This window comes from Synechococcus sp. 65AY6A5 (assembly GCF_002760415.1).
Taxonomy (GTDB): Bacteria; Cyanobacteriota; Cyanobacteriia; order Thermostichales; family Thermostichaceae; genus Thermostichus.
In genome coordinates, this window is the sequence record NZ_AXUW01000001.1 from 1,849,803 (window position 1) to 1,893,525 (window position 43,723).

A 43,723-nucleotide genomic window follows, 5' to 3' on the forward strand; every position below is an offset into this window, starting at 1 on the left:
ATTACGCGGTGGAGGGGGACTTCCCCAAATACGGCAACAACGACGACCGGGTTGACCAGATGGCGGTGCAATTGGTGCAGACCTTCATGGCGGAGCTGCGCAAGCACAAGACCTACCGCAACGCCATCCCCACCCAGTCCATCCTCACCATCACCTCCAACGTGGTCTACGGCAAAAAAACCGGCAACACCCCCGATGGGCGGCGGGCCGGCGAGCCCTTTGCGCCGGGGGCCAACCCCATGCACGGCCGGGACACCAAGGGGGCGGTGGCCTCGCTGGCTTCTGTGGCCAAGCTGCCCTACGACGACGCCCTGGATGGCATCTCCAACACCTTCTCGATTGTGCCGGCGGCCCTAGGTCGCACCGCCGAGGAGCGGGTTGCCAACCTGGTGGGGCTGCTGGACGGCTACATGCGGGATGGCGGCTTTCACCTCAACGTGAACGTTCTCAACCGCGAGACCTTGCTGCACGCCATGGAGCACCCCGAGCTCTATCCCCAGCTCACCATCCGAGTGTCTGGCTACGCGGTGAACTTCATCAAGCTCACCCGCGAGCAACAACTGGATGTGATTAACCGCACCTTCCACCAACACTTCTAACGGAAAACGGCGGAGTGGGGGATCCCGGAAGGCTGCCCGTAGCAGGGTCGAGGGAAGGGATCCCCCTCCCCAAGCAAGGAGGTTCGATGAGCTATAGCGTTTTGGACTTGGTGAGAGACTACGCGGCGGGACGGCGCGATTTCCAGGGGATCGAGCTGCCCCAGGCCGACTTGCGGGGCATCCACCTAGCCGGTGCCGACCTGCGCTCTGCTGATTTCAGAGGGGCCAACCTGGCAGGCGCCAACCTGCGGGGGTGTGACCTCAGCTTTGCCGATTTCACCGGCGCCAACCTATCGGGAGCGGATCTGCGGGGATGCCTGCTTTTCGGCAGCGATTTCCGCGGTGCCCTCTTGGAGGGGGCTTTGCTGGATCACGCCGATTACGATGCCTATACCCATTTCCCGGCGGGCTTTGATCCCAAAGCCCATCGCCTGCACAACATCTCGGCAGGTGTTTCCCAGTAGGGGGGTCTTTCCAGGGGTTGTCAACTGTTAAGCAAAACCCAGTTCGGGTAAAGCCCAAATCTCAAAAGAGACAAAACCATGGTGTGCGCAGCATAGACAGCAATTGGGAAGAAAACCTCAAGATTAATTGATATTTTGCAAAAGCTGTTGAGGATAGAAGTATGGATACCCCGCTCAACCCCTTGACGCCGATAACCGGCCGCATTCACTCGGTCGAGACCTGTGGCACGGTAGATGGGCCAGGGATCCGCTTTGTTATCTTTCTGCAGGGCTGTCCTCTGCGCTGTCTGTACTGCCACAATCCCGACTGTCGGGATCCCAATGCCGGCCAGGTGGTGACGGTGGATTCCCTCATGGCGGAGATCCAGCGCTGCCGCAACTACTACCTCAAGGGCGGGGGAGTCACGGCCAGCGGGGGGGAACCGTTGATGCAGCCCAACTTTGTGGCGGAGATTTTCCGCCGCTGCCATGAGCTGGACTTGCACACGGCTCTAGATACTTCCGGCTATGCGCCCTTGGGCGTGGCCAAGCCGGTGTTGGCCCATACAGACTTGGTGCTACTGGATATCAAGTCCTATCTGCCGGAGCTCTATCGCAAAGTTACCGGCGTTTCGCTGCAGCCCACTCTCGATCTGGCTCGCTATTTGGATCAGATTCACAAGCCCACCTGGATTCGTTTTGTGCTGGTTCCCGGGCTAACAGATCCCGAGGAAAACATCAAGGGCTTGGCCGAGTTTGTGGCCACGCTCTCCAACGTGGAGCGGGTGGAAGTTTTGCCCTTTCACAAGATGGGGGAATACAAATGGCAGCAGTTGGGATTGCCCTATACCCTCAGCGATGTTCAGCCGCCCACCCCGGAACAGATCAACCACGCTTTGCAGATCTTTCGCGAGCGGGGATTGGTGGCAGTTTAGTTTATCGCTGGAGCGACAGCAACAAAACTAGAGCCAATTCTGACTTGAGCCAGCCTGATCCCAAAGTCATCTCTAAAGTCCTTAGGCTGTCTCCAAGGTAATGCTAAGTTGAACTTAGTTGAACCCAATAGTCTAGCAGCTTGCCAACTCTGGTAGCTCCAAAAAGGAGGAGGGATCCCCGGTGGAAGTGCGCGTAACCTACCAAAATGGCGTTCAATTTCAAGCCCAAAGCCGCGGCCATCGCATCCTCAGCGATCAGCCTTTGGACAACCACGGCCAAGATCAGGGAATGACGCCGCCGGAGTGGTTTTTGGCCTCTTTGGGTGCTTGTGTGGGGTTCTATGCCGTCAAGTATTTGGAAGCGCGGCAGTTGGATCCCAAAGGGCTGGAAGTGGTTGTTACCGCAGATAAAGTCGAGCACCCTGCCCGCCTAGACAACATTTGCATTCGGGTGAAAAGTGGGATCCCGCTCGACGAAAAACACCAAAAAGGGTTGGAAAAGGCAGTCGATGCGTGCATCATCCACAACACCCTTACCCATCCCCCAAAAATGACCACTGAGATCCAGGTTCCCGCGCCTGTTGGCGCTTAGCCGGTCAGCAGGCCCATGGAGTCTTGCAGCAATTTCTAACGGTTGCCTCAACTTTTAACCTGTATGGATGTAATTTTGGAGGATCCACCTATGCCTGTCACCAACCTCGAGGAACTGGAAGCTCTGATCCAACAGGTAAAAGCTGCCCAGGCTGAGTATGCCACCTTCACCCAGGAACAGGTGGATCGGATCTTTCACAAAGCTGCCCTGGCCGCCAACAACGAACGGATCCCGCTGGCCAAGCTGGCCGTGGAAGAGACCGGCATGGGGATTGTGGAAGACAAGGTGATCAAAAATCACTTTGCCTCTGAATACATTTACAACAAATACAAACACGAGAAAACCTGTGGCGTCATCGAGCGGGACGAGAGTTTTGGCTACGAGCGCATTGCCGAGCCGGTGGGGCTTTTGGCGGGCATTGTGCCAGTCACCAACCCCACTTCGACAACCATTTTCAAAGCTCTCATCACCCTGAAAACCCGCAACGCCATCATCTTTTCCCCTCACCCCCGCGCCAAACGATGCACCATTGCCGCGGCCAAGGTGGTCAAGGAGGCGGCTGAGGCAGCCGGTGCGCCTGTGGGGTTGATCGGCTGGATCGACGAGCCCACCATCGAGCTGTCTCAGGCTTTGATGCAACATCCGGAGGTGAAGTTGATCCTGGCCACCGGGGGCCCTGGCATGGTCAAGGCGGCCTATTCCTCCGGCCACCCCTCGCTGGGTGTGGGGGCGGGCAACACGCCGGCGGTGATCGACGCCAGCGCCGACATTCCCACAGCTGTCAGCTCGATCTTGCTCAGCAAAACTTTTGACAACGGCATGATCTGCGCCTCGGAACAGGCGGTGATCGTGGTGGAGGCCGTTTATGAGCAGGTGAAGGCGGAGTTTTGCCATCGAGGGGCCTACTTTTTGGATCCGGAACAGACGCAAGCGGTGCGCCGCATTCTCCTCAAGGATGGCCGTCTCAATCCAGCTATTGTTGGCCAATCGGTGCAGACCATCGCTGCTCTGGCCGGGATCCAGGTACCCGAAGGCAGCAAGCTGCTGATTGGGGAAGTGGAGAAGGTGGGGCCCGAAGAGCCGTTTTCCTACGAAAAATTGGCTCCTGTTTTGGCCCTCTACCGCGCCAAGGATTTCCCCAGCGCTGTCGATATGGCCGTCCAAGTGGTCAATTTCGGGGGGCGGGGCCACACCTCTGTTTTGTATACCGATCCCGCCAATCGGGACGATATTGCCTACTTTGAAAATGCCCTACAAACAGCGCGGGTGCTGATCAACACCCCCTCTTCCCAGGGAGCAATTGGGGATCTCTATAACTTCAGGCTGGATCCCTCGCTCACCCTAGGCTGTGGCACTTGGGGGGGCAATTCGGTCTCGGACAATGTGGGGCCGCGCCACCTGCTCAACATTAAAACGGTGGCCTACCGGCGGGAAAATATGCTCTGGTTTCGGGTGCCGCCCAAGATCTACTTCAAGCCGGGATGTCTACCGGTGGCGCTGCGGGAGTTGGCCGGCAAAAAACGGGCTTTTTTGGTTACCGATAGGCCCCTCTTCGAGCTGGGCGTGCTGCAGGCGGTTACCCGGGTTTTGGACGAACTGCAGATCAAGTGGGATGTCTACCACGACGTGGAGCCGGATCCCACCCTCAGCAACGTCAACCGCGGCCTGGAGCAGTTGCGCCAATTCCAGCCGGATGTGATCATCGCCGTGGGGGGCGGATCCCCGATGGACGCGGCCAAGGTGATGTGGCTGATGTACGAGCAGCCGCAGGTGGAGTTTGAAGGCCTGGCCACGCGCTTTATGGACATCCGCAAGCGGGTCTACGAGCTGCCGCCGCTGGGGCAAAAAGCCCAACTGGTCTGCATCCCCACCACTTCCGGGACGGGATCCGAGGTGACGCCCTTTGCCGTAGTCACCGACGACCGGGTGGGGATCAAGTACCCACTGGCCGACTACGCCCTCACCCCCAGCATGGCCATTGTGGATCCGGATCTCACTTTGAAGATGCCCAAGAAGCTAACCGCCTACGGCGGCCTCGATGCCCTCACCCATGCTTTGGAAGCCTATGTCTCGGTGATGGCCAGCGAGTTTACCGATGGGCTGGCGCTGCAGGCGATTAAGCTGCTGATGACCTACCTGCCGCGGGCCTACGAGAAGGGGGCCGAAGATCCAGAAGCCAGAGAAAAAGTCCACTACGCCGCCACCATTGCCGGCATGGCCTTTGCCAACGCCTTTTTGGGGGTGTGCCACTCCTTGGCCCACAAGCTGGGATCCACCTTCCACCTGCCCCACGGCCTGGCCAATGCCCTGATGATTACCCACGTCATCCGCTACAACGCCACCGACGCCCCCTTTAAGCAGGCCATCTTCCCCCAATACCGCTACCCCAACGCCAAGCACCGCTATGCCGAGATTGCCGATTACCTGCAGTTGGGCGGAGCCAATGATGATGAAAAGGTCATGCGCCTCATTGAGGCCATCGAGGAGCTAAAGCGGAAGCTAGGGATCCCGGCTACCATCCGCGAGGCCCTCAGCGAGAGCGAGCAGGCGTTCTACGACCGTCTGGAGGCGATGGCGGAGCAGGCTTTCGATGATCAATGCACCGGCGCCAACCCCCGCTACCCGCTGATTCAGGACATGAAGGAGCTGTACGTCTTGGCCTACCGGGGCTGCCGGGTGGAGGCTGCCCTCTACCACCAGCCGGAGCCGGTGTTGGCCTAGTCACCAGACATTGAGGAGTAAGCCCATGCGGCGCCGCCCTGACCCCAGCCTCGACATCTGGAAGGCCAGATCCCACCCCTTAGATCCCATTTTTCTGCCCCGCTCGGTGGCGGTGGTGGGGGCAACAGAGCGGGAGGGCAGTGTTGGGCGCACGGTCTTGTGGAACCTGATCAGCCACCCGTTTGGGGGCACGGTCTACCCGGTCAACCCCAAGCGGCACCAGGTGTTGGGCATCCGGGCCTATGAGCGGCTGTCTGCTTTGCCGGAGCCGGTGGATCTGGCCATCATCGCCATCCCGGCAGCCGGGGTGCCGGCGGTTATTCAAGAATGCGTCGAGGCCGGCGTCAAGGGAGCTATTGTCCTCTCGGCGGGCTTTAAGGAAATCGGCCCCGAGGGGCTGGAGCTGGAAAAGGCCATCCAAGAGGCTGCCCGCGGCAAGCTGCGCCTGATTGGCCCCAACTGCCTGGGGATCCAAAACCCCCACACGGGCCTAAATGCCACCTTTGCGGCCCAGATGGCCCGGCCCGGCAACGTGGGCTTTATCAGCCAAAGCGGGGCCCTCTGCACCTCGATCCTAGACTGGAGCCTGCAGGAAAATGTCGGCTTTAGCGCCTTTATCTCCCTGGGATCGATGCTGGATGTGGGCTGGGGGGATCTCATCGACTACCTGGGCCAGGATCCCCATACCCACAGCATCGTCCTCTACATGGAATCCGTCGGGGATGCGCGGTCGTTTTTGTCGGCGGCCCGCGAGGTGGCGCTGAGCAAGCCCATCATCGTCATCAAGGCGGGGCGCACCCAGGCGGCGGCCCAGGCGGCGGCCTCCCACACGGGATCCCTCACCGGCAGCGACGCGGTTTTGGATGCGGCCTTCCGCCGCTGCGGCGTGCTGCGGGTGGATCACATTGAAGATCTCTTCGACATGGCGGAGGTGCTGGCCAAACAGCCCCGTCCGCAAGGGCCCCACCTCAGCATCCTCACCAATGCCGGCGGGCCAGGGGTGCTGGCCACCGACGCCCTCATTCGCGCCGGCGGATCCCTGGCCTCTCTTGCCCCGGAGACGCTGGAGCAGCTCAGCCAGATCCTGCCGCCCCACTGGAGCCACGGCAACCCCATCGACGTTTTGGGCGATGCCGGGCCGGAGCGCTTTGCCCAGGCGCTGGAGATCGTGCTGCGGGATCCCGGCAGCCAGGGCTGTCTGGTGATCCTCACCCCCCAGGCGATGACAGATCCCACCGCCACGGCCGCCAAGGTGGTGGAGACCTGGCGGCGCAGCGGATCTCGCCAACCCATCCTGGCCAGTTGGATGGGGGGAGCCCTGGTGGATGCCGGCGAGCAGATCCTCAACCAGGCCGGGATCCCCACCTACCGCTATCCGGATCAGGCGGCGCGGGTGTTCAGCTATCTGTGGCGCTTCAGCGACAACCTCAAGGCCCTCTACGAAACCCCCGCGCTGCCCCCTGCAACAGCGGTCGAGCGCGAGAGGGTGCAGCCAATCCTCAGCCAAGCCCGGCGGCAAGGCCGCACGCTCCTGACCGAGGTCGAGTCCAAGGAGCTCCTGGCCGCCTACGGGATCCCGGTGGTGCCCACGCGGGTGGCCGAGAGCCCGGAAGCGGCTGTAGAGGCCGCCGAACAAATCGGCTACCCGGTGGTGCTCAAGCTCTACTCCCACACCCTCACCCACAAGACCGATGTGGGCGGCGTGCAGCTCAACCTGCCCGATGCCGAGTCGGTGCGGCGGGCCTACCGGCAGATCCAGACCAATGTTGCCGAAAAAGCCGGATCCCAGCACTTCCAAGGGGTGACGGTGCAGCCGATGATCCGCACCGACGGCTACGAGCTGATCCTGGGCAGCAGCGAGGATCCCCAGTTTGGGCCGGTGTTGCTGTTTGGCAGCGGCGGCCAATTGGTGGAAGTGTTCCAGGATCGCGCCATCGGCCTTCCCCCCCTCAACACCACCTTGGCGCGGCGCCTGATGGAGAATACCCTCATCTACAAGGCCCTCAAGGGGGTGCGGGGGCGCCGAGCCGTCAAGCTGGAAGCGCTGGAACAGCTTTTGGTGCGCTTCAGCCAACTGGTGGCCGAACAGCGGGAGATCAAGGAGATCGACATCAACCCCCTGCTGGCCTCGGGCGAGGGGCTGGTGGCTTTGGATGCCCGCGTCATTCTGCGCTCAGAGCAAGAACCACCGGTGCCGTTGGCCATCCGCCCCTATCCCACCCAGTACATCTGGAGCTTCCGGGACGGCATCACCATTCGCCCCATTCGCCCTGAAGACGAGCCTTTGGTGATCGATTTTCACCGCCACGTCTCCGACTACAGCATCTACCTGCGCTACTTCCACCCCATCAAATACAGCGCCCGCATCGCCCACGAGCGCTTAATCCGCATCTGCTTCAACGACTACGACCGCGAGATCGCCCTGGTGGCGGAAAAACAGGAGCCAGAAGCCACAATCCTCGGCATCAGCCGCCTCTCCAAAAGACACGGCCTCCCCGAAGAGGCGGAGTTTGCCCTGCTGGTGGCGGATCCCTATCAACGGCAGGGGATCGGCACGGAGCTGCTGACCCGCCTGATTCAGGTGGCCCGCTGCGAAGGAATCCGGCGTCTGGCCGGCGAGGTGCTCAGCGAAAACGAGGGCATGCGCCGCCTGTGCAAGCGGCTAGGGTTCCAGTTGCTCCCCTCCCCGGAGGATCCCGGCCTCCTCAATGCCACGCTGGATCTCGCTGCCGACGCGGCGCCCCCCACCCCCTGCCCCGCCTAGGGATCCCTGGTCTAAAAACGGTTTGCCGACTGGATTACCGTAGAATAGTTCCTTAGCCTCCAACCTCCCCTCGCCTTTTGGGAGAGGGGTTGGGGGTGAGGGACGGAGAAGTGGAGAAGTTTTTGGGGATGGCGGTGAAGATGGAAGGGGCAGCGGGGAAGCCATTGGGGATCCCTTCACCCGTCGCGGTGGCCTGGTGGGGGAGAGCGGGGCGGTGGCTGGCGGTGGGATTCCTTCTGCTGGGGCTAGGTGGCTGTGGGGTGGGATCCCACGGGGAAGTGAGGATTCTTCTGGCTTCTTTTGCGGTGACCCGCGATGCCTACCGCCAGATCATCCCTGCCTTTGAGGCCCATTGGCTGGCCCAGACCGGACAACGGGTGCGGGTGGAAAGCAGCTACGCCGGCTCGGCAACGCAGGCGCGGGCGGTCATCGAGGGGCTGGATGCCGATGTGGTGGCCCTGGCCCTAGGCCTGGATGTGGAGCGCATTGTGGCTGCCGGCCTGATTCGGCCGGGTTGGGAAAGTCGCACACCCAACCAGGGGATCGTCACCCGTTCGGTGGTGGTGATGGTAACGCGGGAGGGCAACCCCCACGATATCCGCTCCTGGACGGATCTGGCTCGGCCCGGCTTGCAGGTGGTTACTGCCAACCCCAAAACCTCCGGGGGTGCCCGCTGGAACTTTTTGGCCCTCTGGAGCGCTGTCCCTGAGCCGCAGGCTCTAGCCTTCACTACTCAGGTCTACAAAAACGTCCGCGTCCTGCCGCGGGACTCGCGGGAGGCTACGGATGTCTTTTTCCAAAAAGGGCAGGGGGATGCCCTGCTCACCTACGAACATGAGGTGATCCTGGCGGGCTTGCGCGGCCAGCCCTTGCCCTACGTGGTGCCGGATCCCAACATTTCCATCGACAACCCGGTAGCGGTGGTGGATGCCAACGTAGACCGCAAGGGCACCCGCGCCGTGGCCGAAGCCTTTGTGGACTACCTCTTTACTCCCGAGGCGCAGCGGGCCTTTGCCGAGGTGGGTTTTCGGCCGGTGGAGCCCACGGTGGCCCAAGAGTTTGCCTGGCGCTACCCTCCCATCAAAAATCTGGTGACTGTCGCCGACCTGGGCGGCTGGGAAGCTGTCCAGAACCGCTTCTTTGCCGACGGGGCTTTGTTTGACCGCATCCAAGCCCAGTTGTAGACCGATCCCTTGTCTTCCTCTCCCCGTTCGGGGTATCCTGGGGGCTGTATCAACGGTTTGTTGACAGGTTTACCGTAGATTAGAGGCTCCCTCCTTCGTCAGAAACGCCGTCCGGCCAACCCTTAGCTAGGCAGAACCTATGGGCATCACCATCGCAGGGGTATCGAAGCGTTTTGGGCAGTTTCAGGCCCTCCACCCTACGGATCTCACCATTCCCACGGGATCCCTGGTCGCCCTGTTGGGGCCGTCGGGTTCGGGCAAATCCACCCTCTTGCGCCTCATTGCTGGTCTAGAAAAGCCGGACACGGGGCGGATTTTCCTCACCGGTCGGGATGCCACCCACGCCAGCGTCCAGGAGCGCAATGTTGGCTTTGTCTTCCAGCACTACGCCCTGTTCAAGCACATGACGGTGCGGCAGAACATTGCCTTTGGCCTGGAGATCCGCAAAGCTTCGCGGGCCGAGATCCGGGCGCGGGTGGACGAGCTGTTGGAGCTGGTGCAACTGTCGGGGTTTGGGGATCGCTATCCCTCGCAGCTTTCGGGGGGGCAGCGGCAGCGGGTGGCCCTGGCCCGCGCCTTGGCGGTGGAGCCGCAGGTATTGCTTTTGGACGAGCCTTTTGGGGCGCTGGATGCCAGGGTGCGCAAGGAGCTGCGCCAGTGGCTGCGGCGCCTGCACGACAAGGTGCACGTCACCACCGTCTTGGTTACCCACGACCAAGAGGAGGCCATGGAGGTGGCCGACCAGATCGTGGTCATGAACCAGGGGCGGATCGAGCAGGTGGGATCCCCTGCCGAGATCTACGATCACCCGGCCACCCCCTTTGTCATGAGCTTTATCGGCCCGGTTAACGAGCTCTCTCCCCGCTCCCTGTTATCTTGCCAGCTTCCCGAGGCGCAGGCCGGCCCGCACCAGCTTTTCTTGCGCCCCCACGATGTGCAGATCGAGGTCAACCCCAATAGCAGCGGCGTCCCCGCGTGGGTAAAAGCGATCATCCACCTGGGGCGGGAGATCCAGGCGGAGCTGGTCTTGAGCGATGGCGGATCCCTCTGGGCCCACCTGAGCCGGGATCAATACGCCAGCCAGCCGCTGCAGGTGGGGCAGCAGGTCTATGTCCGTCCCAAGGTGGTCAAGGCCTTTCCCCTCAAAAAAAACGACAAGAAAACTGCCATGACCCCGCTGGCGACGGCGGGACGAAGTCCGATGTCGCTGGGAGCTTGAGGAAAGTTGCAGCAAGCTGGGTTTCAACTGTCTTGGCCGTGGCGGCTGAGCTTGGGCTATCTCTTCCTGATGTTGGCCCTGCCGCTGGCCGCCTTGATCGCCAAGTCCAGCAGCGTGGGCTGGGCGGAGTTTTGGCGGATCGCGACGGATCCGGTGGCCCTCTCCGCCTATGAAGTTACTTTTGTAACTGCGCTGCTGGCGGCCTTAGTGAATGGTGTAATGGGCACCCTGACGGCTTGGGTGTTGGTGCGCTACACCTTTCCCGGCAAAAAGCTCCTCGAGGGGTTGATTGATCTGCCCTTTGCCCTGCCCACGGCTGTTGCCGGCCTCACCCTGGCGACGGTTTACAGCAGCAACGGCTGGATTGGATCCCTGTTGGCCCCCTTGGGGATCCGCATTGCCTTCACTCGCTTGGGGGTGGGGGTGGCGATGCTGTTTATCTCTTTTCCCTTTGTGGTGCGGACGGTGCAGCCAGTGCTGCAGGAGCTGGAACAAGAGGTGGAAGAAGCGGCCTGGAGTTTGGGCGCCTCCCGCTGGCAGACCTTCTGGCGGGTGGTGCTGCCCCAGATTTTGCCCGCTGTTTTAACCGGGGTGGCCCTGGGGTTTTCCCGCGCTGTGGGCGAATATGGCTCCATCGTTATCATCGCCTCCAGCATCCCCTTCCGGGATCTCATCGCGGCAGTGCTGGTGATCCAGCGGCTGGAACAGTACGACTATGCCGGGGCAACGGTAATCGGGACAGTGATGCTGGGGATCTCTTTCTTGTCGCTGGTGGTGATTAACCTTCTGCAAGCTTGGGGAAGTCGCCATGAAACCTGACGGGATATCGGGGGTCCAACCGGAGCCATCGACAAACCCTTGGCTGTCGGGCCTGTTGATCGGCATTGTCGGGCTCTACATTGCCCTGCTGCTTGGGATCCCGGTGGTGAACATCTTCTACCAAGCGTTTCGAGAAGGGATCCCAGCTTTTCTGCAGCACCTGACCGAGCGGGAGCTGCTCAGTGCCCTCCGATTGACGGTGCTGACTGCCTTGGTTGTCGTGCCTCTCAATACCCTTTTCGGCCTCTGTGCCGCCTTGGCCCTGGCTCGCCGCCGTTTTCCGGGGCGGGCCTTGCTGCTCAGCCTCATCGATCTGCCCTTTTCCATTTCGCCAGTGGTGGCCGGCCTGATGCTGGTGCTGATCTTTGGCCGTCAGGGTTGGCTGGGATCCTGGAATCTGCGGGTCATTTTTGCCTTTCCGGGCATTGTGCTGGCCACCGCTTTCATCACTTTGCCCTTTGTGGTGCGGGAGGTGCTGCCGGTGTTGGAAGAGGCCGGCACCGAAGAGGAAGAGGCCGCCAAAACGCTGGGGGCCAATTCCTGGCAGATCTTCTTGCGCATCACCCTGCCCAACATCCGCTGGGGCCTTCTCTACGGCGTCATCCTGACCAATGCCCGCGCCATGGGGGAGTTCGGGGCGGTGGCCGTGGTCTCCGGCAACATCATCGGCCGTACCCAGACCCTTCCCTTGTTTGTGGAAGATGCCTACCGCAGCTATGCCACGGGCTCGGCCTATGCGGCAGCGGTGGTGCTCTCCTTGCTGGCAGTGGTGACCCTGGTGGCCAAGGAGCTGCTAGAGCGGGGATCCCCTTCCCGCCGCATCTTCTAGGCCTTCTTTGGGATCCTTATCGCTAGGCAACCTCATCACGAACGCGCCGCTCTAACTTCCCTCTCCCTCAGGGAGAGGGGCCGGGGGTGAGGGTGGGACGGCCAGGGTGTGGCTCAAACAGACTCGGCAGCCAGCTCTGGCAAGGGAACTTTGGTGCCGCCCAAGCCGCAGTAGCCGCGCGGATTCTTGGCCAGGTATTGCTGGTGGTAGTCTTCGGCGTAGTAGAACTCTGGGGCGTCCAGGATCTCAGTGGTGATCTGGCCGTAGCCGTGGGCGCTCAGGGCTTGCTGGTAGAGATCGCGGGTTTTTTCTGCCAGCTCCTGCTGGGCCTGGGAATAGACGTAGATGCCGGAGCGATACTGGGTGCCCACATCATTGCCCTGCCGCATCCCTTGGGTGGGATCGTGGTTTTCCCAAAACACCTTCAAAAGCTGCAGGTAGCTGATTTGAGCCGGATCGTAAACCACCCGCACCACCTCGTTGTGGCCGGTCAAGCCGGTGCAAACCTCCTCATAGGTTGGGTTGGGAGTATACCCGCCGGCGTAGCCCACCGCAGTAGTGAACACTCCCGGCAACTGCCAAAACTTGCGCTCGGCTCCCCAGAAGCAGCCCATGCCGAACAGGGCCAGCTCCATGCCCTCCGGAAAGGGGGGCTTTAGCGGCGTGCCCTTGACGTAGTGCCGGTTGACGATCGCCATTGGCTCGGAGCGGCCCGGCAAAGCCTCCTCCGGGGTGGGCAGGGTCAGTTTCTTGCCCAATTTGCCAAAACCAAAGAGCGCCATCGCGATAGCCCGATACATTCGTTAACACTTATCAGCCTAACGCAGGTGGCCGCTGTTGTCTTGAAATTAAGGATTGGCAAGCGAGCAGCCTGGGGATTTCAGATTGCCAGCTCCACAACCACAGGGGCATGGTCGCTGGGCTTTTGTGCCCGCCGCGGTTCGACGTCGATCCAGCAGGCAGTAGCTTTGTCCTGGAGCAGAGGGGAAAGGTAGAAGTGATCGATGCGCCAGCCGCGGTTCTTCTGGAACCCACCCCCGCGGTAGTCCCACCAGCTAAAATGTCCGGGATCCGGGGTGAATTTGCGAAAGGCATCCTCAAACCCCAAAGCCAGGATCTCCCGCAGGGCCTGCCGCTCCGGCTCCGAGGCCATGATTTCCCCGGCTTTGCGGGGATCGTAAATATCCCGGTCTTCGGGGGCGATGTTGAAGTCGCCGCAGAGGAGGATGGGCTGCCCCTGGCCCAGGGCGATGTTGAGGTAATCCTTCAGGCGGGCCAACCAGTGCAATTTGTAAGCGTACTTGTCGGATCCCACCGCCTCGCCATTGGGCACGTAGAGGTTGAGAATGCGGATGCCGCGGTAGAGGCCGCCGATCAGCCGCTTTTGCTCGTCCAGCTCCGCCGCTGCCGGCAGCAGGGCCCCAAAGCCACGCTCTACTTTTTCCGGCACCTCCCGGCTGATCAGGGCAACGCCGTTGTAGGCTTTCTGCCCGTACACTTCTACGTAAAAGCCTCGCTCCTCAAAGGGCGCGCGGGGAAAGTCCGCATCCACCACCTTGGTCTCCTGCAAGCAGAGCACATCCAGGGATCCCTGCTTGTCCAGCCAAGCCAAAACCTGGGGCAGCCGGGTGCGAATGGAGTTGACGTTCCAGGTGGCCACTTGCATGGCAGCAGGTTTCCAAGACGACGCTCAGGCCACTATTTTGGCCAAACCCAGCGGACGGATCCCCTGTGGCGAGACCGCGATCCGGTAGGGCAGCACCTCAACCCCAGCCTGCAGCGCCTGGCGAAACAGATGGGCATAGCGGGGATCCCGTTCTTCGCCGGGGGCAAACTCGGTGCAATCGGCGCGGTTGATCCAATACAGCAGCAGAGCCCGCTGCCCTTGCCGGCGGATCTCGATGAGATCTTCCAGGTGCTTTTGGCCGCGAGTCGTCACCGTATCGGGAAACAGGGCGCGGGATCCCACGGCCCAAGTGGTATTTTTAACCTCTAGGTAGGCCAAGCCAGAGTCTCCCATCAGCAGGAAGTCGATTTTGCTCCTGCCGCAAGTCACTTCCCGTTGCCAGCGGGAGAACTCCGCCAATTGGGGAAACCACCCTCGTGCCAGCCCCCATTCCACCAGGCGATTGGGCAGGCCGGTGTTGATCCCCACCCACACCCCTTCCACCTGGATCATCTCCCAGGTGTAGGCCAATTTGCGCTTGGGATCGGGGTGATAGGAGAGGTACACAGGCGCTCCCACCTGGCAAACCCCCGTCATCGGCCCGGTGTTGGGGCAGTGAGCGGTTACCGGTTGCCCATTTTCCAGCTCCACCTCGGCAAAGAAGCGCCGGTAGCGGCTGCGCAACACCCCCCTGCGCAAGGGGGTGGAAAAACAGTAAGGGGGCGGCCCCTCTTGGGCGGGCATCTGCAAGCGTCCTCCGGTGAGTATTTTTCTTTAGGATTTTGGAAGTCTTCCGGGTGGAGGGAGCTTCCTGCGCTAGGGTAAATGACGTATCTCTCCAGCCAGGGCCTTTTTTGCCGACGCCTTGTTCCTATAGCTTTTAATACTTTATCTTTTTCTATCCCTTTGCCAAAACTTGGAGAAGAAAGCCCGAATGTTGCGTCTTGATCCTGAGCCCGGCTTTCAGCCCCCGGATCCCTTCCAGGACGACCGTGGGCGCGTGGCCATCTTTATCGACGGATCCAACCTCTTCTATGCCGCCCTACAGATGGGCATTGAGATCGACTACACCCGCCTGCTGAAGACGCTGACCGGCCGTTCTCCCCTCCTGCGCTCCTTTTTCTACACCGGCGTCGATCGCAACAACGAAAAGCAGCAGGGGTTTTTGCTCTGGATGCGCCGCAACGGCTACCGTGTGGTTACCAAAGAGCTGACCCAACTGCCCGATGGCTCCAAGCGGGCCAATCTAGATGTGGAAATCGCTGTGGACATGTTGTCGCTGGTGCGCTGGTACGAGACGGCGGTGCTGGTGAGCGGCGATGGGGATCTGGCCTATGCAGTCAATGCCGTCAGCTACCAAGGGGCGCGGGTGGAGGTAGTTAGCCTGCGCTCGATGACCAGCGACCAGCTAATTAACTTGGCGGATCGCTACATCGACCTGGAGTCCATCAAGGATCAAATTAAGAAGACCAACCGCCCCTCCTACCTGTACCGACCGAGCTTCACCACCGATGAGGAGGACGAGGGGTAAATTGCCCCCAGCTGGGGGCAGGGCGACGAGGCCGTTACTGCAACCTCAAATTTGAAGGGATCCCTTGCAGCAGGTAAACGGGGTTGAGCGGGGAAAAGCGGGTGCCCTCGGCCAAGGCCGTGGAACGGGAGATCTGGATGTGTTCCACCCGCACCTGCCAGCCCCGCGAGCGCAGCCATTGCAGAGCTTCGCTGCAGGTTTCCAGGGTGGCGAAGTTAGCCACCAAGATCCCCTCAGGCCGCAGGCGGGCCGCCACCGCCGGCAGCAGATCGCGGATCCCTTTGCCGCCTCCCCCCAGCAACACCCGCTCCGGATCCGGCAGGTCGGCCAGCACCCGGGGCGCTGTCCCCGGGATCACGTGCAGGTTTTCCAGATCGAAGCGTTGGCGGTTGCGCCGGATAAGACAAATGCCCATGGCGTTGCGCTCGATGGCATAGACCTGGAGCTGGGAAGAGAGGCGGGCGATCTCCACGGCTACGGAACCGGTGCCGGCCCCGATATCCCACACCACTCCCTGCCGCGGCAGTTGCAGCGCCCCCAGCGTGAGCAGTCGGATGGGCTGCTTGGTGATCAGGCCGGGCTGGTCGGGAAAGGTGTGGAACTGGTCGTCCGGGATCCCCACCAAAGGCCAGCGGCGGGGATCCGGTTCCGGCTCAACGCGCCGCAACACCACCAAGTTGGGGCTGGGGAAGGCAGATTTCTCCCCTTCTTGCAGGGGCAGGATCTGCTCGTGGGGGGATCCCAGTTGGCTGCACACCCAGCCCTGGTAGCGCACCGGCAGCCGCAGGTCGGCGATAAACTGGGCCACCGCCGCCGGGGTGTGCTCCGGATCGGTCAGGGCCACAATAAGAGGGGATCCCTGCCTAAGGGCGTCTTGCAACCGCTCCACCCCCCGCCCGTGCAGGCTGAGGATGGTGGCCTCCTGCCAGGGGATCTGCAGGCGGTTGAGGGCCAACTGCACTGAGCTGACTTGGGGATAAAAGGCCAGTTGCTCCGCCGGGAAGTACTGCGTTAACAGGCGCCCAATCCCAAAAAACAGCGGATCCCCGCTGGCCAACAAAACCAGGGATCCCTGCGCCAGCTCCTTTTGCAAAAGCGGGATCCAACTTTCCACTGGTCCAGTAAGCCGGATCTGGCGGGCCGGATGGTCAGCAAAGTGCTGCAGCAAGCTGGAGGGCCCGGCCAAGGTTTGCGCTTGGGAGAGGGGGGGAATCGCCCAAGAGGCCACCGAGCCATCTGCTGCTACCCCTATAACCGCAAGCTGAGGTGATCGGCCAGATGTTGTCGTAGCCATCTAGCGTTCGACAGGCGGGTGGTACTGGCGCATGTGGTTGAGAAAATCCAGGCGCAACTCCGCCACTTCCCGCTGCATCTCCCGCATTTCCCGAATAAAGCCCAGATGAGCCTCGATCAGGCGGCCATCCCGCTCCCGGAATTGCTCCATCATCAGGGCTTGCGCCTCCCTCAGCTCGGCAAAGCCGGCCTGCATATCGCGGCGGGATTCCTGGATGGCCCTCTCCAGCTCATCTCCCCGCTCTTCGTTCTGGCGAATCCGCTCCTGGTTGTGCTGAATCAGCGTCCGGATCTCCTGGATTTCGGTCTGGAGCTGGGCTTCGATGGCCTGCCGCTCGGCTCGCATTGCGGCCATCTGGACCTCAAAGCGCTCGGCAGCCCGCTGCTGCTCAGTTCGGATCTCGGCGATCTCGGCGGAGAAACGCTCGGCGGCCCGCTGCTGCTCGGCCCGGATCTCGGCAATTTGGGCGGCAAAGGCCTGCCGCATCTCCGTCATCTGAGCCTCAAAGCGCTCGGCAGCCCGCTGCTGCTCAGTTCGGATCTCGGCGATCTCGGCGGAGAAACGCTCGGCGGCCCGCTGCTGCTCGGCCCGGATCTCGGCAATTTGGGCGGCAAAGGCCTGCCGCATCTCCGTCATCTGAGCCTCAAAGCGCTCGGCAGCCCGCTGCTGCTCAGTTCGGATCTCGGCGATCTCGGCGGAGAAACGCTCGGCGGCCCGCTGCTGCTCGGCTCGGATCTCGGCAATTTGGGCTGCAAAGGCCTGCCGCATCTCCGTCATCTGGGCCTCAAACCGCTCGGCAGCTCTCTGCTGTTCGGCTCGGATCTCTTGAAGCTGTTCTTGTTGAAGCTGAAGGTTGCGGATCAGCCACTCCTCTTGTTCGGGGGTCATGGGAAAGGTCTGAAGATGTCGTTCCAATTCTAGTCAGTTGGGGATGGGATCCCGGCGGGCGGCCAGCAGTAGGGCATTGACGATGGCAGCGGCCACCGGGGATCCGCCTTTGCGGCCCTCCACCCGAATCTGGGGGACATCCGTTTGCGCTAGCGCCCGTTTGGCCTCTTCCACTGCCACAAAGCCCACTGGCACCCCGATCACCAGGCTGGGCCGGATCCGCTGGGCCCGCATCTCTTCCACCAGCGCCAGCAGCGCCGTGGGCGCGTTGCCGACGACAAAGATCGCTTCCGGGTAGCGCCGGGCTACCTTGACCATCCCCTGGGCCGTGCGCGTTTGCCCGGCTTCAAGAGGCTCTTCTGCCCAGTCCAAAGCGCAATGGAGCGGGATCCCCTGCGCCGCGAGGCCAGCTTGGATCCCGGCGGCCACCATCCGCACATCCACCACCAGCGGCCGCCGTTGCCGCAGGGCCGCCAGTCCCGCCTCAACTGCCGTGGGGCTGAACACAAAGCGATCCCGCAGCTCGAAGTCAGCGGTGGCGTGGATGGCGCGGCGCACGATCTCATAGGGGATCCCTTGCCAGGGGTGGGGGCCGATCTCTTGGTCAATCTGGCGGAAGCTGGCCGCTGTAATGGGGTCTATCCAAGCTGTTTCATCCATCATGGGATCGGTAGGCAGAGCCACATCTGGCAGGAGGGTTTTCTCCATCCTGTTGACGCAAGCGGTTTTGTTTGGAAAAAGGGGTGGGGAATGTCCAGAAAAAGCCGCTCAAGAGGGTTATCTGAGAGAAACGCCCCTCCAGTCCACTCTAGACGCCCTCCAGCAACCGCTAAGATCGGTCTATCCTGATGGAGGTGGGCCTGCTGTTGTCACATACAAAAGGATAGCTTGGTAGCCCCGCACTTTAGTGCGGGGCGGAAAAGCCCGCTAGCGACTTTAGTTGCTAACTGCTATAATCCTAGCCAGACCAGGGGAAAACGCTAACTACGGTGAAAAACCCGAGCAGCAACAAATCCTCTGGAGCGAGAAGTAAGCAGAACCTTGGGGCTTTGCCTTAAGGAACTGTCTAGAGGCGCTTTGACAACGCCGTTATGGGTTCTTTTGTGGACTGCGTAAGAATCCCCCGCCTTTAGGCGGTGGGAGTGTCAATCCTCCCTTGCCTGAACATAACCCTCCTTCTTCTTCTCCCTCTGCTGCTGTCGGCGGGGCAGGTTTCCCCTCCCTTGCGACGCCCCCCTCTTCGGTCGGCAGCAGGGATCCCGTCTCAGGGCTTCCTCGCTATGGTCATTCCCAAACCTGGCTCTGGCGCGGCTGGCCTATTCATTTCACCTACACCCCCAGTCGCGCCCAAACCGCCAGCGGCCAGGTGAACTTGACGGCGGCTCCGGCCATCTTGATCCATGGCTTTGGGGCCTCGGTGGGCCATTGGCGCCACAACATTGTTCCTCTGGGATCCCAGCGCTCCGTCTATGCTCTCGACCTGCTGGGATTTGGCGAGAGTGCCAAGCCGGAGATCGCCTACAGCGTCGATCTGTGGGTCGAGCAGGTGTACGAGTTTTGGCGAACCCACATCCAGCAGCCCAGCCTCCTGGTAGGCCATTCCATTGGGGGCCTGGTGGGGGTGATTGTGGCTGCCCGCTATCCCCAGATGGTGAAGGGTTTGTGCTTGATCAGTTGTGCCGATGGGCCTCACCCCGAAGAATTGTCCCCTCCTTGGGATGTGTTGGTGCAGGCCCTTTGCGAAGGGATCCTGGCTGTTTTGGGCTGCCCGCTCACCTATCCTCATTTGTTTAACTGGCTGCGACAAACCGAGGTGCTGCGGGCCTGGATCAAAAATGTCTACAAGCGGGACGAGCAGGTGGACGAGGAGCTGGTGCAGATCTTCCAGAGGCCGGCCTTTGAGCCGGGGGCAGCCCACGTGTTTTTGGATAGCCTGAGGGCCATTCTCTGCCGCCGCTTCGACAGTCCCAAGCGCCTGTTGCCCACGCTCAAGATGCCCATTCTCCTCCTCTGGGGCCAGGAAGATCCGGCGGTGCCCAGCTTTTTGGCGGATCAGTTTAAGCGCTGGCAGCCGGCTCTTACGTTGGTGAAGCTGCCAGGGGTGGGCCACTGCGCTCACGACGAGCTGCCCCACTGGGTCAACACCCTCATTAGTGAGTGGGCAGCTAGCCTGGAGACTTGCCCTAACTTGTCCACCCACCTTCGCAAGAATCCCGCGGCTGGCTAGTCCAGCCAGTTCCCCTGCCCAGGTTCAGCAGTGCCCTCCCTGCTAGCGGTGAAACCTTATGTATGGATGAATGATCGCGCTAGGTGGGAACCTCCCTCTCCGGTTGGGAAAGCGGCTAGGGATGAGGGCCAAGGGATCCCTTTAGTCCTCGGGGGGCAGCTTGAGGATCTGACGCTGACGCATCCCCTGCCAGCGCTGGATGAGGTCGCTGTCGATGCCAAACTGATCCAGGGCCTTCACCACCACAAAGTCCACCAAGTCCAAGAGGGTACGCGGCTGGTGGTACCAGGCCGGAATGGCCGGGACGATGCGCGCCCCTGCCTCTGCCAGGATGGTCAGGTTGCGCAGGTGAATGAGGCTGAAGGGGGTTTCCCGCGGCACGATGACCAGGCGGCGGCCTTCTTTGAGCTGCACGTCAGCCGCCCGCTCCAGCAGGTCAGAGCTCAGCCCAGCGGCCAACTTGGCTACCGTGCCCATGCTGCATGGGATCACCAACATCCCCTGCGTGCGGTAGGAGCCGCTGGCAATGGTTGCCCCCACATCTTGCCAGCGGTGGCAGACCAAGGATCCGCCCTCGCTTTCGGCCTGCTGCCGCCAAAACTGGGCCTGCCGCTGGGGATCTGCCGGCAACGGCACCCCTTGCTCCCCTTGCCACACCTGATAGGCCGCTTTGGAGGCCACCACCTCGACGCGGTAATCCAGGCTGAGCAGAACGTGTAGGGCGCGCACGGCGTAGAGCATCCCGGAGGCGCCCGATATACCAAGGATGATCGGCTGGGAGGAGTTCAAGGGCAGGCGGAAAGGGTCTTTACCTCAGTTTACCGACTGCCGAGGCCCCTCGGCTCTAGGCCTTGGGCTGGGCGATGTCGAACTCGGCGTCGTAGTCGAAGTCCTCGTCTTCCTCGACCCAGTCTTCCTCCAGCCTATCGTCCTCTTCCAGCTCCTCCTCTAGGCGAAGCTTCTCTGGGTACTCCTCGTCCAGCCCCAAAGCGGCTCGCTCTTCCCGCCGCCGGAAGCGCTCCAAAGCCGCCGGCGTGATGAAGGGATACGGCAGCCCCTGCGCTTGCGCCTCCTCCAGCGCTGCCCGGTAGCTCTCCACTTCCTTGATGTCAATTTTCCAGCCAGTGAGGCGAGCGGCCAGGCGCACATTTTGCCCCTCTTTGCCGATGGCCAGGCTGAGCTGGTCGCTGGTCACCAGCACATGGGCCTGTTGGATCTCCGGATCCACCAACCGCACCTCCACCACCTTGGCCGGGCTGAGGGCGTTGGCGATGTAGGTGGCCGGATCCGGCGACCAGCGGATGACGTCGATCTTCTCGTTGCGCAGCTCTGCCACCACCGCCTGAATCCGGGATCCCCTTGCCCCAATACAGGCCCCCACCGGATCCACGTCCCGCTCCACGGTATCGACGGCAATCTTGGTGCGCGGCCCCACGTTGCGGGAAGGCGGGTTGGCCTCCCGCGCCACCGCCACGATGCGCACAATGTCCTCTTCGATCTCCGGCACCTCGTTGGCGAACAGGTTCACCACCAAGCCGGCGTCGGCCCGAGAAACCAAAAGCTGCGGCCCCCGCCGGGATCCCTCGTATACCTTTTTGAGGTAGACCTTCATCACCGCGTTGGGGGTGTAGCGATCGCTGGCCAACTGCTCCTTCTTGGGCAGTTCGGCTTCCACCTCCGGCTGCCCAAAACCGCTGGATACCGCCATGATCACCGTCTGCCGCTCCGTGCGCAGCACCCGTGCCTGCAACACGGTATTTTCCAGGTCGCGGAACTCTTCTTGAATCAGGCGGCGCTGCTGGTCACGCAACTTCTGGGCCAGCACCTGCTTGGTTTGGATGGCCGCCATGCGGCCAAACTCCGCCTGTTGGGGAGTGACGTCATTGGTTACTTCCCAGCCAACTTCGGCTTCCGGGTAGTCCTGCTGCACGTCGTACAGGGAGATCTCGTGATCTGGATCCCGTACCTCCTCGACAATGGTTTTGGTGGCCAAAATGCGAAAGCCCCCTGCCTCCACATCCAGCTCCACATCGAAGTTGCGGAAGTGGTCTTCTTCAAAGACGACATCTCGCTGAATGGTTTTGCGGTAGCGTTCGTAGCCCTTGAGCAGCGCCTCCCGCAAGGCGTTGGTGACCGCATGGCGGGGCAAGTTGCGCTCCCGCGAGATCATCTCCACCATTTCTGCCAAACCGGGCAGAGGCACCATCGACATAAGCTGTTGTCCTCCTAATGCAACTTAAGCTGGGATGAAACTGCTATCACTGTTGCTCCGCAATCCTGACGGGAAATGCATCGCCGCACAGCAGGCAGCTCCGACGCGAAGACAGGGCAACACACTTCGCGCTCGAACGTCCTCTCTATCCCCATTCCTCTACTCGGTTTCCGCCTCTGAGAGGACAACCCGCTGCACCGAGGCGCGGGGCAACTGCACGCGCCGTCCCTTGAGGGATAGGGCAACTTTCTCCTCATCCCGACCCAGCAGATGCCCTGACCAGACAGCTTTGCCCTTGTAGGGGGGATCCACCGTCACCTCCACCGCAAACCCTTTGAAAACCACAAAGTCGCGGTCGCTGATGAGGAGGTTGCTGATGCCGGGGCTGGAGACCTCCAGCACATAATGGCCGGGGATCAGATCCACTCGATCCAGCTCCACTTCCAAGGCCTGGCTCATAGCTTCGCAATCGGCGTGGCTGGTTTCCTGCTCCGGATCCAGCGGACGGATATCCACCCGCAGCACCGGCGGATACTGGTTGGTGTGAAAAACCATCTGTACCAACTCGTACCCCAGTCGAGCGGCCAAGGGACGGGCCAGACTCTCCAACTGCGGGATCAGAGGGTGAACCATAGCCAACTCATCGCCAACTCGGTGTAACGGCCAGATCCCAGCCCAGCGAAGCTGGAGCCGGCAGCGGGGGCATCTTCCCCCTAAAAAAGCAAAGAAGTGGGCGCTACCCACTCCCCGTTATCATTGCGGAGATCCTTGGGAATCTACCTGCCGTCGCGGGGGGCTTTGGGCAGGCTTTTCCCTGGCTATGATCTTAGAATACTTTGTCGGATTTGGCCAGAGGGATCCGCGTGAGCCAGATCTGCAAAAGGCCACACCTATAATTAATGTGGACAGCCGCGGATTTGCCCAGACACCCAGCCGCATTCTGTGGGGTTTCCTATGACCGTTGCTTTCTCCTATCCCATCTTTGGCCCCAGCATTCAATGCCCCCACTGTCGGCAGACGATTGCGGCCCTTACCCTGACCGATACCTACCTCTGCCATCGCCACGGCGCCTTTGAGGCAGATCCCGAGCAAGAGGAGCTGGTTCACCTGCAATCAGGGCGGCGTTGGCGCCTCTGGGAAGGCCGCTGGTACCGCCAGCACACCCATGCCGATGGGATCCGCTTCGAGATTCACGAAGAGCTGGATCGCCTGCGCATGCAGGGGATGCGGGCCACGCAGGTGATCGTGGCCGAGCGCTACCGCTCTTTGCTCACCCCCTACCTGGAGCAGGGATCCCAGCGGCGCCCCGGCCCACCCCGCCTCTACGGCCTGCCGGTTAGCTTCAGCTCCCAGCTTCCTGAAGGAGCCGGTGGCTCGCCGCAGCGCTGGCGGGTGATCAACTTCGAGCTGATCTGCGAGCTGGATCCGGCCATGCGACAGCCGCAATCCCGGCTGCAGTTCTGTGACTAGCCCTGAGAAAGGCAAGGTCGGGCTTTAGAAGCGGCTAACCCGCCTGGGATCCCCCCTCCGGCTCAGGGGAGGCTATACCCCAGTAGGTGTAGCCGACCCACTTTGGTTGGCTAGGCATGTAGAATTGTTCCAACTGCTCAAAGCGAAACCCTGCCTCTCGGAGCGAGCGGGCCATCTGGCAGAGGAAATCGAGGCTTTGGGCAGGCAAGAGCGCCGCGAATTGGTCAATCGCTTGGGGATCCTGCCGGGACACCTCCTCAAGGGGCAGTTCCAGCTCCAGCTTCGCGGCAAAAGTTGGCGGGCAACTATTAGCGAACAACGTCGCCAAATCCAGCAATTGCTCAAAGAGAGTCCTAGCCTAAAGCCTGAGCTTTTGGCAGCTCTGCCAGAGGCTTACCAAGACGGGATCCTGTTGGTGGTGAAAGAAACGCCGCTCTCGGAAGAGGATCTGCCCGCCGAGTGTCCCTACACGCTTGAGCAGGTAATGGATCTCGGCTTTTATCCGGGATCGGAATAGCTCAAGGGGCTTTGCTCGCCCTTGGAAGTGCCGCCTCTTGCAACCTGAGAGCAAAAGCCGGAGCTCCAGCTTAACTGTCCTCCACAAGCTGTAACCAGAGCCTTAGGAAGGATGGCTCAGGCGTGATTTGAACACGCGACCCAGGGCTTATGAGTCCCCTGCTCTACCGCTGAGCTACTGAGCCGGGAAGATGCTTAACTAGGATAGCATCTTTGTGCAGGAAGTTGCTCTCGTCGGCTGGCAATGTCGCCTCCTTTTCTTAAGGGATCCCTGTTTTGGCTGGCCCTGGTGCTGCAGGTGGGCCTGGTTGGGCTGGTGCCAGCTCGGAAGGCGCTTACCCTTGCCACTGGCTCCCCGATCTACTTGCAGATTGCTCCTCTGGATCCCTATGACCCCTTGCGGGGCCGCTACGTAGCTTTGAGCTACACCGTTGCCCAGCTTTCCACCCTAGAGAAACTGCCCGGCTGGTCCCCTGAGCTCGCTAAGCCAGGGATCCTCTACCTGTGCTTGGCTCCTCCTGCCGGGGATCCTGCTCAACCCTGGCAGGCCATTGCCATCAGTCGCGACCGGCCCAGGGAGCTGCGGCCTGGGGAGGTTGTCCTGCAAGGGTGGTTCGATGGGTGGCAGCTTAGGTTTGGGATCGAAGAGTTTTTCATTTCGGAAGCGCTGGGAGATGTTCTGGAACTAGAAATCCGCCGCAATCCAGAAACACTGCGAGCAGAGGTGAAGGTGGATCCCTGGGGCCAAGCAGCGCTGGTGGGCCTTTGGGTAGGAGAACAGCGGTACTAAGAGAAGAGTAAAGCTGGTCTTGCTCTGCCGCCCTTCTAGCCCTCTTTCTTTTTCCGAGAGCGAGTTGCGCTTGTTTTCTTGGCCCTGGCAGATGCTGTGGATTTTTTAGACGACTTCTTCTGGCTAGGAGGTGGCGCTGTAGGAGCTAGAAAAAATACTTCTTTCAGGGCCTCCAACTTTTTGCCTCGTGTAATTTTGCACCCCAGCTTGGTTATGGGGGTTAAGTCCTGCCACCAGCTCCTATCTGCCTCCGCAATTCGCGCGGCTGCAATGGTTATATCAACTCCCTTAAGGGGGGTGCCGGGCTGCTCGGCCAGGTATCTCAACGCGGCCAAGATAGTTTCTCTCGGGGCCTCTGTCAGATTCACCTTTGGGACAATTTCTCTGGTGAGGATTTGGGCCTGCTTAACCTGCTCTGGGTCGGGATCGACAACAATGCACCAGAGCCTCTCCAGCCCCGCCTCTCGAGCAACTGCATAGACAAAATGGTTACCAATGGCCTTGTACTGATAGTTGCCAGCCTCGGCCACCAGCAGAGGAACCCAGTTGTGTCCTCCTGTCGCCCTTAGCTGATCTGCGGCTGCGGCAACAAGGAAGGAGGGAGCAGAAAACCCATCGGCGGGCGTAATGCTCTCAAGGGGTAAGTTAACCAACCTACCTAGATCTGAAAACTCACTCATCGATAAAGTACTCACGGGCAAGACTCTGGTAGTATTCTAAAACTCTCCTGTCCTTAAAGACGGCAGGAATTCGAGCAAACTTTGCAGAGGATATCACTGCATAGTCAGGTATCCTAAAAATGCTTTTGTTTTCATTACCTTTCTTAAAATGCGGCCAGAAATATGGACGTAGATCTACACTTTTCTCCTGGTTGATAAGCTTCTGTATCTCTTCGTGAGCTAGTCTAATAGTGTATTCACTTCCCGAAGAGACGCCGTTGAAAAAGGTAGGCAAAGCAATAGGGCCACCATCCTGTCGTGACCTAGCAGTTTCTGGAACAAAGCTGGTGATTACTCTAGCAGCATTATTCAGGGAAGACAGATCGTCGGGGCGGGTAGGTATCAAAATAACATCGGCAGCAAAAACACCACTTTGGCTGAAGTAAAGCCATTGAGTTGGGCAGTCGATTAGGATGTAATCATACTCATTGCGAAGAGGAGCAATGAGATCGCGAAGGCGCCGAGTTCCCTTTGGGATATATGCTACTGCCCGGCTATCAGTCAACGTCTCTAGTTCAGGGTCTCTTGGGATAATGTCGAAGATGGAAAATCCCTTGAGTTTATATGTTTGGACAATGGCATGGACGTCTATTTTGGGATCCTTTAAACATTGCGTCAGTGTAATTTTTCCAGGAGTGGCTTCCAAACTTCTTGTCAGATCACCCTGAGAATCAAAGTCAACAACTAAGACCTTTTTTCTCTTGGTTGCTAGTGTTGCCGCAAGGTTAATGACCGTCGTTGTTTTGCCTACGCCCCCTTTATTGTTATACATGCATACAGTCAGAGCGCGCTCATAGTTTTCTATCTTGTCTCGCAAGTTACGCACTATGCTCTCAATGTTATCTGAGCTAATATCAAGGTTTGCTGTAGCGGGGTGAACGACTTTTCCGTGCTTCCTCCAAAGCTGGATGTTATTTGCATTGGTGATAATTCCCCATTTTGCAGATTTGCAGTTCTTGGCAAGCAAGTAACTTTCTATCTGACAAACTGCATCTCTATAGTAAGATCCTTCTCTGAGATTAACTGCTCTAGATTTTGCCTCCAAAAGCAAGTAGGGATTCTTCGGGGATCTCAAGAAAATATCTTCAGGATCTACGTTCTTTCTTGCTGCGAGATCGACCTGGCCGCAACCTGTCTCGAATTCTTCTCTAATTTCCGACTCGTCAAAGCCAAGCGCCTGCAGGAGAGGAACAGCAAAGCGTTGGACAACAATTCGCTCTACCCTCTCGGTGGGAGATATACTCTCAAGCTTCTCTCGGAGATAGCTAGCCTCAGTCATAGGAAAAAATAAGGTGGACAATGCTAACCAAGCTAAAAGCTCGCCCTTAGCCTAGCAATTGCTTTGCCCTCTCTGCCAGCGCCTGGGCTGTCAGGCCGTTGTAGTCCATGAGCTCAGTAGGGGTGGCGGTGGTTTCGCCGCGTTTCCAGGCAAAGATGTCGCGCGGGCCAGTGTAGCGCAGCAACAGGGGCTCCAACATCAGGCTGGAGCCGCCGGTCACGCCGATAAGGGCTTCGCCGGCAAACCAGGCGGCAAACTCCTGGTCAGACATGAACTCCCCATCGGGTTGGGCACAGGTAGACCAGGCTATATCGCCGGGGCGATAGAGGCGGCGGGGGCTGACCACAGAGACAATTTTGCTGCCGATCCCCTGGGCCTTGAGCTGTTCAGCGGCGGCAAAGACGGGCAGGAGGATCATATCCCCCACCACGGCAAAGACCACGGTGCGGGATCCGGGCACTTCCTGCAGCACGGTGCAGCCCTGCTCTACTGCTTGGCGAGCCTGTTCCAGGGTGGTGCGGATGGGCAGGGGGGTTTTGCTGGCAAAGATCGGGATCCCTTTGTTGTAGGTAGACAAGGCCCACTCGTAGGCGGCTTGGGCGCAGTTGGCGTCGGGGGGAAAGAGGGGGAAGATGTTGCCGTTGCGCATCATGGCCGCCAGGTAGGCTTCAATTTCCGGGCGTTGGTGGGTCCAGCCGTTGCGGCCTTGTTCCAGGGCTCCGGCGGTGTAGAGAGCAATGGCGGAAGGGGTGGGGCGGCGCAGCTCGGCCATCGCCTGGGTTACCGTCTGCCAGATGGGCAGGCCGTTGACGGCAAAGGATTCGTAAGAACACCACAGGGAGCGCCCGCCAAAGAGCGCCAGGCCTGCCGTCAGGCCGGCACAAGCATCTTCGCTAAGGGGTTCGTAGACCTGCCCTTGGGGCTGTTGGTTGTAGAGGGGATCCGCCGTGGGGTGGATCACTTTCAGGCCCTGGTTGACATTGGCAAGGCCAGAGGCCTCATTGCCGTCAGCGTTGGCCACCAGAAAGTCGGGGTCTTTCTGCCCCACCTGTAGCACCAGGGCGCCGATGGCAGTGGTGGAAACCTGCTTATCGCCGAGGGAGAACTCGGTTAAGTTGAGGGATCCCAAGGGCGGCAGAGGGCGGACGAATTCGGTTACCACCACCTTGGCTGCCGGCCCGCCAGCAGCCCGTTCACAATTTTGGCGCACCAGAGCCCAAGCGGCTGGGTGCAGGGCCCGTGCCTCCAGAGCGGCCACGATGTCGGGGTGATCCAAGGTGTGGTGGGCGTAGAGGTTGTGGGATTTGGATCCCTTGGCGTGCACGCCTGCCCCCTTCAGTTGCTTGAGGATGAAAACCGTCAGGTGGCCGCCTAGAGCGCACTGGATGGCCCGTTCCATCTCTACCAGCACTCTTTGGACAAAGGCCAAGCGGGCTTCCAGGGAAAATTGGGTGCTATCCACGTAGGGGCCAGGCTGTTGGGCATCGTCGAAGTCTTTGGCATCCACCAGCACCACTTCCTCAAAGCCGTTGCCCCGCCAGTACTCGGCCATCTGAGCGTTGGTGAAGGTAGAGATCATGCTGTGGTGCTCTTGGCTGTAGCCGTTCCAGACCAGCACCGGCAGGAAGTTGGTGCGCTGCGGGAAGGCGGTGTGAAAGTGGATCATGGAGCTCATCACGTAGGGCTCCCCCAGGCCCCCATCGCCGATGGTGACGGGGAAGAGCCGATCCGGGTAGAGCAAGGCGGCGGCCATAGCAAAGTGCTGCCCCTGCCCGAGGGGCCCTGCTGGCGCTAGCAGGCCGGGGATGTAGCCAGAGAGGTGACCCAGCAGCCCTTCCCGTTCCCGAAAGCGGGCCTGCAAGTCGGAGACAGTGTGGATGCCCATCTCCGCCAGCGATCCATCCAAGAACATGGCGGCATAGAAGCCGGGCGCGTGGTGGCCCACCTCGGTAGGGATGTTCTTTTGGCCCAAGTACACCAAAGCGGCGTAGGCTTCCGCTTGGCTGGCAAAGCCGCCCGGGTGGCCCGAGGCTTTGCTGGCGGTCATCTGCAGCGTGAGATAGCGCAGCGCATCGGCATAGAGCAGGGTTTGGTAGGCGGCCATGCGACTGCCCGGATCCCGCAGCTTGCCGGTGGCAGCATCCACTGCAGGCTCCTGACCCAGGCGGTCGAATTCCGGCCAGGGATCGCCAAAGTAGCGGATCCCTTCGCAAAAGGCGGGGATTTGGGCGGTTGCCTCCTGAGCCAGCGTCATGGTCGAGCCTCACTCTTTGTCGGGTTACTCCTCACTTTAAACCTAATAGAGCCTCTTGGATGTTCTAAGCAGAACTCGTCTAACTGAGGCTACCCCTCTCGGCCCCCAAGTTGGTCAAGCGGTGGGTGGTGCGGCCCAACAGGCTGTTGGCAAGCTTTCGTCATCGATGACAGACGATCTGGACAAGTAAATCAAAAGGGTAGCCAAGATCCATCCTAGGGCAGAGGTTCGGTCGCGATGGCCCGTCCTCACCCTTACCTACAATATCTAGTGTCTCAAACCCTTTAATCACCTATTTTCCCACAATATACAGATGAAAATCTGCTGGCTATTGACCAGTTTCCCTTGTCCTTTACCTGGGAGGGATCGGTGCCCCTTTTTGGAAAGCTGTGGTACATTCGAGGGAGGCCAGAACTGAGTTTCCGAGAAGCAGGCTAGAGGCTTTTTGGAGCAAAGCAAAGGGCTGTACTGCAATGGCTTAAGTTTGTAGGGCTGTTGACTTTTTCTCGTCTTGATTGCCTGAGGTTCTCTGGTTTTGTTTGCCCAAGTCTTAGACTTGTGGGGGGTTGCTATTTTCTAGAGGATTTGCGATGGTTGCTAGCTGTTGTTGAGCATTACTTCTAATTGCTTCTTGCCTGTTGTCGATCCGCTTGCTCCCCAAGACCGACTACTCCATGACAGACACTCGTCCTTGTGCCCCCTGTATCGTAGATAGCGGAATTTTGGTTAATAAGCGGGATATTTACCGTCTTCTGGCGGATCTGGGGCGGGTTCGCTACTTCGATATTGTCGATGGTCGGGTACGAAAGCAGGGGGAGGGCTATGTGATGGAGGTGTTTCAGGATGCAACGGCGGCTACCTTGGTGGCCAATCGCAGCCTTTATCTCAACCTAAACAGCTTTGACTACGCCTGCTTGCGGGATCCCTCCCCCTCGGAGGTGGCAGGCCTGGAGGGGGAACGGCCCAGTGTGGTGATCGATCTGGTTCAGGAGAGCCGCATCTTGCGTTTGGTGCCTTTGTCGGATCCGCTATCGGATCCTGCGCAGTTGTGGGCGGACACTCAGGCGTTGCGGGCGGCAGCAGCGGACGCTTTGGGGGCGGGTTGGAGCCTAGAAGAGGAAGACGGTTCTTCCGACCTGCTGGATTGAAAGGGCTCAAAAAAACGTGCCGCCAGGCCCATCTTCGCTCACTCTTGAGGTGACTGTTATTATTCACACTCCCACTGCCTAAAGGCAGGGGATTCTTACGCAGTCCAGGAACGGACTCGCAAGGGGGCTGTCAAGACGCTTCTAGACAGTTCCTTGGGGCAAAGCCCCAAAGTTCTGCCTACTTAGCAAGTTAGCTGAGACATCTCCTGGGCGCTTGCCCCTACTCGGGTTTTTCACCGTTTTGGGTGCTTGCCTAGGAAGGGCACGCCTCATCAACAATCACACCATTGGCGAGCAACTTGCTTACGGGCTTTTCCTCGCCGCACTAAAATACGGGGCTACCAAGCTATCCTTGCTGTGTCATTCAGGCCCCAGTTTTTGTTCATGAGGATCCACAGAGGTTTCCCCAGCCTCCTAGACATCGCCCATTGAGAATGGGTATGGGTGGCAGAGCCCAGGGCCAATCCTGCTCGGCAAATGGAGGCAACCGGTATGATCTGTCTGGGCTGTGGGGCTTTTGGGTTGGGAGGCAGTGTGAAGGATTTTCGGAAGCTTGGCGGCAGAACGTGGAGCTTGCGCCCGATCGGATCCCTGGTGGCGATGCTCTTGCTGCTGGCGCTCAAGGCTTGCGGGAGAAGTGGTGGTTCCTCTTCGGTAAGTGTCATTCCTACTCCCATTCCAACCATCGTTCCCACCTCTACTCCAGCTGTCGTCCTCACCCCTACCCCGACTGTTCTGCCTTCGCTGACGCCTACCTCTGTTCCCCAGTTCACGATCGACCTTCGCTTTCCCGACAACAGCCTCACTCCCAGTCAGCAAGCCATTGTCCGCAGCGCGGCCTTGAGATGGCAGCAGATCATTGTCGGGGACCAGCCAGATTTGCCCCCCACCTCTATTCAGGCCGACGCATGCAATCGGGGATTTCCCAGCACGCCGCTCAATTTCCCCATTGACGATCTGTTGGTAGAGGTGAGGGCGAGAGACCTAGGCAACGAGCGGGTTTTGGGGGGGGCGGCTCCTTGCTTTGTGCGGGCCTCGAATGGCTTGCCGTTCTATTCAATTGTGCTCTTCAACAGCCAAAACCTCTCGGCTTTGGAAGAGCGGGGGGATCTGCCCATTACTGCCCTGCACGAGTTGGGCCATGCGCTTGGCTTTTTGCCCAGCGTCTGGGATCCCAAGGGGCTGACGGTAGGGTTGGTGAGGCGGGATCAGCCGACGCCGCCGGGCTATGACCCCCGCTTTATCGGCCCGCGGGCAGTTGACGCTTTTATCACATTGGGGGGGAACGCCCCTTCTGTTCCTTTAGAGAATCAGTTTGGGGAGGGATCCCGCGATGCCCATTGGCGGGAGAGCGTCTTGGGCCGCGAGCTGATGACCAGCCGCCTCGACCGGGGGGTGCCCAACCCCCTGAGCATCCTCACGGTGGGAGCCATGGCGGATATCGGCTACGCGGTGAATCCGGCGGCAGCGGATGGCTTTGAGCTGGGGCGCAGCCGGCGCTTCTCGGAGCCGCTGGAGCTGCAGGAGCTGGAGTTGGCCCTGCCGCTGCGGCGGTTTGATGCCACCGGCAGGCAGGTATGGGATCCCTGAGTCGAAAAAAGCATATCTACCTATAGCCAAGCTGCCCGTTCTTAACAATAATGAATGGCCAGTTGCAGAACTTTACGACATCGGCAAACTCTTATATGGGCATCCTCAAAAAGCTGTTCGGCGGTCTTTTTTCCTTCTTTGGCATTCTCTTCGGCGGCCTCGTGGATTTTGTTACCGGCCCTTTTCGTCCGGCGCCTGCCCAATCCGCTCCAACCCAGTCCTCTAGCCCTGCGGCAACGGCTACGCCTGCCAAGCCCAAGGTGGTGGTTGAGAAGCCGTTTGTGCCCAACGAGATCCCGGCTCCGCGTCCTAACCGTCGCCCTGGCCCGGCTTTGGATCTGTTCCGGGCTATGGTTCAGGAGATCCCTTCGGCGCGGGCTTAGTCTGCCCATCTTCGGGAGCAGCTCGTAAGATGGAGGTGACACCGCTGGAGACTGCTCTCTATGTCCGATCTCTCTTTCTCAGAACAAGAACGGCTGAAACAGCTTGAGCGTGAACTGGAGCAAGCGGCGGCGGCCTCTGGGGATCCAGGAACATCCGTTGCGTCTCAGGGGAAAAGTGCCGTCCGAGCTTGGGTTGAGACTTGGGGGCGTCCACTGGTGACGGTCTTCGCCATTCTGGGCTGTATTCTTCTGGTCGGGCTGTTCTTCCGGGTTTTCGGCACCGTTCTCAGGTGGGCAGTGGTGGCGGGGCTGGGCTATCTGCTCTACGCCTGGGTGGTGGCGCCGCGGCTGGGCCTTTCCACCGGAGCTAGGCCAAAGGCGGACGACAGGGATCTGGACCGCTTTTGATGGGCAGGGATCCCTGGCGGGCTTATGCCTACCTGGCGGCAGCTATCTTGGGCTGGGCCACGGCGGCCAGCGCCTTTAAGTTTGGCCTGCAACACCTTGCGCCAACGCTTTTGCTAATTTTTTCCGCGTGCAGCTCCTGCCTGATCTTGGGGATGGTTCTGGTGGCTACAGGGCGGGCGCATCTTGTCCGCCAGCAGAAGCGATCCCAGATTGCCTTGTCGGCGCTGCAGGGGCTACTTAACCCGCTTGGCTACTACGGGGTGCTGTTCCAGGCCTATGATCGCCTCTCGGCCCAGGCGGCGCTGGCTTTGAATTACACCTGGCCGCTGCTGCTGGCTCTCTTGGCGGCGCCGCTGTTGGGGGAGCGCCTGCGCGGGCGGCTGCTGCTGGCTTTGGGCATGAGCCTAGTGGGGGCGGTGCTGGTGGCCACGGGGGGATCCTGGGACACCTGGCAGGTGGAGGATCCCTGGGGGGTGGGGCTGGCGGTGGGCAGCGCTGCCATTTGGGCCCTCTACTGGCTGCTCAATGTGCGGGATGGACGGGACGCGGTGCTGAAGCTGTTCATGGGGTTTGTCTTCGGCAGCTTCTACTGCCTGCTGCTCTTGCCGTTTCAGGAGCTGAGGTGGACAATGGCGGGGCTGGCCTGGGCAGCCTACATCGGCTTGGCGGAGATGGGGTTGACTTTTGTGTTTTGGCTGCGGGCCCTGGAGCTGGCCCACGAGCGCGGATCCCTGGCCAATTGGGTCTATGTAACGCCATTCTTGTCGCTGGGGCTGATTGGGGTGCTGTTGCGGGAGCCGATCGCGCCGGGATCGGTGCTGGGCCTGGGACTTATCTTGGCCGGCAACCTCTGGGGATCCCGGCGGGAAAAACCTCAGCCTGTTCTTTCTTAAGGCTATGGCGGTGAATCCCATTCCTCTCTATGTAGCGGCAACGGCCCACGGGTTTGGGCACGTCACCCGGCTGGCGGCGGTGGTGAACACTTTGCGGCGGCAGGATGCGCAGATCCTGCCCATTTGGGTGACGCCGGCCCCCGCCTGGCTGCTGCAGCGCTACGGGGAAGGGGAGTTTGTGCACCGGCCGCGGGGTTTGGATGTGGGGGTGGTGCAGCCGGATGGCTTGCAGGCGGATCTGCCGGCCACGCTGGCTGCTCTCAAGGCGTTTCAAGCGGGGGCTGCCGACCTCATCCGGGAGGAGGCCGAGTTCATTCGCAGCCAGGGGGTGCCGTTGATCCTGGCGGATGTGCCCCCCATCGCCACCGCCATTGCCGAGGCCGCCGGGATCCCCTGCTGGATGGCCAGCAACTTCGGCTGGGATTTTATCTACCAAGACTACGGCCCCCAGTTTCAGCCCTTGGTGGCCTGGATCCGCGAGCTGTACGGGCGCTGCCAGCGGCTGTTTCGCCTGCCCTTTGCCGAGCCTATGGCCGCCTTCCCTCACCAAGAGGCAGTGGGGCTGACGGGGTCGGATCCGCGCTACTCAGGAGAGGAGGTGGCCCGGCGCCTGGGGCTGGAGCGGGAGCGGCCCACGGTTTTGTTAACCTTTGGCGGGCTGGGGTTGCAGGGCTTGCCTTACGAGCGGCTGGCGGATTTTCCCGACTGGCAGTTTCTCACCTTCGACCCAAAGGCTCCTGCTCTGCCCAACTTGCAGATTCTAGACGGCCAGGTGTGGCGGCCGGTGGATGTCATGCCCCTCTGCCGTTGGGTGGTGTCCAAGCCGGGCTATGGCACCTTGGCAGAGGCGCTGCGCTGTGGCACGCCCATGGCCTGTGTCAACCGGTCGGGGTTTGCCGAGTCGCCCCTGTTGGTGGAGGGATTGCGGCGCTACGGATGGCACCGCATCCTCTCGCCGGAAGAGTTCTTTGCGGGATCCTGGGACTTCCTGCGGGATCCCCCTCACCCACCCCAGGCGCCGGAGGAGCTGGATCGCGGGGGCAATGAGGCCATTGCCGGCGCTATTGCGGCCTTCCTGGGGCAGTAGCATAGGGAGCAGCTTCTTGGAGCGGATCCCATGGCCGGCAGCACGACCGAGTCTTTGCGGCAAGTCTACGAGGAACTGCCCTATCCCAACGTGCCCGTTGAGGCCTCAGGGCGCAACGCCATCGGCAGCCTATACCGCTCAAGCTGGACGACGGCCCAATACGCCCGCACCCGCGCCATCCTGCCCAGCGAGGGGATCGCCATCCTCAATGTCGGCTGTGGCTCCGGCTGGGAGACCTTGATCTTGGCGGAGGCCAACCCGGGGGCACGGCTGGTGGCCTGCGACCTCTCGCCGGAGTCGGTGCGGGCGACGGAGCGACGCCTGCGCTACCACGGCTTCGGAGAGGTGGAGCTGTACGCCCTCGACCTGCTGGAAATTGAACAACTGGGGCAGCAGTTTGACTTCATCAGCCTCAACGACGTGCTCTATTTGCTCGAGGATCCGGTGGCGGGCTTGAAGGCGCTCAAGCGGGTGCTCAACCCGGACGGCATCCTGCGGGCCAACCTGCACCACGCCTACCAGCGGCAGGTGATCTTGCGCATGCAGGAGGCGTTCCGGCTGCTGGGGTTGTTTGATCTGCCCACGCCCGAAGCCTGCCAGCGGGTGCGGGAGTTCATGGCCAGCCTGGCCTCTGACGAGCTGCGGGTCTCCCTGCACTGGGATCCCCAGATCTACAGCGACGACACCAACATCCGCGCCAACTACCTCTTGCCCGGCGACAAGGGGTTTTTAATCCCAGACTTGATGCGCATGCTCCAAGAGGCAGAGCTGGGCTTGGTTTGCCTGGTGGACTACGCCGACTGGGATCCGGCGCTGCTGTTTAAAGACAGAGCCATGCCGGCTTGGCTAGAGGCGGAGCTGGACAAGCTCTCTCCCGCCGAGCAAAACCACTTCTACGAGCTGATCTACCCCGACCACCGCCTGATCGACTTTTGGGCCGAGCACCCCGGCTCTTCCCTGGTCTTGCCCTGGAGCGACGCCGACTGGCTGGAGGGCAGGGTGCAGCTCAACCCCATCCTGATGGACAATGCCGAATTTCGCCGCAACTTCGCCCAGGCCTACGAAAAGAAGCTGGAGTTTACTATGAACTGGCCGGGGGCCAGCCGCGGCCGCCTCGCCATTCCGGCTCCCCAGATGGCCTGGCTGGGATCCCTCTTGCAGGGGCCAGTGGCGGTGGCCAGCTTGATCGAGCAGGCGGCCCAAGCCCATCAGATAGAACCGGAAGCGGCCCAGGAGCAGGCGCTCACCTACCTGGCGGGGCTGGAGTCGTTTCTGTTTGTGATGTTGGATCCCAGCCCAGCTTCTCTTGGCGCAGAAGGGGCTTGAAATGGCGGCAATCTGGGCCCCGCCTTGGGCGCGCAGGGGAGCGGATCCCTAGCGATCCACCAGGCGCAGCTCAAAGGTGAGGATGTTGGCGGCCAAAATTTCCAAGGCTCCCCCCTCGATGAGCTCGCGGCTGAGGGCAGCCCCGGAGCCACTTTGTTGGATCAATTCTCGGCTGCGGCGCATCGTCTCCTGGCGCTGGGGATCGTCCACGACCACCTGCCGCTGGTTGGAGAGGCTGAGGCGGTAGTAGTGGGGCAGCTCGCCGCGGGTGGCGTCAATGGCCAAGTTGGTTTCCTCGGGGGCGACGCGGAAGGGGGCGCGGGCGGTGAGGAGAGCCACCTGGATATCCTGATCCCGCCCGTCGAGGCCCTCTAGCTCGGAGATGTCGATCTGCAAGCGGAGGGTGTCGCGGTCGCGGCTGAGGCGCTCCACCCGCACCTGGTTGAAGCCGACGGCAAACTCCCGCTCCGGCTCGCCAAACCGCTGGATGGTGGACTGCAAGACCGACTCTTCGTTGAGGGGGGTAACCCGGATCAGGTAGTCCCAGTTCTGGACAAAAGCATACTCATTGGGCCCGACGCGGACATTGGGATCCACCAGATTGGCGGTGGGGCCGGGGCTGCCGGCCCGGCTGAGGGCCACCAGGTACCAGTAGTTGGGGCTGATGGGCAAGCCCAGGGTCATGCGCACTTCCAACACCGGCCGCGCCCAAGCGGCAGCCGCCGTGAGGGCTGTGATGGCTGCTGCCCCGAGGCAGCTCCACAGCCAGTGCTGAGGACGAAGCTGAAGCTGCGGTGGGCGAAACCAGGTTACGGCCACAGTTCTCATGTCAGCTTTTTTAACCCCGGCAACTCGCCTTCGCGCCAGGCAACAAAAGACCCGCTGCTTGCGCGACAACTTTGGAACAGTCTAGCCGAAGATGGCCGTTGTCCGGCCAGTTGGGGCTCTGGATCCCGAAGCTGGGCTTTTGGCTAAGCCTACACAGAGGGATAGCTTGGTAGCCTCGCACTTTAGCGCGGGGCGGAAAAGCCCGAGAGCGACTTTAGTCGCTTACCAATGATGTGGGTCATTGATATAGTTTTGAATTACCTCAGCGCTAGCATTCCCCGCAGTACAGAAAAAATAACTTCTGCTCCAAAGGCTAGGTAGTTTTCGCAGGTTAGGAAACTTCTGCCTTAAATATTTGGAAGCTCTACCTTTGAATGCTTTTACCACAAGATGAATTGGGTCGGTAGGCTTAATCTCAAGAAACAGGTGGACATGGTCTGGAGCTATTTCAATCGCTCTCACATGCCAACCCTTCTCGCTAGACAGCTCCTGCCATAGCTCAAACAACCTGTTCCTGACTTCTCCTACCAAGACCTTTTTCCTTCTCTTTGGGCAAAAAACGAGGCGAACAACCGCTAGCCCCACAGCATGGTTGTAGTGATTGTACCGTTGGCTTCCCTCTCGCATTGTTGCTTACTTATGTTAGACTGCAGTTATCATGCCACTTACCAACAAGTATGGGGTACGGCTGTCAGCAGGTTCTCGTCAGGGACAGGGAGCTACTCCCCGTATTAGAGTACTTGTGTCAACAGTCTAATAAGGTGTACAACTGCGCTTTGTACTATGCGCGACAAGTCTATTTCAAAACAAAGCGATGGGCAAGCTATGGTGAGCTTTGCGCTGAAATGGTGAGAACCAAAAACAAGCACTTTATCGCAATGTATGTTTCCGCCGCACAACAGACGTGTAAGTCTGTAGCTGAGGCACTAAGTAGTTTTAAGACAAAGCTGAAACTTTTCTTGCAAGAAGAGATTAGCTTAAGACCAAACCTACCGCGCTACCGTAAGAAGGGAATGTTCACGGTAGCATACCCGAGGAAGTGGCTTAAGTTCCAAGAAGGAAGAGTCAGAGTGCCGCTCGGCAACCAGGTCAAAGCTTGGTTTGGGATAGACGCTTTCTGGATACGATTTCCTACCAACTTAGATTGGAAAAATATTAAGGAGCTAAGAATTCTGCCCAGGCATGGGGTGTTCTACTTGGAGTGGATCTATGCTAAGCCCGCTCAACCGCAATCGCTGGATCCAAAAAAGGTACTAGCAATTGACCACGGAGTAAACAACTGGCTTACGTGCGTTAGCAACTTAGGGCATAGCTTCATCATTGACGGACGCAAAGTCAAATCCTTTAACCAGTGGTACAACAAGGAGGTGGCTAGGCTTAAGACTGACAAGCCGCAGGGGTTTTGGTCGCAGAAACTTGAGCGAATTACGGAAAAAAGAAGCCGGAGGATGCGAGATGCAATTCACAAAGCTGCGCGCAAGGTCATTGACTTCTGTTTGCACCACTCGATTGGGAGAATCATCTTTGGTTGGAACAAAGAACAAAAGCAAGAATGCGGTTTAGGGAAGGTCAATAACCAAAACTTTGTTTTAATTCCAACAGGTTGGTTAAAGGAGCGTATTGCGGAATTATGTCAGCACTATGGCATTGAGTTTATCGAGGCGGAGGAGGCGTACAGTTCGCAGGCGAGCTTCCTAGATGGAGATGAGCTACCTAATTATGGTGAAAAACCCGACGGGTGGAGACCCTCTGGGAAGCGTGTCAAGCGGGGCCTGTACCAAACGGCAAAGGGGTGGTTGGTCAACGCTGAGGCAAATGCTGCCGCCAACCTGCTTAAGAAAGTAAGCAGAACCTTGGGGCTTTGCCTTAAGGAACTGTCTAGAGGCGCTTTGACAACGCCGTTACGGGTCCTTCTGTGGACTGCGTAAGAATCCCCCGCCTTCAGGCGGCGGGAGTGTCAACTTAGTTCTGGATTGGGAAGGATGGCCAGCGCTTTTGCACAGGCACAGGAAGGCACAGGCTCATTACCTTGGTTGGTTGAGCCAATGCAGATGGGGGATCCCTCTGTTTGGGTGCTCGTTGGGGGAGCAGGTTGAGGATGCGATTGCGAACAGTTCTGCCGCTGTTGGGTTTTTCTTTGCTCCTGGCTGCCTGTCGGCCCGGCGGGCCCCCTCGCGGCATGGAGAGTGGAGAAGGCCAGCCGACACCGGTGGCCATCGGCGCCGTGGAAGAACGGCTCATTCAGGAGACGTCGGAGTTCATCGCCAGCCTCGGATCCCAGCAGGTGGCCAGTATTCGGCCCCAGGTGAGCGGCCAGGTGACCCAGGTGTTCGTGCGGCTGGGATCCCAGGTTTCTGCCGGGGCGCCTCTGTTTGCCATCGACAGCCGGCAACAACAGGCGGCGGTGGCCGGCCAAGCGGCCGGGATCGCGGCGGCTCAGGCCAACCTGGAGAGCAGCCGAGCCGTGCTCAGCCAATTGCGGGCGGATCGCCTGCGGCTGGAGGCAGCGGCGGAGTTCGCCCGGGATCAACACCAGCGCAACCTGCGCCTCTTGGCCGAGGGGGCCATCAGCCAGGCGCAAGTGGATCAGTCCAGCCGCGATCTGCGCCAGGCGGAGGCGGCCTTGGCGGCGCAACAGGAGCAGATCCGGGCCCAAGAGGCGGCCATTGTGCGGGCAGAGCGGGAGGTGGAGCGGGCCCGGGCCGAGGCGGAGCGGCAGCAGGTGCAATTGCAGTTTTTCCAGGTCACGGCTCCCTTTGCCGGTATTGTCGGGGAAGTGTTGGTGCGGCAGGGGGACTATGTGACGCCCCAGACGGTTTTGACCACCCTGACCCAAACCCAGGCGCTGGAGCTGAACCTGAATATCCCGCTGCAGCAGGCCCCCCGCCTGCGCATCGGCACACCGGTGCAGATCTTGGACAGCCGCGGCGAGGTGATCGGCACCAGCCAAATCTCTTTCATCGCGCCTGAAGCCGATGCCAGCACGCAATCGGTGCTGGCCAAGGCCCTGCTGGAGAACCCCGCCGGCCAGTTGCGCAAGGCCTACGGCCCGCTGGTGCGACCAGCCCAGTTTGTGCGAACCCGCATCCTCTGGGAGGAGCGGCCAGCTTTGCTGGTGCCGGCAACGGCGGTAGCCCGTCTGGGCGCCCAAACCTTTGTCTACACGGTGCAGACGACAGAGCCACCTGAGGAGGGCAAGCCCCCCGGGGCGGTGGCGGTGCAAAGGCCGGTGCGGCTGGGATCCCTCTACGGCAACAGCTACGAGGTGCTGGAGGGGCTGAAGGCCAACGAGCCGATTGTGCTGAGCGGCCTGCAAAAAATCCGCGATGGCGCCCCGATTGTCGATGAGGTGCTTTTGCAGCAGAGGATGCAAGGGGAGGGGAGACCGCCTGGATCCCCGCCCTAGATTTCTCCTCTTGAGCGGTTTCCCAACTTGGTCATCCCCTTCTACTCCTTACGCGGATCCCTGGCCTATGTTTGTCGACTTTTTCATTCGCCGTCCTGTTTTTGCCAGCGTCTGCTCCATCATCATTGTGCTGGTGGGAGCGGTGAGCATTCCCCTATTGCCGGTGGACTACTACCCGCAGGTGGCGCCGCCGGCGGTGAGGGTGACCGCCGTTTACCCTGGAGCCGATGCCGAGACGGTGGAGACGGCGGTAACCAATGTGCTGGAGCAGGAGATCAACGGCGTCGAGGGCATCCGCTACATCTCTTCGGTGAGCAGCAGCAACGGCACCAGCCAGATCACCGTCACTTTCAGCCCGGATCGGGATCTGGACACGGCGGCTGTGGATGTGCAAAACCGGGTGGCACGGGTGCAGGCGCGGCTGCCGGCAGAGGTGATCCAAAACGGCCTTAGTGTAGAAAAGGCCGGCGATAGCGCTTTTGTGCAGGTGGTGGCGCTGCGCTCAGAGGCAGGGGAATACGACGAGCTGTTTGTGAGCAACTACGCCGAGCTGTTCGTGCGCGATGCCCTGCGGCGCATTCGCGGCGTCAGCGATGTCATCGTCTTCGGGGAGCGCACCTATGCCATGCGCATCTGGCTGGATCCGACGCGGCTGGCCGGCTATGGGCTGACGGCGCTGGATGTGGTGAACGCCGTGCGCCAGCAAAACATCCAGGTGCCTGCCGGACAGATCGGCAGCCAGCCCAGCCCCCCGGATCAGGAGGTTCAGATCAGCGTCCAGGCCACGGGGCGGCTGTCGCAGCCGGAGGAGTTTGCCCAAATTGTGCTCAAAGCCAGCCCCGACGGCAGCTTGGTGCGCATTGCCGACGTGGGTCGGGTGGAGCTGGGGGCCCAAAGTTACGATACGTTCTTCCGCATCGGCGGCCAGGAGGCGGTGGGGATCGCCATCACCAAGCAGCCGGATGCCAACGCCTTGGAGGTGTCGCGGCAGGTGCGGCAGACGTTGGCGGAGCTCTCCCGTAGCTTCCCGCCCGGCTTGATCTACGAGATCGCCTTCGACGCCACGCTGTTTATTACGGAGTCGGTGCAGGAGGTGATCTTCACCCTGCTGCAGGCTATTGTCCTGGTGGTGCTGGTGCTGTTTATCTTTTTGCAGGATTGGCGCATCACTTTCATCCCCACTGTCACGATCCCGGTGGCGCTGCTGGGGACGTTTGCGTTTGTGCGCCTGTTCGGCTTTTCCATCAACACCCTGACCATGTTCGGCCTCACCTTGGCCACCGGCCTGGTGGTGGACGACACCATCGTGGTGGTGGAGAACATCTCCCGCTACATCCGCGACCGCGGCATGCGGCCTCTGCAGGGGGCCTCGGCGGGGATGAACGAGGTCCTGGGGGCGGTGATCGCCACGACGCTGGTGCTGTTGGGCCTGTTTGTGCCAATCGCGTTCTTTCCCGGCACCAGTGGCCGCATCTACCGGCAGTTTGCCGTCACCATTGCCGTATCGGTTTCGCTGTCTACCTTCAATGCCATTACCCTGGCTCCGGCGTTGTCGGCGCTGCTGATCCGCCCCCGTTCGGAGCAGATGTTTTGGCTGTTGCGCTGGTTTGACCGGGCCGTGGAAGGGATCCGCGCCGCCTATCGTCGGTTCCTGGAGCTGGTGGTGAAGCTGCGGCTGCTGGTGGTGGCGGGGTTTGTCGCCTGTCTGGGCCTCACCTACTGGCTGTTCCAGGTCGTGCCGACCGGGTTTGTGCCGGATGAGGATCAGGGCTTTTTCATCACCATCATCCAGGGGCCGCCGGGGGTTTCTCTCAATTACACCGACCGGGTCATCCGGCAGGCCAGCGCCATTTTGGACGGGATCCCGGAAATCGAAAACCAGGTGATCGTGGGGGGGTTCAGCTTTACCGGGCCCTCGCCGGGGAACGGGTTAATCTTCGCCACCCTCAAGCCCTGGGACGAGCGGCGGCGACCGGAACAATCGGCGCAGGCGATTGTCAACCGGCTGTTCGGGCCCTTTTTGGGCGGGATCAGCCGCTCGTTGGTGATCCCGATTTTGCCGCCAGCCATTCCCGATTTGGGGGTTACGGGCGGGTTCACCTTCCAGCTCCAGGATCGGGGGGTGAACGATTTCAACCTGCTGCAGCAGACGGCCAACACGCTTTTCTTCGTGGGCAACGCGCCGCCCCCGCCGGGCCAACCCCCCCTGGGCGTGCGGATTAACCCGCCCACCTTCAACGCCAACTCCCCCCGGTTGCAGGTCAAGGTGGATCGGGACATGGCCCAGGTGCTGGGGATCCCGCTGGCCGAGGTCTTCGGCACGCTGCAGACCCTGTTGGGGGGCACCTATGTCAACGATTTCGACCTGTTCAACCGCAACTACCGGGTCTATGTGCAGGCGGATCAGGCTTTCCGGGGCAGCCCCGAACGTATCGGCCAGTTCTACGTGCGCAGTGGGCAGGGGCAGCTTTTGCCCTTGAGCACCCTGGTTCAGGTGGAGGAGACCACCGGCCCTGCAATCATCAACCACTTCAACCTCTTCCGCTCGGCGGAGATCCAGGGCAGCCCGCTGCCGGGCTTCAGCTCAGGGCAAGCCATTCGGGCTATGGAAAGTCTGGCTGCCCGCTTGCTGCCGCAGGGGTTTGGCTTCGAGTGGTCGGGCCTGTCCTTGGAAGAGATCGAGTCGGGGGGACAGGCGCCGCTGATCTTCGCTTTGGGGTCGGTGTTCGTCTTCCTGGTGCTGGCGGCCCAATTTGAGAGCTATGTGGATCCCTTGATCATTCTGCTGGCGGTGCCGCTGGCGGTTCTGGGGGCGCTCTCGGCCCAACTGCTGCGGGGCCTGGCCAACGACATCTTTTGCCAGGTGGGGCTGGTGATGTTGATCGGTCTGGCCAGCAAGAACTCGATCTTGATCGTGGAGTTTGCCAACCAACTGGTTGCCCAGGGGATCCCGCTGGTCAAGGCCGCGATCCAGGCGGCGGAGACCCGTTTCCGCGCCATCCTCATGACGGCCCTGAGCACGATCCTGGGGATTTTCCCGCTGGCCGTGGCCAGTGGCGCCGGGGCTGCCAGCCGCCAGTCTCTGGGCACGGCTGTTATCGGCGGTATGTTCGTCTCGACCCTGCTCAGCCTGCTGGTGGTGCCGGTGCTCTATGTCGTGATCAAGAGAATCCAGGCGCGAGTTTTGGGGAGCGAATCCCGTGGGGATCTGGCCCATCTGCCGCCGCCGGAGGATCCCAAGGGTCTGTTGCCGGAAGAATCGACTTGATTGCAGGGCAAAACCTATGGCTGTGGATTCCAGCTTTTTCCAGCGACAGGGTTGGTAGGCCAACCACGCTGAAAGAGCGCCCAGCCACCCTCTTGCAGGAGCGGTGCAGAGTGCTGTCTTTCCCTCTTCTGCTTACGCAAGCGGCAGTCGGCCAAGTACAACAGGTCAGCTAACCAGAAGATTCACCCGATGGTGGCTGGGGGGCGGGCGGCGCTGCAGGAAGGGAGCATGACTCTAGTCAATGATATGCTGGACTATACTGAAAATAATGCCCAGTATGTTCAGTATGGCTGCTTGGTATGGCTAGGTATGTAAAACCGAGAGAAGCGGCGGATTATTTTGGGGTGTGTCTCCACACCTTGAGGCGATGGGAACAGAAGGGCTGGATCCATGCAGTACGTACACCATCCGGTAGGGCGAGAAGGTATGACCTCG

The 43,723-nt window shown here is 60.5% G+C and carries 41 protein-coding genes and 1 tRNA gene (1 of these 42 running past the window's edge); 26 read left to right on the forward strand and 16 right to left on the reverse strand.

Going from position 1 to position 43,723, the window contains the following annotated elements:
• The 10 genes from pflB to cysW all read left to right on the forward strand — a co-directional run.
• A protein-coding gene (gene pflB, locus SYN65AY6A5_RS08845; RefSeq protein WP_206336814.1) for a formate C-acetyltransferase crosses the window boundary here: on the forward strand, nt 1–599 show its end. It extends 1,708 nt beyond the left edge of the window; the window shows 599 of its 2,307 coding nt (coding positions 1,709–2,307); the start codon falls outside the window, past its left edge; the stop codon is at nt 597–599.
• Nucleotides 600–685: 86 nt separating this feature from the next.
• Nucleotides 686–1,063, forward strand: a complete 378-nt coding sequence (locus SYN65AY6A5_RS08850; protein WP_099812460.1) for a pentapeptide repeat-containing protein — start codon at nt 686–688, stop codon at nt 1,061–1,063.
• 161 nt (nt 1,064–1,224) lie between these two features.
• Nucleotides 1,225–1,977, forward strand: coding sequence for a pyruvate formate-lyase-activating protein (gene pflA, locus SYN65AY6A5_RS08855; protein ID WP_011429382.1), 753 nt, complete (start codon nt 1,225–1,227; stop codon nt 1,975–1,977).
• A gap of 181 nt (nt 1,978–2,158) precedes the next feature.
• Entirely contained in the window at nt 2,159–2,569 is a 411-nt protein-coding gene (locus SYN65AY6A5_RS08860) for an OsmC family protein (RefSeq protein ID WP_011429381.1), read from the forward strand.
• A gap of 90 nt (nt 2,570–2,659) precedes the next feature.
• Nucleotides 2,660–5,290, forward strand: a complete 2,631-nt coding sequence (gene adhE, locus SYN65AY6A5_RS08865) for a bifunctional acetaldehyde-CoA/alcohol dehydrogenase (protein WP_099884257.1) — start codon at nt 2,660–2,662, stop codon at nt 5,288–5,290.
• Between the two features lie 25 nt (nt 5,291–5,315).
• Nucleotides 5,316–8,054 (forward strand): bifunctional acetate--CoA ligase family protein/GNAT family N-acetyltransferase, encoded by a 2,739-nt coding sequence (locus SYN65AY6A5_RS08870; RefSeq protein ID WP_099884259.1) that lies wholly within the window; start codon nt 5,316–5,318, stop codon nt 8,052–8,054.
• A 95-nt stretch (nt 8,055–8,149) separates the two neighbouring features.
• A complete protein-coding gene (locus SYN65AY6A5_RS08875; RefSeq protein ID WP_240527742.1) occupies nt 8,150–9,238 on the forward strand; it encodes a sulfate ABC transporter substrate-binding protein in 1,089 nt (362 codons plus the stop codon).
• Between the two features lie 139 nt (nt 9,239–9,377).
• Nucleotides 9,378–10,457, forward strand: coding sequence for a TOBE-like domain-containing protein (locus SYN65AY6A5_RS08880; protein WP_099812463.1), 1,080 nt, complete (start codon nt 9,378–9,380; stop codon nt 10,455–10,457).
• A 6-nt stretch (nt 10,458–10,463) separates the two neighbouring features.
• Nucleotides 10,464–11,276 carry a sulfate ABC transporter permease subunit CysT gene (gene cysT, locus SYN65AY6A5_RS08885; RefSeq protein ID WP_099812464.1) on the forward strand — a complete coding sequence of 271 codons (813 nt, stop codon included), beginning with the start codon at nt 10,464–10,466 and terminating at the stop codon, nt 11,274–11,276.
• Nucleotides 11,266–12,105 (forward strand): sulfate ABC transporter permease subunit CysW, encoded by an 840-nt coding sequence (cysW, locus tag SYN65AY6A5_RS08890; protein ID WP_099812465.1) that lies wholly within the window; start codon nt 11,266–11,268, stop codon nt 12,103–12,105. Before cysT ends, cysW begins: the two co-directional genes overlap by 11 nt.
• A gap of 113 nt (nt 12,106–12,218) precedes the next feature.
• On the opposite strand, the gene msrA is transcribed toward cysW, so the two are convergent.
• The 3 genes from msrA to sfsA all read right to left on the reverse strand — a co-directional run bounded on the left by msrA (nt 12,219) and on the right by sfsA (nt 14,515).
• Nucleotides 12,219–12,887: a peptide-methionine (S)-S-oxide reductase MsrA gene (msrA, locus tag SYN65AY6A5_RS08895; protein WP_099812466.1), complete on the reverse strand. Its 669-nt coding sequence runs from the start codon at nt 12,885–12,887 to the stop codon at nt 12,219–12,221.
• A gap of 98 nt (nt 12,888–12,985) precedes the next feature.
• On the reverse strand, nt 12,986–13,771 hold the full coding sequence (gene xth / locus SYN65AY6A5_RS08900; protein WP_099812467.1) for an exodeoxyribonuclease III: 786 nt from the start codon (nt 13,769–13,771) through the stop codon (nt 12,986–12,988).
• 24 nt (nt 13,772–13,795) lie between these two features.
• A complete protein-coding gene (sfsA, locus tag SYN65AY6A5_RS08905; protein WP_011429372.1) occupies nt 13,796–14,515 on the reverse strand; it encodes a DNA/RNA nuclease SfsA in 720 nt (239 codons plus the stop codon).
• A gap of 190 nt (nt 14,516–14,705) precedes the next feature.
• Between sfsA and SYN65AY6A5_RS08910 the strand changes: the two genes are divergently transcribed.
• Nucleotides 14,706–15,302 carry an NYN domain-containing protein gene (locus tag SYN65AY6A5_RS08910; protein ID WP_011429371.1) on the forward strand — a complete coding sequence of 199 codons (597 nt, stop codon included), beginning with the start codon at nt 14,706–14,708 and terminating at the stop codon, nt 15,300–15,302.
• Between the two features lie 34 nt (nt 15,303–15,336).
• On the opposite strand, the gene cbiE is transcribed toward SYN65AY6A5_RS08910, so the two are convergent.
• The 3 genes from cbiE to SYN65AY6A5_RS08925 are packed head-to-tail and all read right to left on the reverse strand — an operon-like array spanning nt 15,337 to nt 18,144.
• Nucleotides 15,337–16,596: a precorrin-6y C5,15-methyltransferase (decarboxylating) subunit CbiE gene (gene cbiE, locus SYN65AY6A5_RS08915; protein WP_099884261.1), complete on the reverse strand. Its 1,260-nt coding sequence runs from the start codon at nt 16,594–16,596 to the stop codon at nt 15,337–15,339.
• Nucleotides 16,597–17,484 carry a hypothetical protein gene (locus SYN65AY6A5_RS08920; RefSeq protein ID WP_228375411.1) on the reverse strand — a complete coding sequence of 296 codons (888 nt, stop codon included), beginning with the start codon at nt 17,482–17,484 and terminating at the stop codon, nt 16,597–16,599.
• A gap of 33 nt (nt 17,485–17,517) precedes the next feature.
• Nucleotides 17,518–18,144, reverse strand: a complete 627-nt coding sequence (locus tag SYN65AY6A5_RS08925) for a cobalt-precorrin-8X methylmutase (RefSeq protein ID WP_049749809.1) — start codon at nt 18,142–18,144, stop codon at nt 17,518–17,520.
• Nucleotides 18,145–18,640: 496 nt separating this feature from the next.
• Between SYN65AY6A5_RS08925 and SYN65AY6A5_RS08930 the strand changes: the two genes are divergently transcribed.
• Complete coding sequence (locus tag SYN65AY6A5_RS08930) at nt 18,641–19,711, forward strand: alpha/beta fold hydrolase (RefSeq protein ID WP_099884263.1); 1,071 nt, start codon at nt 18,641–18,643, stop codon at nt 19,709–19,711.
• 141 nt (nt 19,712–19,852) lie between these two features.
• Here SYN65AY6A5_RS08930 and SYN65AY6A5_RS08935 read toward each other — a convergent pair whose 3' ends face one another.
• From SYN65AY6A5_RS08935 to rimP, 3 genes are all read right to left on the reverse strand, one after another.
• Entirely contained in the window at nt 19,853–20,500 is a 648-nt protein-coding gene (locus SYN65AY6A5_RS08935; protein WP_011429365.1) for a flavin prenyltransferase UbiX, read from the reverse strand.
• A 55-nt stretch (nt 20,501–20,555) separates the two neighbouring features.
• Nucleotides 20,556–21,923, reverse strand: a complete 1,368-nt coding sequence (nusA, locus tag SYN65AY6A5_RS08940) for a transcription termination factor NusA (RefSeq protein WP_011429364.1) — start codon at nt 21,921–21,923, stop codon at nt 20,556–20,558.
• Between the two features lie 159 nt (nt 21,924–22,082).
• Nucleotides 22,083–22,556 (reverse strand): ribosome maturation factor RimP, encoded by a 474-nt coding sequence (gene rimP, locus SYN65AY6A5_RS08945; RefSeq protein ID WP_099812470.1) that lies wholly within the window; start codon nt 22,554–22,556, stop codon nt 22,083–22,085.
• Nucleotides 22,557–22,877: 321 nt separating this feature from the next.
• Here rimP and SYN65AY6A5_RS08950 point away from each other — a divergent pair, with 321 nt between their 5' ends.
• Entirely contained in the window at nt 22,878–23,393 is a 516-nt protein-coding gene (locus SYN65AY6A5_RS08950; protein ID WP_011429361.1) for a TIGR02652 family protein, read from the forward strand.
• A gap of 34 nt (nt 23,394–23,427) precedes the next feature.
• Here the strand turns inward: SYN65AY6A5_RS08950 and SYN65AY6A5_RS14045 are convergent, their stop codons facing one another.
• A complete protein-coding gene (locus SYN65AY6A5_RS14045; protein ID WP_011429360.1) occupies nt 23,428–23,568 on the reverse strand; it encodes a hypothetical protein in 141 nt (46 codons plus the stop codon).
• Between SYN65AY6A5_RS14045 and SYN65AY6A5_RS08955 the strand changes: the two genes are divergently transcribed.
• Entirely contained in the window at nt 23,518–23,910 is a 393-nt protein-coding gene (locus SYN65AY6A5_RS08955; RefSeq protein WP_049749706.1) for a DUF29 domain-containing protein, read from the forward strand. The two genes, SYN65AY6A5_RS14045 and SYN65AY6A5_RS08955, sit on opposite strands and share 51 nt — an antisense overlap.
• A 112-nt stretch (nt 23,911–24,022) precedes the next feature.
• Here the strand turns inward: SYN65AY6A5_RS08955 and SYN65AY6A5_RS08960 are convergent.
• Nucleotides 24,023–24,094: transfer RNA gene (locus tag SYN65AY6A5_RS08960), tRNA-Met, on the reverse strand.
• Between the two features lie 59 nt (nt 24,095–24,153).
• Between SYN65AY6A5_RS08960 and SYN65AY6A5_RS08965 the strand changes: the two genes are divergently transcribed.
• Nucleotides 24,154–24,699 (forward strand): GDYXXLXY domain-containing protein, encoded by a 546-nt coding sequence (locus SYN65AY6A5_RS08965; protein ID WP_099884265.1) that lies wholly within the window; start codon nt 24,154–24,156, stop codon nt 24,697–24,699.
• Between the two features lie 35 nt (nt 24,700–24,734).
• On the opposite strand, the gene SYN65AY6A5_RS08970 is transcribed toward SYN65AY6A5_RS08965, so the two are convergent.
• Genes SYN65AY6A5_RS08970 through SYN65AY6A5_RS08980 form a run of 3 tightly spaced genes read right to left on the reverse strand, consistent with a single transcriptional unit; the run spans nt 24,735 to nt 28,951 of the window.
• A complete protein-coding gene (locus SYN65AY6A5_RS08970; RefSeq protein ID WP_099884267.1) occupies nt 24,735–25,379 on the reverse strand; it encodes a Rho termination factor in 645 nt (214 codons plus the stop codon).
• A complete protein-coding gene (locus SYN65AY6A5_RS08975; protein ID WP_099812472.1) occupies nt 25,372–26,697 on the reverse strand; it encodes an AAA family ATPase in 1,326 nt (441 codons plus the stop codon). The genes SYN65AY6A5_RS08970 and SYN65AY6A5_RS08975 overlap by 8 nt, the downstream gene beginning before the upstream one ends.
• A gap of 46 nt (nt 26,698–26,743) precedes the next feature.
• Complete coding sequence (locus SYN65AY6A5_RS08980) at nt 26,744–28,951, reverse strand: transketolase (protein ID WP_099816175.1); 2,208 nt, start codon at nt 28,949–28,951, stop codon at nt 26,744–26,746.
• Nucleotides 28,952–29,673: 722 nt separating this feature from the next.
• Here SYN65AY6A5_RS08980 and SYN65AY6A5_RS08985 point away from each other — a divergent pair.
• From SYN65AY6A5_RS08985 to SYN65AY6A5_RS09015, 7 genes are all read left to right on the forward strand, one after another.
• A complete protein-coding gene (locus SYN65AY6A5_RS08985; protein WP_228375410.1) occupies nt 29,674–30,099 on the forward strand; it encodes a hypothetical protein in 426 nt (141 codons plus the stop codon).
• Nucleotides 30,100–30,633: 534 nt separating this feature from the next.
• Nucleotides 30,634–31,689 (forward strand): leishmanolysin, encoded by a 1,056-nt coding sequence (locus SYN65AY6A5_RS08990; protein WP_240531022.1) that lies wholly within the window; start codon nt 30,634–30,636, stop codon nt 31,687–31,689.
• 95 nt (nt 31,690–31,784) lie between these two features.
• On the forward strand, nt 31,785–32,072 hold the full coding sequence (locus tag SYN65AY6A5_RS08995; RefSeq protein WP_240527745.1) for a hypothetical protein: 288 nt from the start codon (nt 31,785–31,787) through the stop codon (nt 32,070–32,072).
• Between the two features lie 60 nt (nt 32,073–32,132).
• Nucleotides 32,133–32,480, forward strand: coding sequence for a hypothetical protein (locus tag SYN65AY6A5_RS09000; RefSeq protein ID WP_099812476.1), 348 nt, complete (start codon nt 32,133–32,135; stop codon nt 32,478–32,480).
• Nucleotides 32,480–33,373 carry a DMT family transporter gene (locus tag SYN65AY6A5_RS09005; protein ID WP_011429349.1) on the forward strand — a complete coding sequence of 298 codons (894 nt, stop codon included), beginning with the start codon at nt 32,480–32,482 and terminating at the stop codon, nt 33,371–33,373. The genes SYN65AY6A5_RS09000 and SYN65AY6A5_RS09005 overlap by 1 nt, the downstream gene beginning before the upstream one ends.
• A 4-nt stretch (nt 33,374–33,377) precedes the next feature.
• Nucleotides 33,378–34,460 carry a glycosyl transferase gene (locus SYN65AY6A5_RS09010; protein ID WP_099812477.1) on the forward strand — a complete coding sequence of 361 codons (1,083 nt, stop codon included), beginning with the start codon at nt 33,378–33,380 and terminating at the stop codon, nt 34,458–34,460.
• A 30-nt stretch (nt 34,461–34,490) separates the two neighbouring features.
• Nucleotides 34,491–35,786, forward strand: coding sequence for a class I SAM-dependent methyltransferase (locus SYN65AY6A5_RS09015; protein ID WP_099884271.1), 1,296 nt, complete (start codon nt 34,491–34,493; stop codon nt 35,784–35,786).
• A gap of 48 nt (nt 35,787–35,834) precedes the next feature.
• Here the strand turns inward: SYN65AY6A5_RS09015 and SYN65AY6A5_RS09020 are convergent, their stop codons facing one another.
• Together SYN65AY6A5_RS09020 and tnpA are read right to left on the reverse strand one after the other, a co-directional pair.
• Complete coding sequence (locus SYN65AY6A5_RS09020) at nt 35,835–36,614, reverse strand: hypothetical protein (RefSeq protein ID WP_099884273.1); 780 nt, start codon at nt 36,612–36,614, stop codon at nt 35,835–35,837.
• A gap of 222 nt (nt 36,615–36,836) precedes the next feature.
• Nucleotides 36,837–37,241, reverse strand: a complete 405-nt coding sequence (gene tnpA / locus SYN65AY6A5_RS09025) for an IS200/IS605-like element ISSoc6 family transposase (RefSeq protein ID WP_011429345.1) — start codon at nt 37,239–37,241, stop codon at nt 36,837–36,839.
• 50 nt (nt 37,242–37,291) lie between these two features.
• On the opposite strand from tnpA, the gene SYN65AY6A5_RS09030 reads away from it, so the two are divergent.
• The 4 genes from SYN65AY6A5_RS09030 to SYN65AY6A5_RS09045 all read left to right on the forward strand — a co-directional run.
• Nucleotides 37,292–38,542, forward strand: coding sequence for an RNA-guided endonuclease TnpB family protein (locus SYN65AY6A5_RS09030; protein WP_099812480.1), 1,251 nt, complete (start codon nt 37,292–37,294; stop codon nt 38,540–38,542).
• Nucleotides 38,543–38,712: 170 nt separating this feature from the next.
• Nucleotides 38,713–40,020: an efflux RND transporter periplasmic adaptor subunit gene (locus SYN65AY6A5_RS09035; protein ID WP_099812481.1), complete on the forward strand. Its 1,308-nt coding sequence runs from the start codon at nt 38,713–38,715 to the stop codon at nt 40,018–40,020.
• Nucleotides 40,021–40,087: 67 nt separating this feature from the next.
• Entirely contained in the window at nt 40,088–43,288 is a 3,201-nt protein-coding gene (locus SYN65AY6A5_RS09040) for a multidrug efflux RND transporter permease subunit (protein WP_099812482.1), read from the forward strand.
• A gap of 299 nt (nt 43,289–43,587) precedes the next feature.
• Nucleotides 43,588–43,723, forward strand: a 136-nt coding sequence (locus SYN65AY6A5_RS09045; protein WP_143597154.1) for a helix-turn-helix domain-containing protein, incomplete at its 3' end; no start/stop codon positions are given.

Coding starts and splice junctions, on each gene's coding strand:
- SYN65AY6A5_RS09030 (WP_099812480.1), top strand. CDS start 37,292: ATGGGGTACGGCTGTCAGCAGGTTCTCGTCAGGGACAGGGAGCTACTC.
- sfsA (WP_011429372.1), bottom strand. CDS start 14,515: ATGCCCGCCCAAGAGGGGCCGCCCCCTTACTGTTTTTCCACCCCCTTG.
- SYN65AY6A5_RS09015 (WP_099884271.1), top strand. CDS start 34,491: ATGGCCGGCAGCACGACCGAGTCTTTGCGGCAAGTCTACGAGGAACTG.
- SYN65AY6A5_RS08995 (WP_240527745.1), top strand. CDS start 31,785: ATGGGCATCCTCAAAAAGCTGTTCGGCGGTCTTTTTTCCTTCTTTGGC.
- SYN65AY6A5_RS14045 (WP_011429360.1), bottom strand. CDS start 23,568: ATGGCCCGCTCGCTCCGAGAGGCAGGGTTTCGCTTTGAGCAGTTGGAA.
- SYN65AY6A5_RS08965 (WP_099884265.1), top strand. CDS start 24,154: ATGTCGCCTCCTTTTCTTAAGGGATCCCTGTTTTGGCTGGCCCTGGTG.
- SYN65AY6A5_RS09005 (WP_011429349.1), top strand. CDS start 32,480: ATGGGCAGGGATCCCTGGCGGGCTTATGCCTACCTGGCGGCAGCTATC.
- SYN65AY6A5_RS08880 (WP_099812463.1), top strand. CDS start 9,378: ATGGGCATCACCATCGCAGGGGTATCGAAGCGTTTTGGGCAGTTTCAG.
- SYN65AY6A5_RS08950 (WP_011429361.1), top strand. CDS start 22,878: ATGACCGTTGCTTTCTCCTATCCCATCTTTGGCCCCAGCATTCAATGC.
- SYN65AY6A5_RS09010 (WP_099812477.1), top strand. CDS start 33,378: ATGGCGGTGAATCCCATTCCTCTCTATGTAGCGGCAACGGCCCACGGG.
- nusA (WP_011429364.1), bottom strand. CDS start 21,923: ATGTCGATGGTGCCTCTGCCCGGTTTGGCAGAAATGGTGGAGATGATC.
- SYN65AY6A5_RS09020 (WP_099884273.1), bottom strand. CDS start 36,614: ATGAGAACTGTGGCCGTAACCTGGTTTCGCCCACCGCAGCTTCAGCTT.
- SYN65AY6A5_RS09040 (WP_099812482.1), top strand. CDS start 40,088: ATGTTTGTCGACTTTTTCATTCGCCGTCCTGTTTTTGCCAGCGTCTGC.
- SYN65AY6A5_RS08980 (WP_099816175.1), bottom strand. CDS start 28,951: ATGACGCTGGCTCAGGAGGCAACCGCCCAAATCCCCGCCTTTTGCGAA.
- xth (WP_099812467.1), bottom strand. CDS start 13,771: ATGCAAGTGGCCACCTGGAACGTCAACTCCATTCGCACCCGGCTGCCC.
- SYN65AY6A5_RS08910 (WP_011429371.1), top strand. CDS start 14,706: ATGTTGCGTCTTGATCCTGAGCCCGGCTTTCAGCCCCCGGATCCCTTC.
- tnpA (WP_011429345.1), bottom strand. CDS start 37,241: ATGCGAGAGGGAAGCCAACGGTACAATCACTACAACCATGCTGTGGGG.
- SYN65AY6A5_RS08850 (WP_099812460.1), top strand. CDS start 686: ATGAGCTATAGCGTTTTGGACTTGGTGAGAGACTACGCGGCGGGACGG.
- pflA (WP_011429382.1), top strand. CDS start 1,225: ATGGATACCCCGCTCAACCCCTTGACGCCGATAACCGGCCGCATTCAC.
- cbiE (WP_099884261.1), bottom strand. CDS start 16,596: ATGGCTACGACAACATCTGGCCGATCACCTCAGCTTGCGGTTATAGGG.
- SYN65AY6A5_RS08870 (WP_099884259.1), top strand. CDS start 5,316: ATGCGGCGCCGCCCTGACCCCAGCCTCGACATCTGGAAGGCCAGATCC.
- SYN65AY6A5_RS09000 (WP_099812476.1), top strand. CDS start 32,133: ATGTCCGATCTCTCTTTCTCAGAACAAGAACGGCTGAAACAGCTTGAG.
- SYN65AY6A5_RS09035 (WP_099812481.1), top strand. CDS start 38,713: ATGCGATTGCGAACAGTTCTGCCGCTGTTGGGTTTTTCTTTGCTCCTG.
- SYN65AY6A5_RS08970 (WP_099884267.1), bottom strand. CDS start 25,379: ATGAGTGAGTTTTCAGATCTAGGTAGGTTGGTTAACTTACCCCTTGAG.
- SYN65AY6A5_RS08925 (WP_049749809.1), bottom strand. CDS start 18,144: ATGGATGAAACAGCTTGGATAGACCCCATTACAGCGGCCAGCTTCCGC.
- msrA (WP_099812466.1), bottom strand. CDS start 12,887: ATGGCGCTCTTTGGTTTTGGCAAATTGGGCAAGAAACTGACCCTGCCC.
- cysW (WP_099812465.1), top strand. CDS start 11,266: ATGAAACCTGACGGGATATCGGGGGTCCAACCGGAGCCATCGACAAAC.
- SYN65AY6A5_RS08920 (WP_228375411.1), bottom strand. CDS start 17,484: ATGACCCCCGAACAAGAGGAGTGGCTGATCCGCAACCTTCAGCTTCAA.
- SYN65AY6A5_RS08975 (WP_099812472.1), bottom strand. CDS start 26,697: ATGACTGAGGCTAGCTATCTCCGAGAGAAGCTTGAGAGTATATCTCCC.
- adhE (WP_099884257.1), top strand. CDS start 2,660: ATGCCTGTCACCAACCTCGAGGAACTGGAAGCTCTGATCCAACAGGTA.
- rimP (WP_099812470.1), bottom strand. CDS start 22,556: ATGGTTCACCCTCTGATCCCGCAGTTGGAGAGTCTGGCCCGTCCCTTG.